The sequence below is a fragment of the Klebsiella sp. JN_Kp121 genome, assembly GCF_040062145.1.
Classification (GTDB): domain Bacteria; phylum Pseudomonadota; class Gammaproteobacteria; order Enterobacterales; family Enterobacteriaceae; genus Klebsiella; species Klebsiella aerogenes.
Map to the genome: position 1 here is coordinate 1 of NZ_JBEAHX010000009.1, position 56,798 is coordinate 56,798.

Here is a 56,798-nt window from a genome sequence, read left to right on the forward strand (position 1 = left end):
TTTCAATCCCCTGCTCTACCGACTGAGCTATCCGGGCAACGGGGCGCATTAAACCTGATTCACCGCGCCTCGTCAACGAAATTTATAAATTTCGCAGCAGACTGCACAATCTATCACCACTTTGCCGTAAAAGCACGCGTCGTCAGGCAAAAAAGGCCGTCCACGCGACCGAAATCGGCATTGCCAGCAGCAGGGCTGGGAGCATATTGACCACCGCGAACATCTTAATCCCGCAGATACGCAGGCCGGTCGCCACCAGCAGCATACCGCCGACGGCGCTGAAATCGGCCATCATCATCGGCGTGGTCAGCGGCATGATAAGCGAGGCGCAAGCCGCCAGACTCAATTGAATCAGCAGCATTGGCACACAGATTGCCGACACCGCCAGCCCCAGCGTGCAGGCGAAAATCGTGGCGGTGAAAAAGTCGAGAAACGCTTTGGCGATAAGGATGCTGGCGTCGCCGGTCATTCCTTCGCGCATGGCGCCAAAAACACCGGTACCGCTGGCGCAAAACAGCACGATGATCGCCACGTAGCTCTGAATATAAGACTCGTGGGCCGAGGCCTTTTTCCTGCCCTTTGGCGACAATAGCTGCTGGAGTTTGCTTACCAGGGTATTGATGCCTTTCTCCATATTACACACTTCGCCGAGTAGCGCGCCGACCAGCGTCGCCAGCACCATCACCGGCAGGTTGGCGCACTTGATGACCAGTAAAATACCAATCCCCAGTGATGCCAGCCCAAAAATCGAGGTCATCGAGGTGCGGATCCGTTCCGGCAATCGTTGGCTCAGCAGCGCGCCCAGTACGCCGCCGACAAGCACCGCGCTGGCGTTAATAAATGGCCCTATAACCAAAGTAAACTCCTGTTAATTATTCCTGATGTCCGCATTATTATGACGTTGTTTCGCCGCTAAGGCTTGCGGATACGTGGGGATAATGCATATGGATTTCATCTTGCGCCACTTTCGGAAAGGTGCCATGATTGCGCGGATTTTCACCTCTTTACCCTGAGGCCGCCGGGATGACGACATCGCCATTACATCGCCGTTGCCGCTGCGTACTGCTGCGCGGTATGCCTCGTTCCTTACTCTCCCTGTTCACCATGCGGTGAAGGCCACGTATGCTCACTGTAGGACAACAGTAAGATCGGACGCGTCTGCTTTTACTGATGTCCGGCGGTCGGAGCTGAATTCCGTCAGACCCGGACACATCGTTGGGCAAGGCTCCACCTTTGCCTGAGATTTTTATACTCCCGATACGGGCATTTGCGCTTATGAAATCTATGCACATTGCCGCCAGCTGCGAGCTGGTCTCCCGTCTGTCCACCCATCGTCAGGTTGTGGCGCTGGACAGCACTGATTTTACCGATGCGGCAGCGGTCGTCATCACCGCGGCGGATAGCCGCAGCGGTATCCTGGCCCTGCTCAAGCGCAGCGGATTCAATCTGCCGGTCTATCTATTTAGCGAAACGCAAACGGATAAACCGGAAGGAGTCGTCGCGGTGATTAGCGGCAAAGAGCAGGAGTGGCTGGAGCTGGAAGCGGCCGCCTGCGGCTATGAAGAGAAACTGCTGCCGCCATTTTTCAATACGCTTAGCCAGTACGTTGAGATGGACAACAGCACTTTCGCCTGTCCCGGCCATCAGCATGGCGCGTTCTTTAAAAAGCATCCCGCGGGCCGCCAGTTCTACGAGTTTTTCGGCGAGAACGTTTTTCGCGCTGACATGTGCAACGCCGACGTCAAGCTCGGCGATCTGCTGATCCATGAAGGTTCGGCGAAGCACGCGCAGAAATTTGCGGCAAAAGTCTTCAATGCCGATAAAACCTACTTCGTGCTTAACGGCACTTCCGCGGCGAACAAGGTCGTGACCAATGCGCTGCTGACCCGCGGCGATCTGGTACTGTTCGATCGCAACAACCATAAATCAAACCACCATGGCGCGCTGATCCAGGCCGGGGCGACGCCGGTCTATCTGGAAGCTGCGCGCAACCCGTTCGGCTTTATCGGCGGCATCGACGACCACTGCTTTGATGAAACCTACCTGCGCGAGCTGATCCGCGAAGCGGCGCCGGAAAAAGCCGACGCGGCGCGCCCGTTCCGCCTGGCGGTGATCCAACTGGGCACCTATGACGGCACGGTGTATAACGCGCGCCAGGTGGTCGATAAAATCGGCCATCTCTGCGATTACATCCTGTTTGACTCGGCGTGGGTCGGTTACGAGCAGTTTATCCCGATGATGGCTGACTGCTCGCCGCTGCTGTTGGATCTCAATGAAAACGATCCGGGCATTTTTGTGACGCAATCGGTGCATAAGCAACAGGCCGGTTTTTCGCAGACTTCGCAAATTCACAAGAAGGATAACCATCTGCGCGGCCAGGCGCGTTTCTGCCCGCATAAGCGGCTGAATAACGCCTTTATGCTGCATGCTTCCACCAGTCCGTTTTATCCGCTGTTCGCCTCGCTCGATGTGAATGCCAAAATCCATGAAGGAGAGAGCGGTCGGCGGCTGTGGGCGGAGTGCGTGGAGCTGGGTATCGAAGCGCGTAAAGCGATACTAGCGCAGTGTAAATTATTGCGGCCATTTGTGCCGCCGCTGGTCGGCGGGAAACCGTGGCAGGAGCATTCGACGGCGACTATCGCCAGCGAACGTCGCTTCTTTAGCTTCGAGCCGGGCGCGAGCTGGCACGGCTTTAGCGGTTATGCTGACAATCAATACTTTGTCGATCCGTGTAAGCTGCTGCTGACCACGCCGGGCATCGATGCCGATAGCGGCGACTATACTGAGTTTGGCATCCCTGCAACCATCCTGGCGCACTATCTGCGCGAAAACGGCATTGTGCCGGAGAAGTGCGATCTCAACTCGATTTTGTTCCTGCTGACGCCGGCGGAAAGCGCGGAAAAACTGGCGCGACTGGTGGCGATGCTGGCCCAGTTCGAACAGCATATCGAAGCGGATTCGCCGCTCGCCGAGGTACTGCCGACTATTTACAACAAATACCCTGTTCGCTACCGCGATTACACCATTCGCCAGCTGTGTCAGGAAATGCACGATCTGTACGTCAGTTTTGATGTTAAAGACCTGCAAAAGGCGATGTTCCGCAAGCAGAGTTTCCCGCCGGTGGTGATGAACCCGCAGGACGCCAACCGCGAATTTATCCGCGGTAACGTTGAGTTGGTGCGCCTGAGCGAGGCCGAAGGCCGCATCGCGGCGGAAGGGGCGCTACCGTATCCGCCGGGCGTGCTGTGCGTGGTGCCGGGCGAACTCTGGGGCGGCGCGGTACTACGCTACTTCCTCGCGCTGGAAGAGGGGGTCAATATGCTGCCGGGCTTTTCGCCGGAGCTGCAGGGGGTTTATAGCGAAACGGATGCCGATGGTATTAAGCGGTTGTATGGGTATGTGTTGAAGAAATAAAAAAACGCCCCGCCGAACAGGCGGGGCGTTTTGCTTTTGCCAATCAGGCGTTCTGGCGCGCGGCGGCAGGCTGTCTGACGTGTTGATACTTGAACAGCGCCACGAAAGCGACGGCCAGCACCAGCGAGTAGGCGGCGAAAATCAGCCACACGCTTTGCCAGTTAGTGATCCCCTCAATGGTAAAGTGCTCGACAACTTTGCCGCTCACCATCCCACCAAGGATACAGCCGAAGCCGTTGGTCATCATCAGGAACATTCCCTGGGCGCTGGCGCGGATTTCCGGACGCACCTCTTTCTCAACGAACACTGAACCGGAGATGTTGAAGAAATCGAAGGCGCAGCCGTAGACGATCATCGACAGTACCAGCAGCACGGTACCGAACGGCGTCGGGTCGCCGAAGGCGAACAGGCCGAAGCGCAGCATCCACGCCACGATACTAATCAGCATCACGTTCTTAATGCCGTAGCGGCTAAGGAAGAACGGGATGGTCAGGATAAACAGCGTTTCGGAGATCTGCGAAATCGACATCAATACCGACGCGTGCTCGACGATAAAGCTGCCGGAGAACAGCGGGTCTTTATCGAAGCTGTGCAGGAAAGTGTTGCCAAACATATTGGTGATCTGCAGTTCGGCGCCGAGCATCATAGAGAAGATAAAGAAGATTGCCATACGCTTGTTTTTAAACAGCGCAAAGGCGTTCAGGCCGAGCATCTCGGTCCAGCTCTGGTTGCGCTGGGCGTTGGCGACCGGAATATGCGGCAGCGTCAGAGTGAACAGCGCCAGCAAGACCGACAGCGTCGCGCCGATATAAAGCTGCATATGGCTAAGCTCGAAGCCCGAGAAGCTGACGCCCCACATGGCGAGGATAAAGCCGATGGTGCCCCAGATACGAATTGGCGGGAAATCGGTCACGATATCCAGCCCCGCCGACTGCAGGCGGTAGTAGGAGATGGTGTTGATCAAGCCAAGCGTCGGCATATAGGCCAGCGAGTTAAGCAAGATCACGAGGAACATCTCGCCTGGCGTAGTGACCTGCGCCGCGAGGTACAGCGTTAACGCGCCGACCAGGTGGCAGATGGCATACACCCATTTGGCGCTGATCCATTTATCGGCGACGATCCCGAGCAGCGTTGGCATCAGAACGGCGGCGATACCGAGCGAGCTATACACCGCGCCGATGGCCGCGCCGTCAAACTTCAGGGTGACGAACATGTACGAGCCGAGCGTGGTTAGCCAACTCCCCCAAAGGCAGAACTGCAGGAACGACAGTATTTTTAACTGCAGCTTAAGATTCATGTATTTATCCTCACGAATGTGGGCTGGTGATGTTTTTTAAATAACATAACCACCGTTATTTTGATGCGATTCTATCATTCACCGGTTGAAGGCTTCTGTTAACTGCCGCAGAAAATCGAAAGATATTACGAAGTATGTCGTAAAAAAGAGAGGCCCGGCGAGATGTCCGGGCCTGGGTGAAAGAAGCGTTACTTACGGCGGTAGCTTTTCTGCGCGGTATTCACTTTATACAGATAACGGCGCGATTCGGCAGACGGATGGCGGGTGGTGAGCGTCTGGTAGACGTCGCCTGGCGCCATGCTGTTAATGATGTTCGCCGCCTGGACTTTATCGCTGGAGAAGACGCGCAGTACGCTGCCGGCGCCGCCGTTATAGGCGGTGATCACCGCGTAGCGACGCGAGGTGGGGTTATCGATGCCGGCGAGATAAACGTTGTTCAGCATCGCCAGATAGGCGGTACCGGTATCGATGTTATTCGCCGGGTCAAACAGATAGCTGCGGCTCGGCAGGCCGGATTTGCCCTGCGAGCGGAAGACGTCTTTCCCCGCGCTATGCTGTACGACCTGCATCAGCCCCATGGCATCCGCGTGGCTCACCGCATAGGGGTTAAACGATGATTCTGTTTGCATAATCGCAAGGATCAGCGACTCATCAACGCCATATTTACGCGAGGCCTGGCGCACCATGCCGAGATATTTATGCGCACGTTTATCGAGGTGGTTAGGCACCAGGTTGATAGTGATGCTATAGACCACGCGCAGGCCATTGCTGCGGCTCTTCAGACGGGTTTGCAGCAGATAATCGGCATAGCGCGCGGCGCGCCACTCCCAGCGGATGGATTCGCCGGTGTTATCGACGACCTGGCCGTAGAGGAACGGTTCTTTGGAAATCTGAATATCATCGACATCGGAATAGAGGTCGATAGAGTTGGGGTCATCGCCCATCAACAGAGTTTTGATAATCGCCTGGCGTAACCGTCCTTGCGGATCGGTTCCGGCGATGGTCTCGACGGTAATCGTACCGGCATCAAAGTTGATGTGGCTGCGGGTTTGATATTGATCGGTATATTTTACGTAGTCCTTCGGCCCGGCGAGCAGAACTTCGTTATACCCCCAAATGTTCTCGATGTTATGGGCAAACTGGCCCATCAGGATATCGAATCCGTTAGTGTCCTTGACCCAGGCCTCGTTATATTCGGCGCCTTTTTTATTGGAACTGGAACAGGACACGAGCAGTGGCGCAATCAGCGCGAGCGCTAAGTATTTTTTCATCATTCCGGGAGTGCGTGTTGTGTTTGTTTGGTAAAGGCCGTGAGGCCCTTACTGTTTTTCCGGCGGCGTGTAGCCTTCGATGTGAACGTCTTTCCCTTCAAACAGGAACTGCACCATCTCCTGTTCCAGCAGCTTGCGGTGCTCCGGGTTCATCATGCTGAGTTTTTTCTCGTTGATCAGCATGGTCTGCTTATGCTGCCACTGCGCCCAGGCCTCTTTGGAGATTTCGTTGTAAATGCGCTTACCGAGCTCGCCCGGATAGAGCTGGAAATCCTGGCCGTCCGCTTCACGCTGCAGGAAAGTACAAAAAATCGTTCTGCTCATAATCAATCCTCTTTTATAGCCGAAAAAACTAGACCGGCGTTCCGGCTTTCAACTGTTGCAACAAGCGCTCCACGGGGGCCGCCAGTCCGACCGATGGCGGCTGCGCTAAGTTATACCAGAGTGCGTTACCTTCATCCATGCATGCGCCAGATGAGTGCACTGTAAGCCACATCGGCACAATATCCAGGTGGAAATGGCTGAAAGTGTGGCGGAAGGCGGTTAATTGCGTCAGATTATCGGCCTTTATCTGACGTTGCGCCAGCCACTCACGCAGCCCGGCTTCATCCTCAAATTGCGGAAAACAGAACAACCCGCCCCATAAACCCACCGGCGGACGTTGGGAAAGAAATACCTCGTCGCCGTGCTGCATCAGCAGGAAGTAGCCGGTGCGTTCCGGGATGGTCTGCTTCGGTTTTTTCCCCGGATATTCCGCCCATGAATGGTTAGCGTAGGCCACGCAGCCGTTACTCAGCGGGCACAGTTCGCACTTCGGCTTCGAGCGGGTACAAACCATGGCGCCGAGATCCATCATCGCCTGGTTGAAGCGTTCTACGCCCTGCGCCGGCGTCACCTCTTCGCTTATTTCCCACAGCCGTTTTTCCACCTCTTTTTTCCCCGGCCAGCCGCTCACAGCATAGCAGCGGGCGAGTACCCGCTTCACGTTGCCGTCGAGAATCGGATAATGCTGACCGAGCGAAAGGGATAAAATCGCCCCCGCCGTCGAGCGCCCGACGCCGGGAAGCGCGGCCACCTCTTCAAAGGTTTGCGGGAACACGCCGCCGTGTTGCGTGGCAACCTGCTGCGCGGCTTTATGTAAGTTGCGCGCCCGTGCGTAGTAGCCAAGGCCGGTCCACAGATGCAGCACTTCATCCAGCGGCGCGTTGGCTAAATCAACAACCGTTGGGAAACGCGCCATAAAGCGTTCAAAATAGGGAATAACCGTGGTGACCTGGGTTTGTTGCAACATCACTTCGGAGAGCCATACTTTGTAGGGCGTCTTGGCGATTTGCCAGGGCAGGGTTTTACGGCCGTATTTGTCGTACCAGTCCAGGACCTGGGCTGAAAATTGCGCGGCGAGAAAAGTCAAAGCTACGGCTCCGGAATCGCGATTACAGGGTGGCAGATTGCAGCACAAGGGCGAGTGGCTGTAAACCCTTGCATCCGCCGGGTAACTTTGGATAATGCCCGTTTTCCGAACACATTCACAAGCAGACTTAACTTTTATGAAAAACGACGTCATTTCTCCGGAATTCGATGAAAACGGTCGCCCGCTGCGCCGTATTCGTAGCTTCGTCCGTCGCCAGGGCCGCCTGACGAAAGGGCAGCAGCATGCGCTGGATAACATTTGGCCGGTGATGGGCGTTGAATTCAACGATGCGCCGCTCGATTTCGCCGCCCTGTTTGGCCGCGAAGCGCCGGTCACCTTAGAAATTGGTTTCGGTATGGGCGCCTCGCTGGTGGCGATGGCGAAAGCTAAACCGGAGCAAAACTTCCTCGGTATTGAAGTGCACTCGCCGGGCGTCGGCGCATGCCTGGCTTCCGCGGAAGAAGAAGGCGTACAAAATCTGCGCGTAATGTGTCACGATGCGGTCGAAGTGCTGCACACTATGATCCCGGATAACTCGCTGAATATGGTGCAGCTGTTTTTCCCTGACCCGTGGCATAAAGCGCGTCATAATAAACGTCGTATCGTGCAGCCGCCTTTCGCCGAGCTGGTAAAAAGCAAACTGAAGCTGGGCGGCGTCTTCCATATGGCGACCGACTGGGAAGCCTATGCTGAGCATATGCTGGAAGTGATGTCTTCGCTGGAAGGCTATCGTAACCGGTCGGAAAGTAACGATTACGTACCGCGTCCGGAATCGCGCCCGGTAACCAAATTTGAACAACGTGGCCATCGTCTTGGCCACGGCGTATGGGACTTAATGTTCGAGAGGGTGAAATAATGGCCAAGAATCGTAGCCGTCGTCTGCGTAAAAAAATGCATATCGACGAGTTTCAGGAGTTAGGTTTCTCCGTAGCCTGGCGTTTCCCGGAAGGAACCAGCGAAGAGCAGATCGACCAGACGGTCAACGATCTGATCGAAGAGGTCATTGAGCCGAATAAACTGGCCTTTGACGGCAGCGGCTATCTCTCGTGGGAAGGGCTCATCTGCATGCAGGAAATCGGTAAATGTACCGAAGAGCATCAGGCCATCGTTCGTAAGTGGCTGGAAGATCGTAAATTAGCGGATGTGCGCACCAGCGAACTTTTTGACGTCTGGTGGGACTAAGTTTGACAAGGGGCGGCAATTGCCGGCCCGATTTGTCTTAAGGGAGTAAAATGATGCGCAAAACGCTGCTGGCGGTGGCGCTTTCCGTCACCGCTTTGTCTGCCCACGCGGACTACCAGTGTAGCGTCACGCCGCGTGACGATGTGATCCTCAGCCCGCAGCAGGTGCAGGTGAAGGGTGAAAACGGCGATCTGGTGATTAAGCCGGACGGTAATCTGACCTTTAACGGTAAAGCCTATGACCTTAGCGCCGCCCAGCGCGAACAGGCGCAAGATTATCAGGCCGGTCTGCGCAGCAGTCTGCCGTGGATTGATGGTGGTGCGCGTTCGCGCGTCGAAAAGGGCCGCAAGGCGCTGGATAAAATCATCACCGAACAGGTCGGCGCCAGCAGCAGTATGCATAGCCGCCTGACCAAGCTGGACGCGCAGCTGAAAGAACAGATGAACCGCATTATCGAACGTCGCAGCGATGGCCTGACTTTCCACTATAAAGCTATCGACCAGGTTCGCGCCGATGGCCAACAGCTGGTGAATCAGGCGATGGGCGGCATTCTGCAGGACAGCATTAACGAGATGGGCGCCAAAGCGGTGCTCAAAGGCGGCGGCAATCCGCTGCAGGGCATTCTCGGCAGTCTTGGCGGCCTGCAAACCGCAATCCAGGATGAGTGGAAAAACCAGGAAGCGGATTTCCAGCAGTTCGGCAAAGATGTTTGCAGCCGGGTGGTCTCGCTGGAAGAGAGCCGCAAAGCGCTGGTTGGTTCGTTAAAGTAAGCAAGATTTCGCGGCCCGCATTTCTTTGGGCCGCGCACTTCTCCACTCAGGCGCGGCCGTGCGACACGCGTGAACGGCGAGCCAGAGAATCAATGATTACCGCAATCGCCAGTACCGCGCCGGTAATGATATAGCGCAGCGAAGACGGCAGGTTCAACAGCGTCAGCCCATTTGAAATCGACTGAATCACGATGATCCCCAATAGCGCGGACCAGGCGCTGCCGCGTCCGCCGAACAGGCTGGTGCCGCCGATCACCGCCGCGGCGATGGCGTTGAGGTTGACGTCGCCGGTGCCGGCCTGCTGGCTGGCGGAAGCCAGTCGCGACGCCGCGAGAATGCCGCCGAAGGTCGCAAGCGTGGTACACAGAACAAAAGCGCTCACATAAATCGCCCGCACGTTAATCCCCGAACGGCGCGCCGCTTCACGGTTGCCGCCGACCGCGAACATCGAGCGACCCCATTTTGTCCGTTTCAGCGCATAGTTGAGGATCATCACGCAGGCGACAAAGAGACCGAAAATCCACGGAATACCGCGCCCCTGATTGAGGTAAAGCACCGCGGCCTCGAAGATAATCGTCAGCGCGATCGCGCGCGCCAGTAGCGAGCTGACTCCCTCGGCGGAAAGATTGGCCGCCAGCCGCCGCGAGCGTTTTTTCAGACCAAAGACAATAATCGCCAGTCCTGGCAGCAATGCCATCAGGTGTGAGAACCAGCCGGGCATCACCAGCAGTTGGCCAAAGCGCACCAGCGGCGAAGTATAGGGCAGGTTGATGCTGCCGCTTGGCCCGAGGATATACAGTTGCATGCCCAGCAGCGCCAGCAGGCCGGCGAGAGTGGCGACGAAACTTGGCATTCCGACGCGGGTATACAGTAGCGCGTAGACCAGCCCGACGGCCACGCCGCAGGCCAGCGCCACGGCGATGGCTCCCGCCAGCGGCCATCCTGCGTTCACCCACAGCACGCCGACGATAGCCGATGCCAGGCCGCTCATGGAGCCGACCGACAGGTCTATCTCGCCAAGCATCAGAACGCAGACGATGCCGAGCGAGATAAACCCGACCGTCGCGCAGTCAAACAGCAGGTTCACCAGGTTATTCGGCGCGATATAGACCGGGTTGAGAAAGGTGAAAACCAGGGAAATCACAATCAGCCCGGCTATCACCGGCGCGGTGCCGAGATCGCCGGTTTTGATGCGGGTTATCTGCGCGCGCAGGGCGCCAAACAGCCCCTCGTCGTGACGAACGCGCTCATCGCTGCGATCCAGCGCGGTGTGGGATGCGGTCTTACTGTTCATAAAATTACATCGCTCCGGAAGTTGTTGGCTGTGATTTACGTTCAACCCGGCGTGAAACGGCGTTTTCCGTCGCGCCGGTGATCGCGGCGACCAGATCCTGATTGGAAGCATCGGGCGTGAAGATCCCTTTGTTGCGCCCGAGACGTAGCACCACGATACGGTCGGCGACGGCGCGAACGTCTTCCATGTTGTGGCTGATGATGATGACGCCAAGCCCGCGCTCGCGAACGCGCTCAATCAGGTTGAGCACTTCCGCGGTCTGCGCGACGCCCAGCGCCGCGGTGGGCTCATCGAGCATAATGATTTTAGGGTTCAGCAGCAGCGAACGGGCGATGGCGACGGTCTGCCGCTGGCCGCCGGAAAGCGATGCCACCGGTTCGCGTACCGACGGAATACGTGCCGCCAGCTCCTGCAGCAGCGTCCAGGCTTTCACTTCCATCGCCACTTCATCGAGCTGGAACGGCGAAATTTCATGACCCAGAAACAGGTTTGCTACCACATCAAGGTTTTCACACAGCGCCAGATCCTGAAACACCGTGGCAATACCGTATTCCAGCGCCTTGCCGGGGCTATCGAGGGTGACGGGGTTGCCGTCAAACTCAATGGTGCCGGAGGTCGGCTGGTGGACGCCGGCGAGGATCTTCACCAGCGTGGATTTGCCCGCGCCGTTGTCGCCGACCAGCGCAACTACCTCGCCGGCGTGGACTTCTAATTCGATATCCGTCAGCGCGGACACCGCGCCAAAATGTTTAGAGACGTTGCGCAGTTGCAGTATTGGCCGCCCGGTGGCGGAGTTGTGTTGTTGTTGCGGCATACAAAACGACCTCAATCATGGCGAAATCGCGCCCGCTGCGGCGGGCGCAGGGGCAAAGGTTACTTGCTGATGCCTAACTTCTGGCAGGCGGCGGCGTACTCGCCGCTACACACCTGATCCCAGGTCTGGATTTTTTTATCGAAGATTTCCGCTTTGATGTTTTTGGCCGTCACCACTTCCGGGGTAAATAGCTGGGAAGGGGTGTTGTACAGGGTGGTGCTGGCCTGCGGTTTTTTGCCCTGAATAAAATCAACCGCCACTTTGGCCGCCGCCGCGGCGACGATCTCCGATGGCTTGGAGATGGTGTTGTACTGGTCGCCGGCGATGATCAGCTGCAGCGCGGCGATAGTGGCGTCATTGCCGGTGACCGGCGGCAGCGGCTGGACCCCGGCAGCCTTAAAGGCGGCAATTGCGCCGCCGCCGGTACCGTCGTTTGCCGCGACCACGCCCTTAATTTTGTCGCCAAAGCGGGTAACCTGCCCGGCGGTCCACTCCTGGGCTTTCGGCGGCGCCCACTCCGGGGTGTCGAATTCGGCCAGCGTTTTGTAACCGGACTCTTTCAATCCGCGATGGATACCGTCGCGGATCAGCCCTGCGGCGGCATCGGTTGGCGAACCGTTAATCTGCAGCACGCCGGCATCCTGCGGCACGCCGCTCGCTTTCAGATGGTCGGTGAGAGATTTCGCGATGGCGTAACCAATGCCCTCATTATCAAATGAGACGTAGAAATCAGCCGGTTTGTTTGGCACCGGGCGGTCATAGGCAATGACCTTGACCCCCTGCGCCTGGGCGTTTTCGACCAGCGCGGCGGCGGCGGAAGAGTCAACCGGATCCAGGACGATCACTTTCGCCCCCTGGGCAATAACCGAATTAAACTGCTGCTGCTGGAGCGACGCGTTGGCGTTGGCATTCTGATAGATGACCTTACATTCCGCGCAAAGCTTGCTCATTTCCGCCTTAAAACCGGGGAAGTCGTGCTGCTCATAGCGGGTAGAGGCCTGATCGGGCATTAAAAAGGCCACGGTGGCGGACTCTGCAGACCAGGCTGAAGCCGTGACGGTGCCGGATAGTGCGGCGAGTGTGATAAAAATATTACGGTAATTCATTGTGTTACCCTCTTTTTTATAGGCTTAAGCCCGCCGGGTTGCGCCGACGTTACAGAGACTTTTTTTAATCAGAGTTACCAATAATTCACATGTAGGATACGTCGGTTTTACATTTGCTCAACCGATGAAGCAGGATTACCACTGCGCAAAAAATGAGTCAAGAAAAGGAAAAAAGTCGATCGGATTTTGTGATTCGCTGCAAATAAGTGAACAAAAAAACGCCAGTCGATTTGACCGTGGCGGGAGAGGATGTAAGGGGAAAAATACGGGCGACGACGTGCCGCCCGCAGGGATTACTCTTCGCTGAGGAACAGCTCCAGCAGCGAATTTAAAAACAGTTTACCGTGCTCGGTAATTTGCCAGTTTTGCGCATCTTCCAGCAGATAGCCTTCGGCGATAGCGGCATCGATTTGCGGACGGATAACCTGCTCATCAAGGCCGGTATACAAGCTGAACTCCGCGCGCGGCGCGGCCTCCAGCAGGCGAAAGCGGTTCATAAAGAACTCGAACGGTTTATCCGCCGCGTCCACGTCGTGCTGGCGCTCCAGGTAACGGCCTTCCATGTAGCCGCGCGGGTGACGGGTTTTCGCCGTACGCAGAATTCGGCCATCAGGGAAGGTCACTTTGCCGTGCGCGCCGCAGCCAATACCCAGATAATCGCCAAAGCGCCAGTAGTTGAGATTGTGCTGGCACTGATAGCCTGGTTTGGCGTAAGCGGAGGTCTCGTACTGCTGATAACCTGCGGCGCTTAGCAATTGATGCCCCTGCTCGAAAATATCCCACAGCGCATCGTCATCCGGTAATACCGGCGGGCGCGAACCAAACAGCGTGTTCGGCTCAATAGTCAACTGATACCACGACAGATGCGGCGGATTGAGCGCGATCGCCTGGCGTAAGTCATCCAGCGCTTCTTCCAGCGACTGGTCCGGCAGGCCATGCATTAAATCGAGGTTAAAGCTACGCAGCCCCAGGCCGCTCGCCAGCCGCGCCGCGCGCTTTGCCTCTTCCGGACCGTGAATACGCCCCAGACGCTGCAATTTGGGCTCGCTAAAGCTCTGTACGCCGATGGAGATACGGTTGACCCCGGCACGCTGATACTCAACAAAGCGATCGGCCTCCACGGTCCCCGGATTGGCTTCCATGGTGATCTCCGCATCTGCCGCCAGCGGCAGGCAGGCGCGCACGCCATCCAGCAGGGTTTGCATCGCCGGGCCGGAAAGCAGGCTTGGCGTACCGCCGCCGATAAAAATAGTCTTAATTTCACGTCCCTGTGCGTATGGCGCATCGTGGCGCAGATCGGCAAGCAGGTGCTGGACGTAGTCGTCGTGCGGCACTTCGCCCTTTAACGCATGCGAATTGAAATCGCAGTACGGGCATTTCTGCACGCACCACGGGATATGAATATAAAGACTCAGAGGCGGCAAATTAGCCATTACGTAATGCTTCCAGTAACAGTTTCAGCGCCTGCCCACGGTGGGAAATGGCGCTTTTCTCTTCACGGCTCAGTTCCGCTGCGGTTTTACCCTCGGACGGAACAAAGAAAATCGGGTCATAGCCAAAGCCGCCGCTACCCGCCGCCTGGCGAGTAATCACGCCCGGCCAGCTGCCGTGGCACACCAGCGGTGTCGGGTCTTCGGCATGGCGCAGATACACCAGCACGCAGTGGAACTGGGCCTGACGTTGCTCATCGGGCACGTCCTGCAGGGCATCCAGCAGCTTTTCCAGATTCTGCTGGTCGCTGGCGTTCTCACCCGAGTAGCGAGCGGAGTAAATGCCCGGCGCGCCGCCCAGCGCATCCACCGCCAGACCCGAGTCGTCGGCGATGGCCGGCAGGCCGGTGACCTGCGCGGCATGACGCGCTTTGAGGATCGCGTTTTCGATAAAGGTCAGGCCGGTTTCTTCGGCGGAATCGACGCCAAGCTCGGTCTGGGCGACGACGTCGAGCCCAAAATCTTCCAGCAGCGAGGCCAGCTCGCGAACTTTACCGGCGTTGCCGGTAGCGAGTACAACTTTTTGCATATTCAATCCTGTTTAGTCAGTCAGCGCCGCGACGGCGGGCGGGATCTGCTGCGGGTGAATGATTTTTACCTGTTTGTGACGGCCCAGTTCGCCTTTTTCGATAAGCACCTGGCTTTTCGCGACGCGGAACTGTTTAGCGAGATATTTAACCAGATGGGCATTTGCCTGGCCGTCGACGGGTGGGGCGGTGATGGCGACTTTGAGCTCGTCGCCATGCAGACCAACAAGGCTGTCGCGGCTGGCCTTTGGCTGAATATACAGCCTGAGCATCAGCCCGTCAGCGCAGACTTCAACGGCACTCATAGCGCCATCCACAGCCCCGGAAGCAGGACATTGCCAGTAGCTTGCAGCAGCTCGGCGATACCCATGTTAATCACGTACAGCAGCAGGACCAGCACCATCGGCGAAAAGTCGATGCCGCCCATGGATGGCAGCAGGTTGCGGATCGGGCGCAGCAGCGGGTCGGCCAACTGCATCAGCACGTATTCCACCGGGCTGCGGCCCTGGCTTACCCAGCTCATGATCGCCATCAATAGCAGCACCCAGAAAATCAGCGAACCGATGGTTTTCAGCAGGATCAGCACCGCGGCAATCCAGATAATCGGCTGGAAGGTGACCACCATAAACAGCACGATAGCCTTGATAACGCAGAGCACGAAGGCGACCAGCAGGGAGGCGCTATCCAGCGGCCCCATTGCCGGGATAATCCGGCGCAGCGGCCCGACGATTGGCTGGGTCGCTTTCACGACGAACTGTGAAAACGGATTGTAAAAGTCGCAGCGCGCCCACTGCATCCAGACGCGTAACAACATGACCATTGTGTAGAGCTCAATGACCGTTGAGAGCAGGAAGGTCAACGTCTTCATGGCGTTCCTCAGATTCCTTATTTTTTGCTGTAGTCGCGCGCGCCGAAGATTGCGGTCCCGATGCGCACCATAGTGCTTCCCGCCGCGATAGCGGCTTCCATGTCATCCGACATGCCCAGAGAGAGCGTATCAACCGAAGGGTAGAGCGTTTTCAGTTGCGCGAATGCTACCGCCATTTGTTGGGCGACGGCAAACTGCCTTTCATACTCTGACTCTGGCGCCGGAATGGCCATTAACCCGCGAAGCTGTAGGTTCGGTAAGGCGGCGACGCCGGCGGCTAAAGCGTCAAGCTCCGCCAGCGGGATCCCGGATTTACTCTGTTCATCGCTGATGTTGATTTGAATCAGCACGTTCAGCGGCGGTAAATCCGCCGGACGTTGCTCGCTCAGGCGGGTGGCGATTTTCAACCGGTCGACGGTGTGGCACCAGTCAAAATGCTCGGCCACCAGCCGGCTTTTGTTGGACTGCAGCGGGCCGATGAAGTGCCACTGCAGACCGCTGGCGCCCGCCTGCTGGAAATAGCGGATTTTATCCACCCCTTCCTGGACGTAGTTTTCGCCGAATGCCCGCTGTCCTGCGGCCATCGCTTCTTCGATAGCGCTCGCAGGTTTGGTTTTACTCACTGCAAGCAACGTAACTTCTTCTGGAGCGCGGCCGCAGCGGGCGGCGGCGCCTGAGATTTTATCCCGGACCTGTGCCAGGTTATGCGCAATATCGTTCATATTCCGAGGATCAGTTATGGAGCTGGAAGAAATCGTGGCCCTTAGTGTAAAGCATAACGTCTCCGATCTACACCTGTGCAGCGCGTATCCGCCGCGCTGGCGTCGTTTGGGAAAGCTTGAGCCTGCACCGTTTACTTCGCCGGATGTTGAGGAAATCCTCACTCGCTGGCTTAACGACCCACAGTTGGCGCAGTGGCGTGCTGATGGCCAGGTGGACTTTGCCCTGGCCCTCTCAGATGGGCCGCGGCTGCGTGCCAGCGCTTTTGCCCACGCGCGCGGCTTGTCGTTGGCGCTGCGTCTTTTGCCGCAGCGATGCCCGCAGTTGGGTGATTTGGGCGCGCCCGCTGCGCTTAGCGAACTGTTAAATGAAGAGAGTGGTTTGATCCTGGTTACCGGCGCTACCGGTAGCGGCAAGTCGACCACCCTGGCGGCGATGGTGGACTACCTCAATCAACATCGTCATGGCCATATTTTAACCCTTGAGGATCCCGTGGAGTTTATTCACGCCAGCAGGAACTGCCTGATCCAGCAGCGCGAAATCGGTCGCCATTGCTCCTCCTTCGCGGCGGCGCTACGTGTGGCGCTGCGTCAGGACCCGGACGTCATCTTATTAGGTGAGCTACGCGATAGCGAAACCATCCGCCTGGCGCTGACCGCGGCCGAAACCGGGCACCTGGTGATGGCGACGCTGCATACCCGCAGCGCGGCGCAGGCCGTCGAGCGGCTGGTGGATGTGTTCCCGGCGGAAGAAAAAGAGCCGGTTCGCAGTCAGCTGGCAGGGAGCTTATGCGCCGTGGCGGCGCAAAAATTGTTGCCAAATGCTTCCGGCGGCCGGGTTGCGCTATACGAACTTTTAGTGAACACGCCAGCGGTGGCAAATTTGATCCGCGAAGGAAAAACGCATCAGCTACCCGGCGTGATGCAAACCAGTCAACAGGCAGGAATGCAAACCTTTGCGCAGAGTTTTCAACAACGTGCGTTAGCAGGTGAGTTATAGCCCATGCCGTGATGAAACAAAGGTGGTATTCATTAAATTGTTAATTCAGTGTTCAATTAATGTTTTGATTAATGATTTCATAATACAAATAAGTGGTACGACCTAAGCCGAAATAATGAATGTTATGACAGCGGGCTTACATTTACCCCGCTTAACCAGGAAAAAAATGGGATTACCTTTTGACACTTTTGCGGGGTTCGATTTATGCTGTTTACGGGAATAGGAAGATTCTCATGAAATGATGTTTCAATATCCAAAGTGTATTTGAAAATATAAATACATTATTGAACGTTTAATTTTCAGTTAATTTAACCGCTAAGATGGCGGGGTACTGCTAAGGAGAGTTTCAAGTGATTAATTTATCGGAGAATTTACTGCATTCGCGTCAGGTGACTTTCATTACTCATCCGTCCATTCAGAGTAATGCATTTGCGACGTGGTTGACTGAGAAGCTATCCGTAAACGTAACTCTGCATAATATCAACAAACCGCTAACTCAACGTCTGGCAAAAGACTCTGTAATATTGTTTGATATTGCCGTCTCTAATAAGAAATTGAATGGCGTGTGGCGAGATATTATTCGCGTACAGGCAGATAATCCGCGTCTGTTGATTATCAATAGCGCGCAAAAGTATGAGCTTTACGAAATGGCGCAATGGCCTGCGTTATATGGCGTATTCCGCCATGACGATGACCAATCGCGCTTAATTGAGGGCGTCAAAGCCGTATTAAATGGCGAGCAGACGGCTGAATTGAGCGTGATGCACCCGGCGCTGTATTCTGCTGATCAGGTCACGGCGCCGACGGAGAACTCACCGTTGACCGAGCGTGAATGTGAGATCCTCAACGAGCTGCGCTGCGGCGCAACGAATATGGATATTGCCCGCGCGCTGTTCATCAGCGAAAACACGGTACGTACTCATCTGTACAATGTGTTCCGCAAATTGAGCGTGAAGAACCGTACCCAGGCGGTAAGCTGGGCGAATGAACATCTGCGTCACTGATTGCCCGGCGGCGCTACGCTTGCGCGGGCCTACGGGTTATGCCAGCGAGGGGGTTGTAGGCCGGGTAAGGCGAAGCCGCCACCCGGCGCAAAAGCGGCTCCGCATCCGCTGCCATGATTGCCCGGCGGCGCTACGCTTGCGCGGGCCTACGGGTTACTCCAGCGGGGGTTTTGTAGGCCGGGTAAGGCGAAGCCGCCACCCGGCGCAAACGCGAATCTATGCTTCGCTTTCATCCCAGAGCTACCGATCAGTATCCCTGTTCGAAATAGCTTTCGAGGATAACCACGGCAGAGGCGGAATCAACGCTGCCTTTATTGAGCGCGCGAAAACCTCCGTGTTCGAACAGCCCTGCGCGGGCTTCGACGGTGCTTAAACGCTCGTCGTGGAGGGTGATTTTCACGCCGAAGCGGCCATGAATTTTATTGGCGAAGTTACGTGCGCGCGCGGTTAGCGGCTGTTCGGTGCCGTCCATGTTCAGCGGCAGGCCGACAATCACCGCTTCCGGCTGCCACTCTTTCAACAGCTTTTCGATGATGTTCCAGTCCGGTTTGCCGTCCTGCGCTTTCAGCGCCGGGAGCGGACGCGCCGTGCCGGTAATGCGCTGCCCAACGGCGACGCCAATGCTTTTAGTGCCAAAATCAAAACTCAGAAAGGTACCGCTCATTATGCATGCCCCGCGTCGGCAGGCATCGTCACGATATCGATACCGATAAGTTTGGCCGCTTCGCGCCAGCGGTCGGCAATCGGCGTTTTAAACAAAATATTCTGATCGGCCGGTGCGGTAAGCCAGGCGTTATCGAGAATTTCCTGTTCCAGTTGCCCTTTTTCCCACGACGCGTAGCCCAACGCCACCAGCACGTTGCTCGGTTGTTTATCGGTACCGAGGGTTTCCAGCACGTCGCGTGAGGTGGTAATCACCGTGTTGTCGGAGATACGGATGCTGGAGGAAAAATCAGACGGCGGCGTGTGCAGAATAAAACCGCGATCCTCCGCCAGCGGGCCGCCGACCATCACCGGCTTATCCAGACGGATATCCGGGTTGCGCGGCTGCGGCGCGATTTTCAATTTTTCCAGGATCCCTTCCACCTGCAAATTTTCCAGCGGCTTATTGATGATAATGCCCATGGCGCCATCGTCGTTGTACTCGCAGATATAGACGACGGAGCGACGGAAAAGAGGGTCCTGTAGCGCAGGCATGGCAATCAGAAAGTGATGCTGTAAATTCATTGTCAGAGGTTCTGTTCCTGGTTTAAAAAAACAACACCCAGTATGCGGGTAAAGTAGAAACGTGTCGATGCACTTTGTTTTACCGGCGCCCGAGGGGCGCCTTGCGGGCGGGCGTTTGCCCGCCCCAGTGCTTATTTGTTGATACGTTTTTCGATGGCGTCCATCAGCATGCCGGTAATCGACACGTCCGGGAAAGCGGCTTCGATTTCGCGCACGCAGGTCGGGCTGGTAACGTTAATTTCGGTCAGGCGATCGCCGATGATGTCCAGGCCGACGAAGATAAGGCCTTTGGCTTTTAGCGTTGGGCCAACGCGGCGGGCGATTTCCCAGTCGCTTTCGGTCAGCGGACGCGCTTCGCCACGGCCACCGGCAGCCAGGTTGCCGCGCGTTTCACCGCCCTGCGGGATACGCGCCAGGCAGTATGGCACCGGCTCGCCGTCTACCACCAGCACTCGTTTGTCGCCGTCTTTGATGGCCGGCAGATAATTCTGCGCCATGCAGTAGCGGCTACCCAATTCAGTCAGGGTTTCGGAAATGACGCCGAGGTTCGGGTCGCCCGCTTTCACGCGGAAGATTGAGGCGCCGCCCATGCCATCCAGCGGTTTGAGAATGATATCGCCGTGTTTTTCCCAGAACGCTTTCAACTGGGCTTTATTACGGGTGACCAGCGTTTCCGGGGTTAGATCGGAGAACCAGGCGGTAAACAGCTTTTCGTTACAGTCGCGCAGGCTCTGCGGCTTGTTGACGATAAGCGTACCTTTCTCTTCGGCGCGCTCGAGAATGTAGGTGGCGTAGATAAACTCGGTATCGAACGGCGGGTCTTTACGCATCAGGATAACGTCGAGATCCGCCAGCGGCAGGTCCTGTTCGCCGGTGAACGCGTACCACTTGTCGTAATTCTGCTCGACGCTCAGCGTGCGCGTACGGGCGCGGGATTCGCCGTTGATGAGATACAGGTCTTTCATCTCCATGTAATGGAGTTCATAGCCGCGACGCTGCGCTTCCAGCAACATAGCGAAGCTGGTGTCTTTTTTGATGTTGATGGATGCGATAGGGTCCATCACGATGCCGAGCTTGATCATTCTTTTCTCCATTAGCGCTGTCGTGTTTGCGGAACGTTGCGCCAGATTTTAGCCCAGATCGCCAAAACGCACCTGCAGCGCGGTGATGGCGGTGAGCGCGGTGGTCTCAGTACGCAGAACGCGCGGTCCCAACAGGATATCAGTAAACTGATAGCGAGCGGTCATCGCTATCTCTTCCGCCGACAGACCGCCTTCCGGGCCAATCAGCAGGCGAACACGTTCAACCGGCAGCGGCAGCGTATTGATGCTGGCGCTGGCGCGCGGGTGCAGGTTGAGCTTAAGGCCGTTTTCTTCCTCGGCGCACCAGGCTTCCAGCTGCATCGCCGGGCGAATCTCCGGCACGATGTTACGGCCGCTCTGTTCGCAGGCGGCAATAGCGATTTTCTGCCACTGCTGAATCTTCTTCTGCAAGCGTTCGGCATCCAGTTTAACGCCGCAGCGCTCGGAAAACAGTGGCGTTATGAGGCTTACGCCAAGTTCGATCGATTTCTGGATGGTGAATTCCATTTTTTCGCCGCGTGACATCACCTGGCCGAGATGGATATGCAGCGGAGATTCACGATCGTCGAGCTGGCCACGGATAACCTCGACCATGACGTTTTTCTTACCCGCTTCGGTGATGACCGCATCGAAAACCTGATTGCTGCCGTCAAACAACTGGATTTCCTGACCTTTGCTCATGCGCAGGACGCGGCCAACGTGGTTTGCCGCGTCTTCGCTGAGGGCGATGTGGCTGCCGGGGGTAATGCGTTCCGGGTGGTGGATGCGAGGAATGCGCATGCTTGATATTCCGTTCTTCGCGCAGATAGCGTCTTCCCCTGAGCGGGGAAGACGGCGGCTGCAAATTAACAATTGCCGCTAGTGTAGGTTAGCTCTTTTGCGCCTGGCAAGCCTGCTGGACGTAAGGATTGTGGTTGCCCTGTACTTTGGCGATTCGCTCATCGCGCTCGCACTCCCAGGAGGTCACCGGATACTGCTTATCCCAGGCGGTAAATAGCTGAGTTTGCTGGCGGGAAAGAGTCAGCTGATAGCGGTCGCGCATATAGAAGTAGGTGCGAGCGATCGAGCCGCGGGCGCGTACCGGCGGTTCGGCGACTTTATCTTTGAAATCGACCTTCATGGCGCATTGACCATACTGCCCATCGCCGCCGTTCCACTGACTGTACATAAAGTTGCCGCGGTCGCCATTGACCTCGCCGACCGCAGGCTGCAGGTTATGCATATCGCTTTCCATTTTGCGATATTCCGGATCTTTGGCGCAGTTTTTACGTCCACCATCCTGCCAGCACTGGCGCTGGTGGCCGAACTGCCACGCCGGAACCACATGTTCCCATTCGACCCGGCTGGCGCGGTTCTCGTTTTTACGCACTTTGTAGCCGCAAGATTCCAGATCGATAACGCCTTTTTTACCCTGCCAGTCGATTTTACAACCGCAATAAAAGTCGCCGGGGACGTCGGCATTCACTTTTACGCCAGCGGCTTTCGCCTGGGAAAAACTATGAATACCAGCTGCCGCAAGCGGGCCGCTGGCTGCCACGCTGAACAACGCGACGGCAAAAACATACATACGGGACATCGTAAACTCCGTGTCAAAACGAGCCCGCAACGTAGCGAATGAGGGTGTCAGATGCAATCAGTCAGATCAGAAAGTTTCTAATTAATTCCGGTGGTTACTTTTCCGCCACCAGCAGATCGCCGCAGCGAACGCAGCGGTAGGTGGCTTCACCGCGCACCACGCGGTTATGACGACGAACGGTGAGCTGATGCTGCTGGCACTGGCAGCGATAGGGGAAGGTGTTCTGGCGTACCGAATCGAGCTCAAAGCGGTGGGTGCGGCGGGCGGGGACGCCCAGCACGGCCTCCATCATCCATTTCCACTCTTTACCGTGCGGCGCGACGCGGCCAAAGTGTTTCCACACCAGCAGATGCGCCAGTTCGTGCGGTACCACTTCATCGATAAACGCCTGCTGGTTTTCCAGCAATAGCACTGGATTAAGGCGGATCTCGTTTTTCTCCAGCCACGCGGTGCCTGCGGAGGTGCCGCGCTGCTGATAAACCAGCGTCGGTTCCGCATAGCGGCGTTCCAGCTTGAGATTGGCGGTGGCGAGATGCTCCCGCAGGCTACGCATGACGGCCTGCTGGATAGCGATGGGAATACGGGGTGTTTTCATAGCGCCAGAGGATAGTGCGCCGCGCGGGGGAGAGCAAGAAGAAGCTTCCTCCCAAAGGGGAGGAAGCACAGAGGGGATTAATCGCGAGCGCCGATTTCGCGCAGCGGACGTCCCTGCATCAGGTTGCGTTCAATATGTTCCAGCGAGACGTTTTTGGTTTCCGGAATCAGCCAGATAGTCAGCAGGATAAACAGCACGTTCAGACCGCCGTAGACCCAGAAGGTGTTGGCGCTGCCGAGAGAGTTCAGCATGGTCAGGAAGGTGGCGCCGACGATCATATTGGCAATCCAGTTGGTCGCGGTGGAGCAGGTGATACCGAAATCGCGGCCTTTCAGCGGCTGGATTTCCGAACACAGTACCCAAATCAGCGGGCCGGCGCTCATCGCGAAGCCGACGATAAACATCAGCAGCATCAGTACCGCGAAGTACTGTGCGGTAGCAGAATGAATACCGATATGCATCATGCTGCCCAGTACGCCCATACCGGCGGCCATCACGATAAAGCCGAGGATCAGCGTCGGTTTGCGGCCCCAGCGGTCGACCAGGCCGATAGCGATAAAGGTGGCCAGTACGTTGGTCAGGCCGACGATCACGGTGCCCCACATTTGCTCAGTGGTATTGGCATAGCCCGCCAGTTCAAAAATCTTCGGCGCATAGTACATGATGACGTTCATCCCGGTGAATTGTTGCATGATCTGCAGCAGGACGCCGAGGAACACCGCACGGCGGAAGTTGCTGTTCTCTTTGAACAGCGCCCAGCCGGACTGTTTGACTTTCAGGCTTTCGCGGATTTCATCAAGCTCGCGTTTGGCTTCGGCGCTGGTATCTCGCAGGCGCAGCAGGACGCGCTCGGCATCGACGAAACGGCGTTTAGCGGCAAACCAGCGCGGGCTATCCGGCAGGAAGATAACGCCGATCAGCAGCAGGACTGCCGGGATGATAATCACGCCGAGCATCCAGCGCCACGCGCCGCTATAGCTGAAGGCGGTGTCGGAAAGATAGGCGCCGAGAATACCGATGGTAATCATCAACTGGTACATCGAAATCATACTGCCGCGGATTTTCTCCGGCGCGATTTCCGACAAGTATAGCGGCGCGGTGTAAGAGGCGACGCCAACCGCCAGCCCCAGCAATACGCGGGAAATTAGCAGGATTTCGACGTTCGGCGCGGCGGCGGAAAATAGCGAGCCCGCAACGAACAGGATCGCGCCGATCATCAGGCTTTTTTTACGCCCAAGTTTGAAAGAGAGCCAGCCGCTGCCCACTGCGCCGACGGCGGCGCCGAACATCATGGAGCTGACCACCCACTCCTGGGTGTGTGCGCTGATTTGGAATTCATTGGCAATGAACGGTAAGGCGCCGGCAATAACGCCGATATCAAGGCCGAACAGTAAGCCGGCCAGCGCGGCGAGGAAACAGACAAAGAACGTCATCGTCTTGTTTGAACGCCCTTGTTTTTTATTGTCAGGCATAACGCCCTCCAGTTGAGTTATTGATTCTGTCGATGCTTAGAGTAGGGGAGTGCAGGACAAAAAAACGTGATTACAATCACGACTGTGTAATCGGTTACACTAAGGTAAAGATATGTAATCAGCAAAAACATATTCAAATCATAGATATAAAAGGCAATTATCGCCAATAAGATTGCGCTGAAATGGCGAAATTCGACATGGTATGTAACATTGTGAAAAGAATTGGCGTCAACAGAAAGCTCAGTTACGCCAGGCTCTATAGCAGATATGTAATCGCTTCCATTATCTATGGCCTGCATGGCAAAAAAAGGGCAGGAAGCGTTAGATGTGGGGAATGAGGGGCAACAAAAAGGCCAGCGCGGGGCTGGCCTTAAGTAGTCAAGCGGGGTGGCTTATTTCAGGCCAGCCGCTTCGCGCAGCAGGGCTGCTTTGTCGGTTTTTTCCCATGGGAAATGTTCGCGACCAAAGTGACCGTAAGCCGCGGTCTCTTTGTAGATCGGGTGCAGCAGATCCAGCATCTGAATCAGGCCGTATGGACGCAGGTCGAAGAACTCGCGTACCAGCAGGGTCAGCTGTTCAGAAGGTACTTTTTCGGTGCCGAAAGTTTCTACCATGATCGAAGTCGGTTCAGCGACGCCGATGGCGTAGGAAACCTGAATCTCACAACGATCGGCAAGACCTGCGGCAACGATGTTTTTCGCTACATAGCGCGCCGCGTAGGCTGCGGAACGGTCAACTTTAGATGGATCTTTACCGGAGAACGCGCCGCCGCCGTGGCGAGCCATGCCGCCGTAGGTATCAACGATGATCTTACGACCGGTCAGACCGCAGTCGCCCATCGGGCCGCCGATAACGAAACGGCCGGTCGGGTTGATGAAGAACTTGGTCGAAGCGTTCAGCCATTCGGTCGGCAGAATCGGCTTGATGATCTCTTCCATCACTGCTTCCTGCAGGGATTTCTGATCGATATCTTCAGCGTGCTGAGTAGACAGAACTACCGCATCGATGCCGACGATTTTGCCGTCGTCATACTGGAAAGTGACCTGGCTTTTCGCGTCCGGACGCAGCCACGGCAGGGTGCCGTTTTTGCGGACTTCAGCCTGGCGCTGTACCAGACGATGAGCATAGGTCACCGGAGCCGGCATCAGCACGTCAGTTTCGTTAGTGGCATAACCAAACATCAGGCCCTGGTCGCCCGCGCCCTGTTCCAGCGGGTCGGCACGGTCAACGCCCTGGTTGATGTCCGGGGACTGTTTACCAATGGCGCTCAGGACGGCACAAGAGTTGGCGTCAAAGCCCATATCGGAATGCACGTAGCCAATTTCACGCACCGTGTTACGGGTGATCTCTTCGATATCAACCCATGCGCTGGTGGTGATTTCACCGCCAACCAGAACCATGCCGGTTTTAACGTAGGTTTCGCAGGCTACGCGCGCTTTCGGATCCTGTTCGAGGATCGCGTCCAGCACGGCATCGGAGATTTGGTCAGCAATTTTGTCTGGATGCCCTTCTGATACAGACTCGGACGTAAAGAGGTGTTTTGCCATGTTTTATTTTACCTGTGAGTATTCGTGTAGCTCATACTGTTGTGTAGAGAGGCTTTGATAGATGACCCTACCAAGGCTTGCAGGTAGTGACACGAGCAGTCTGAGTGTTAATCAGTATAGATGGATTAACTTCTGGATGGCTATTTTAGGTCAGAACTTCATCGCATTTCCACATTTTTTTGACATCACCCGCATTAATGGAAAAAGCGTGGTGGAAATTTTTCCTGACAACCCCGGCAAGGCGCGTATTTTTATTTTGCATTTTACCCCGCTTCTCGGTATAAAACGCCGCGCGCGGCTCATTAAAAAAGCGCACGAAGCCCCATCTCGTGACGCCACTTCCAGCCGGGTTAAGCACTCTGTTACACAGCGGCGGTTTCGCCGGCTGTTCGATATGTATAGCTTTGGCTTGTCGCTGGCCTGTTTCGGGGCAGTGTGGAGGTGATACCAGATAATGAACCAACGTTTTTCGCCTGATTCGTCGCGTCGTTCTGTCGCGCAATTCTATCCCGCAATCTGCATCTCTTTCGTGCAAACCTGCCGATGTTCTACCCATCTCGGCGCTTCTCAGGATTCCAGGGCCTCCAGGCTTTTTGAAAACTGAACAAGGGCGCTCTTGCGTGAGCAAGGGTTTTCTCGTGGTTTCTCCGGGCTGTCACACCAGCTTCGGGTACGTGTTTTACTATATATGAATAAGAAACCGGTCGCGCAGCTACAGTGCCAGCACTATCTGCTGGGATTAAAGGCTGTTCATGGGTTGTTATCGCGTCTGTCGACTGCGATAGTAGTTAATATTACAAGTTGAGGTTCGCTATGTCTGACGACATGTCTTTGGGTTCGCTTTCGTCAGCAGGCGAACACGGTGTACTACGTTCCATGCAGGAGGTTGCGATGAGCTCCCAGGAAGCCAGCAAAATGCTACGTACCTACAATATTGCCTGGTGGGGTAATAACTATTACGACGTTAACGAACTGGGCCATATCAGCGTTTGCCCGGATCCTGACGTCCCGGAAGCGCGCGTCGACCTGGCCGAGCTGGTCAAAGCGCGCGAAGCCCAGGGACAACGCCTGCCGGCGCTGTTCTGCTTCCCGCAGATCCTGCAACATCGTCTGCGCTCGATTAACGCCGCCTTCAAGCGCGCGCGTGAATCCTACGGTTATAACGGCGACTATTTCCTTGTCTACCCGATCAAGGTTAACCAGCACCGTCGCGTGATTGAATCCTTGATCCACTCCGGCGAACCGCTGGGGCTGGAAGCCGGTTCGAAGGCTGAACTGATGGCGGTGCTGGCGCACGCGGGGATGACCCGTAGCGTGATCGTCTGTAACGGTTATAAAGATCGCGAATACATCCGTCTGGCACTGGTGGGTGAGAAGATGGGCCATAAGGTCTATCTGGTCATCGAGAAGATGTCGGAAATCGCCATCGTGCTGGAAGAGGCCGCCCGTCTGAACGTGGTGCCGCGCCTTGGCGTGCGTGCGCGTCTGGCTTCGCAGGGCTCCGGTAAATGGCAGTCCTCCGGCGGCGAGAAATCCAAATTTGGCCTCGCGGCGACGCAGGTGCTGCAACTGGTCGAAATTCTGCGCGAGGCAGGCCATCTTGAGAGCCTGCAACTGCTGCACTTCCACCTCGGCTCGCAGATGGCCAACATTCGCGATATCGCCACCGGCGTGCGCGAATCGGCGCGTTTCTACGTCGAGCTGCATAAGCTGGGCGTTAATATTCAGTGCTTCGATGTCGGCGGCGGTCTGGGCGTGGACTATGAAGGGACCCGCTCGCAGTCCGACTGTTCGGTGAACTACGGCCTGAATGAGTACGCCAACAATATCATCTGGGCGATCGGCGATGCCTGTGAAGAGAACGGCCTGCCGCACCCGACGGTGATTACTGAGTCCGGCCGCGCGGTGACCGCGCACCACACCGTACTGGTTTCCAACATTATCGGCGTCGAGCGCAACGAATACACCGAGGCGACCCCGCCGGCGGAAGACGCCGCGCGTCCGCTGCAGAGCATGTGGGAAACCTGGCTGGAGATGCACGAAACCGGCAACCGCCGCTCGCTGCGTGAATGGCTGCATGACAGCCAAATGGATCTGCACGATATCCACATCGGCTACTCCTCAGGCACCTTCAACCTGCAGGAGCGCGCGTGGGCGGAACAGCTGTATCTGAACATGTGCCATGAGGTGCAAAAACAGCTCGATCCAAGCAACCGCGCCCATCGCCCGATTATCGATGAGCTGCAGGAACGTATGGCGGATAAAATCTACGTCAACTTCTCGCTGTTCCAGTCGATGCCGGATGCCTGGGGTATCGATCAGCTGTTCCCGGTGATGCCGCTGGAAGGGCTGAACAAGTCGCCGGAACGCCGCGCGGTGCTGCTGGATATTACCTGCGACTCCGATGGCGCCATCGATCACTATGTTGACGGCGACGGGATCGCCACCACCATGCCGATGCCGGAATACGACCCGGAGAACCCGCCAATGCTGGGCTTCTTTATGGTTGGCGCTTATCAGGAGATCCTCGGCAACATGCACAACCTGTTCGGGGACACCGAAGCGGTAGACGTCTTCGTCTTCCCTGACGGTAGCGTTGAGGTTGAGCTCTCCGATGAGGGCGATACGGTGGCGGATATGCTGCAGTATGTTCAACTGGATCCGAATACGTTGCTGACCCAGTTCCGCGATCAGGTGAAAAATACCGGCCTCGACGCCGAGCTGCAGCAGCAGTTCCTCGAAGAGTTCGAAGCGGGTCTGTACGGGTATACTTATCTTGAAGATGAGTAACTAAGAGTTATCCGCTGGCGGGCCGGTTTATATTCCTGAACCGGCCCTTTTTTATAAATGAAATCTGAAACATCATGGTAGCTGCTTTTTAAAATGACAAAGGTCCGTACACTGCCGCAGGGAATTAACATTCAGTGAAACAGGGACGGAATATGAAAAGCATACCGCGTTACGGTCTTATTATCGGTTTATTATTTTTAAGCGGCTGCGCAAAACAGCCGGAGTACAATACCCGCACGGCACTCTCCACTGAGGTTGCCACCCGCTGGGGCAGCGACGTTCACTCAACGGTTAAAGGCGTGTCTGCAGAACGCGTAGATTCCCATCCTGATGAGATCGTACTAATTAATTATTCCGGTCAATATCAAACCGGGTTTGACCAGCGCTATAGCATTCGTAATAGCGATCTGGAATATGCGGTACGCGATGCTAATTTTAACTCTCTCCCTATTACTCGTCGCTATAATAATTCCACGGGAAAATGGCAATACGCCATTGCGGCCCGCGTTGGTACTCAGTATCAATTATATGTCCGTAATTATAGCCACAGCGTGGATTATGAAATTGTCGCCACGGTGGATGGTCTCGATGTCCTGAGCGGTAAGGCCGGTTCACTTAACAACAACGGCTACATTGTGCCTGCTGGTGGCTCGTTAGCGATCAAAGGCTTTCGTAAAAACAGCCGTATCGAGACGGCATTCGAATTTTCAAACGTCGCGCAATCTTATGCCGCCCATTCCGTAGAGGGCGACACGCGTAACGTTGGAGTCATTGGTTTTGCGGCCTTCGCTTTACGTGGAAAAGAGCAAGCGTCGCTACCGCCGTGCGCGAGCCAGGCCTTCCCGGCGGACGGTTTCGCCCCGGCGCCTTGTCAAAAATAAACGTCCCGCTTGCTGCCGGGCGTTTTTCGGGCGATAATTTATGCCCATAAGCAGTAACCCAATTCAAACCCTTCCTCGTCGGGCCTAACGACGCGGAGGGGTTTTTTTATACTTATTTTTTACGTACCACGACTGCGAAAAGAGGTCATATCCATGAGCACTTTAGGTCATCAATACGATAACTCCCTGGTATCCAACGCCTTTGGTTTCCTGCGTCTGCCGATGAACTTTATGCCGTATGAAAGCGATGCGGATTGGGTCATCACCGGCGTGCCGTTTGATATGGCGACCTCCGGGCGCGCAGGCGGCCGTCATGGCCCGGCGGCGATCCGTCAGGTGTCAACCAACCTCGCCTGGGAGCACAACCGTTTCCCATGGAACTTCGACATGCGCGAACGCCTGAACGTCGTGGACTGCGGCGATCTGGTCTACGCCTTCGGCGACGCCCGCGAAATGAGCGAGAAACTGCAGGCGCACGCGGAGAAACTGCTGGCGGCCGGTAAACGCATGCTTTCCTTCGGCGGCGACCATTTCGTCACCCTGCCGCTGCTGCGTGCCCACGCCAAGCATTTCGGTAAAATGGCGCTGGTACACTTCGATGCCCACACCGATACCTACGCCAACGGCTGTGAATTCGACCACGGCACCATGTTCTACACCGCGCCGAACGAAGGGCTTATCGATCCGAACCACTCCGTGCAGATCGGTATTCGTACCGAATTCGATAAAGATAACGGTTTTACCGTGCTTGATGCGGGCCAGGTTAACGACCGCAGCGTCGATGACATCATCGCTCAGGTGAAGCAGATCGTCGGCGATATGCCGGTGTACCTGACCTTCGATATCGACTGCCTGGATCCGGCATTTGCGCCAGGTACCGGTACGCCGGTGATCGGTGGACTCACCTCCGACCGTGCGATCAAACTGGTGCGCGGCCTGAAGGATCTGAACATCGTCGGGATGGACGTGGTTGAAGTCGCCCCGGCCTATGACCAGTCCGAAATCACCGCCCTGGCGGCGGCGACTCTGGCGCTGGAGATGCTATACATTCAGGCAGCGAAGAAAGGCGACTAAGCCTATCCCCGTCATACTTCAAGTTGCATGTGCGTTGGCTTTCCTCGCTCACCCCAGTCACTTACTTGAGTAAGCTCCTGGGGATTCTCTGCGTCGCCGCCTTCCTGCAACTCGAATTATTTAGGGGATAGAGGTATTTACTGCTGCTGCGCGACGCATGCGCAGCAGCAGTACGCCGCCGGCGCACAGCGTGATCAGCTGCGAGGCCACCAGAACGGAAAAACCTGAACTGACCGATCCCACCGATTTCATCACCACTCCCATTAGCAGCGGAATAAACGCCGCGCAGATATTGCCAGTGCCGTTAATGATCCCATAGGCGCTGCCCACAGCTTCGCGCGGGGCGTGATGCTGAACCACCGCGGGGATCGCTGCCCCCTGTAATCCCCAGAAAATGTTCGCCGCCAGCAGAAACAGCGCCAGCATCGCCGGCTGCTGGCTGAGCATCAGCGCCAGCACGGAACCGGCGGTGAGTAGGCCGCCGATAATAAACAGCAGCGGCGCCTGCTCCGGGCGCATTTTGTCGAGGAGCACGCCGCCAAGAAACTTTGAGCCGAGGCTTAACAGAAAGGGGACTGCCGCCAGCAGCCCGGTGGCCTGTAGTGAGAAGTGGTGCTCGTCGCGCAGCCAGGCGGGCAACCAGGCGCTACTCCCCCACAGATAGCTGAGCGTGGCGATTTCCACCAGCAGGATCCAGCCTAGCAGCGGCGTACGCCAGGCGAGGGAAAAAGTTTGGCTGAAGCCCGGCTTCGCGCGCTGGGCGGTCACTTGCGGCGCGGGGAGAAACCGCCAGATTAATCCGCCGCCGAGTAGCAGGTTAAGCAGCGCCAGCGCGTAGAAGGAGCCGATCCAGCCAACGTGCGCCATCAGCCAGGTGACCAGCGGGAAGCCTACCGCCAGCCCCAACGATACGCCAAGGGCGGTCAGCGCATTCGGCTTGCCTATTTCATCGGCGGCGAAGTTGTCGTTGATAAAGCGCGTTTTCAGTGAGAACAGCGGCCCCTCCGCCACGCCAAGAACAATGCGCGCGATTAACATTCCCATTAGTGAACCGAGTAACGGGGAAATGGCGCACACCAGCGCCCATATCGCAATGCTGCTTAACAGTCCCTGACGATAATGCCATCTACTTTCTATAACTGGTGTTAATAATAATGCCGAAAACCCATAACCCAGAAGAAAGCATGTCATTAGCATGCCTTGTAACATTCTGTTTTCATTTAACTGAAAATGGGCAGCGAATTCCGGGTTAAGGATCATCACCGAGATATTTACCCGATCGACGTAGGAAATAATTATTAACAAAAGTAATGCTATTACCCCTTGCCATCTTGCCGCCATTCGTTGTCTCCACGCTTAATTTAATGATTGCCAGTTATTATTTTTTAACGCCAGAAATAGTTACATGAGTAAAATGGTTCACCTGTGAAACTCATTGTTTTTAAATGATTAAATAAAGAGTTGTTTCATGGGTGAAACACCATGGTTTCCGCTGTTGCCCATTTTTAATGATCGATTTGAAAAGAAGTCAATAGTCGTATGTGAAATTTAAATCGGCATTTTTATTTATAATGGATCACCGCTTTAAATATCATCATTTCATCTGAATGCAGTTTTTCGTGATCAATTGCACACTTAGCTAATTTAAAAGCCATTCATTAACAAGTTCGTCACATTAACGCTTGACGAAACATTCACCGCTTTTATATTGACCGTATTAAATAAGAAACAGAGTTTCATATATGAAACAAAAGCCTGGAGGATTGCGATGAGCTGGATAGGCGTATGTGACGCGGAGCAAGTACAGGAAGATTTCCCATATAGCGGCAATATCGACGGTAAGGAAATCGGTATTTATCTGATTGATGGCGAATATTACGCGCTGGAAGACGTTTGCCCTCATGCCTATGCGCTCCTGAGCCAGGGCTTTGTCGAAGATGGCAAGGTGGAATGCCCGCTGCATGAGGCGGTGTTCGACGTCAAAACCGGCCAGTGCCTGCATGGGCCCGGCGGTCGCAACCTTAATCGTTACCCGGTGCGGGTATACGACAATCAGATCCAGATTACCTTTATCGAGGAGAACGTGGCATGAGCGAATCCCTGGACTTCAACCCGGCGCTACCGGAAAGCCGCCAGTTTACGCCACCGGCGGAAGGCGGAAACGGCAATATCCATAAGCCTGGCGACTATCACAATCTGATTTGGCAAACCCGCAGCCGGGTGCCGGAAAACTGGGAACTGCAGCTTATCTCCACCCTGGAAACGTTGTTCGAGCAGGGCGCGGAAAGTCTCGGTGAACTGGTGAACGGCCTCAATGGCGTCAGGATGCATGACCAACAGGGCGAACCGTGGAGCGAAAGCAGCTTCCAGGCATTTTTACAGGTTAACGGTTACTGAGGACACAGCGATGACGACAACGGTACAAAACTATCTTGATAAAGGACTGCGCGGCCTGTGGTATCCGGTGCTGGCGAGCTGGGAAGTGCAGTCTGCGCCGGTAGGCATTACCCGTCTCGGCGAGCAGATCGTGGTCTGGCGGAATAAAGACGGTCAGGTGCAGGCGCTGGAAGACCGCTGCCCGCATCGCGGCGCGCGCCTGTCGATGGGCTGGAACTTAGGCGATCGTATCGCCTGCTGGTATCACGGCGTGGAAGTCGCCGGCAACGGCGAAGTCAAAGACGTCCCGGCGGTTGACCGCTGCCCGCTGGTCGGCCAGCAGTGCGTGCGCAGCTACAACGTGCAGGAAGCGCACGGGGCAATCTTCCTGTGGTTCGGCGTCACCGCCGACCAGCAGCCGGATGAACTGAGCTTCCCGGAGGAACTGGCCAACCACGAAAAATACAGTAACTTCCTGTGCACCGCGGCGTGGAAATGCAACTACCAGTACGCGCTGGAAAACGTGATGGACCCGATGCACGGCACCTATCTGCACTCGTCATCGCACTCGATGGCGGAAGGCGATCGCAAAGCCGATATGGTGCTGCAGCCGACGAAAACCGGCTTTATCTTCGAGAAAAAAGGGCAGAGCGGCGTCAACTTTGACTGGGTTGAATTGGGCAACAGCGGCGCCTACTGGATGCGCCTGTCTATTCCGTACAAAAAGCGTTTCGGGCCGGGCGGCCACTTCTGGATCGTCGGCATGGTGGTTCCGGAAGATAACGACAACTGCCGCGTCTTTTTCTGGCGCATCCGCGGCGTTCAGGGCTGGCAGCGCGATCTGTGGCGCTTTATGTACCGCAACCGTCTGGAAAAACTGCACTGGGAAGTACTGGAACAGGATCGCGTGGTGCTGGAAAGCCTGGCGCCGAACGCCCGCGATCATGAATATCTCTATCAACATGACGTCGGTTTGTCCCGCCTGCGCCGCATGATGCAGAAAGCGGCGAAAGAGCAGTTAGCGCTTCGCGAAGCGCAGCAGGGTGCCGCCTGATGAACGGCCTGCTGAACGGTAAACGTATTGTCGTCACCGGCGCGGCGCGCGGCCTCGGTTACCATTTTGCCGAATCCTGCGCCGCGCAGGGCGCGACGGTGGTGATGTGCGACATCCTGCAGGGGGAGCTGGCGGAAAGCGCTCATCGCCTGCAGCAGAAGGGCTATCAGATCGAATCCCACGCCATCGATCTTGCCAGTCAAGCGTCGATCGAGCAGGTCTTCAGCGCCATCGGCGCGCAGGGGCCTATCGATGGCTTAGTCAATAACGCGGCGATGGCCACCGGCGTCGGCGGTAAAAATATGATCGATTACGATCCGGACCTGTGGGATCGGGTGATGACGGTCAATGTCAAAGGCACCTGGCTGGTGACCCGCGAGGCGGTACCGCTGCTGCGCGAAGGGTCGGCGATCGTCAACGTCGCTTCGGATACCGCGCTGTGGGGCGCGCCGCGGCTGATGGCCTATGTCGCCAGTAAGGGCGCGGTGATTGCGATGACCCGCTCCATGGCCCGCGAGTTGGGTGAAAAGCGGATCCGTATCAACGCCATCGCGCCGGGACTGACCCGCGTTGAGGCCACGGAATACGTTCCCGCCGAGCGTCATCAGCTGTATGAGAACGGCCGCGCGCTCAGCGGCGCGCAGCAGCCGGAAGATGTCACCGGTAGCGTGGTCTGGCTGCTGAGCGATCTTTCGCGCTTTATCACTGGCCAACTGATCCCGGTCAACGGCGGTTTTGTCTTTAACTAACAAGTGAGGCGGTATGGCGAACGATCAGGAAGTGAAGTACCTGGTACCGGGTCTGGAGCGCGGTTTACAACTGCTGCTGGCGTTTGGCGAACAGCATCGCGATCTGACCTTTGCCGAGCTGCATCGGCTGGTGGATATGCCGAAAGCGACCGCCTATCGCGTGGTGCAGACGCTGGAATATATGGGCTTTCTCGAGCGTAACGCCCGAACCAATACCTTTTCGCTGGGCATGAACGTACTGCGTCTGGGCTTTGAATATATCGCCTCACTGGATGTCGCTCAGGTGGGTCAGCCGGTCATCGAGCAACTACGCGATATCAGCCAGTGCAGCAGCCATCTGGCGATCCGCGACGGCCGCGACATTATCTACATCGCCCGCGTCAGCGCCGCCGGTTCGCGTATCAACCAGGTCAGCGTCGGAACGCGGCTACCGGTGCACTGCACCTCGCTTGGCCGCATGCTGCTGACCGATGTTTCCCGCAGCGAGTTTGAACAATTGTTCCCGAATGAACGTCTGCCGGGCAATACGCCGGGCCAGCTGTACGACCGCGAAGCGCTGTGGCAGATGGTGCAGCAGGATAAAGCCCGCGGCTACGTGATTGGCGAATCGTTCTATCGCCACGGCATCTCATCGATTGTCTATCCGGTCTTTGACCGCAGCGGCCGGGTGGCGGCGGTCGTCAGCATTCTGGTGCCGTCGGACGAGATCCCGCAAAGCGATCGCGAACGGTTGCAGAACGACGTCAGTATGGCGGCGGACAAAATTTCCGGCTTCCTCGGATATTTGTCACAGGCAAGTTAAATCAACAACTTAACGGCAGACGCTTGATTGCGTCGGGCATGTTTTACGCCCAAATTCGGGCGACTGAACGGTAAAGAGGCGACGAATAATGAGTATTACCGGAATTGAAAAGCTGGAATTTGGCGTAGACGACCTGAACCACAGCGCCAAATTTATGCGCGATTTTGGCCTGACCGGCGACGCCAGCGGCCGCGCGTTTACCACCCTCAGCGGCGCGCGGGTCGAACTTAACCCGACCGATGCCGCCGACCTGCCGCCAGCCTTTGAGGCGGGCAACACCCTGCGTCGCATGACCTGGGGCGTGGCGGATCGGGCGGCGCTGGATGCGCTGCGCCCGAAGCTGGAACGTCAGCCCGCTTTCCGTGAAATCGACGGCGCGCTGGAGTGCCGCGATCCCAACGGTATGACGCTGCGGGTGCAGGTTAGCCAGCAAACGGCGGTTGAACTGAACGTTGAACCGATCAACCAGTGGGGCGATGTGCGTCGCATCGACACCCCGAGCCCGGTGTACGACCGCGCGCAGCCGATTAACGTCGGCCACGTGGTGTTCTTCGTGGAAGAACTGGCGGCGGTGGAAAGTTTCTATCGCGAAGTACTCGGCTTCCAGGTGTCAGACCGCTACATCAATCGCGCGGTGTTCCTGCGCTGCGGCGTGCGCGGCGGACACCATAACCTCTTCTTATTGCAGTTGCCCAACCGTAAGCGCGGGCTAAACCACGTCGCGTTTACCGTACGGGATATTCATGAAGTGATCGGCGGCGGCATTGCGATGAATAAAAACGCGTGGAGCACGTTTATCGGTCCCGGCCGCCATCCGGTCTCCTCGGCCTACTTCTGGTATGTCAACAGCCCGACCGGCGGCGCTTTTGAGTACTACACCAACGATGACTATCTGACGGAAAACTGGCAGCCGCGCGAGCTGGAGCATTCACTCGTGTCCTTTACCGAATGGGCGGTGGAAGGCGGTATCGATCACGATACCCGTCGCCAGCAGAAAAAACCGGAGGCGGTATGACGGCGCGGATAGTCATTATCGGCGGCGGCCAGGCTGGCGGCTGGGCAGCGAAAACGCTGCGTGATGAAGGGTTTAGCGGCGAGATTTGCGTGGTTGCCGAAGAACAATGGGATTTTTACGAGCGCCCGCCGCTGTCGAAAGCGGCATTGCTGGAGGCCGAACCGGCGCTGCCGCGGTTATTCAGCGCCGAGGCGCAACAGGCGCTGGATCTGCGCTGGTACCGCCCGCTGCGCGCGGAATCGATCGACCGGCAAAATAAAACCCTGGCGCTGAGCAACGGCGAAACGCTGGCGTACGACCAACTGCTGATCGCCACCGGCGGCCGCGCGCGGCTGCCGTCCGAGGCCTGGGCGCAGCATCCGCAGGTCTATACCCTGCGCCACTGGCAGGACGCGCAGCGTCTGAAGCAGCGGCTGGCATCGGCAACGCGGCTGGCGATCGTCGGCGGCGGCTGGATTGGCCTCGAAATCGCCGCCTCGGCGCGCAAAAGCGGCGTAGCCGTGACCCTTTATGAACAGCAGCCGGCGCTGTGCATGCGCTCGGTCAGTATGGAGGTCTCGCAGGCGCTGAATGAGTTGCATCGCGGGCAGGGCGTTGATATTCGCCGCGGCTGCGGCGCGCTGGAGCTGGAAGATGATAACGGCCTGCCGACGCTGCACTGCGATGGCCAGCGGGAAACCTTCGATGCGGTGGTGGTGGGGATCGGCGTCGATCTGAATCTCGAACTGGCGCGCGATGCCGGGCTCACTGTCGAACGCGGGATTGTCGTTGATGCCCAGGGGCGCAGCAGCGATCCGGCGATTTTCGCCGCCGGCGATGTCGCCCAGCACCATCAATACGGCCTGTGCATTCAGTCGTGGGCCTTTGCGCAAAATCAGGCCATCGCGACGGCGAAAGCGATGCTCGATCCGCAGGCCAGCGGCTACGACGAGGCGCCGTGGCTGTGGTCGGATCAATACGATCGCAATATCCAGATCCTGGGGATCCCGCAGGCGGGCAGCCGCACCATCGTGCGTGACGAGCCGCAGGGCGCGCTCTACTTCTCGCTGAATGCCGATGGACGTTTAACGCAACTGGTGGCCTTCAATAATGCACGTACCGTGAAGCTGGCGAAGCGCTGGATGGCGGCGGGGAGGGATCTCTCTGACGTCCCGCTCGCTGACCCGACTTTCTCGCTGATGTCATTGCGATAATTAACGCGAACCCTTAAGGGGGAGAAATGACCACATTAGAGACTAACGCCGCGCCTGCTGAGGCGAGCGGCGAGGGCGTCCGCACGCCTGAAAAGGCGGTTCGTTGGGCCATTCCGCTGTCGCTGCTGGCCTGCGTACTGCTGGCGTTTTTCGACAAAATTAGCATCGCCGCGCTGTTTTCCGATAGCCATTTCCAGCAGGCGATGGGGATCGATTTCGATACCACCCGGCTGGGTATTCTGATGAGCGCCTTTCTGTTGAGCTACGGCTTCTCGTCAGTGTTGTTAAGCGGTCTTGGCGACCGGATTGCGCCGCTGCGCTTGCTAACTGGAATGATGGTGGTGTGGTGCATCCTGATGGTGATCATGGGTTTCACCCACAACTACGCGCTGATGGTGACGCTGCGCATCCTGTTGGGCATTGCTGAAGGGCCGCTGTTCCCGTTGGCGTTCGCCGTGGTGCGCCACACTTTCCCGCAGCGGCTACAGGCCCGCGCCACCATGCTGTGGCTGCTCGGCACGCCGGTTGGCGCGGCGCTGGGTTTCCCGCTGTCAATTTGGCTACTCAATACCTTCGGCTGGCAGAGCACCTTTTTCGTGATGGCGATGCTGACGGTACCGGTGCTGATTTTTGTGCGCATCGGGCTGCGCGGCGTGCAGCTGGAGGCGAAAGTCGGCAGCGATAAAACGTCGCAGGAAGCACGCCGCAACGCGCGTCGCGAGCTCTTCGTGAGTCCGCATTTCTGGATGATCTGCATTTTCAACATCGCCTTTCTCGCCTATCTGTGGGGGATCAATGGCTGGTTGCCGGGCTACCTGATTAAAGGCAAAGGCATTCATCTGGAACACGCCGGCTGGCTGTCGTCGATGCCGTTTATCGCCATGCTGCTGGGCGAAATTATCGGCGCCTGGCTGTCCGACCGCGTCGATAAGCGCGCCGCCGCCTGCTTTATTTCCCTGGCGGGCGCCGGAATCGGGCTGGCGGCGGTGATGCATTTTAGCGCGCCGTTGCCGGTGATCGCGGCGATGAGCTTTAGCACCTTTATGTGGGGCACCGGCGCGCCAAACATTTTCGCGCTGCTGGCTAAAGCGACCCATCCACGGGTCAGCGCCACGGCGGGTGGAATTTTCAACGGGCTGGGAAACTTTGCCGGGGCGCTATCGCCGGCGGTGATGGGCGCGCTTATCGCCTTCACCCATAGCATGGATTCCGGGCTGATTTTTCTGGCGGTGATGGCGGCGGTGGGCTGCGCCCTGTTACTGCCGCTGCTGAGACGTTACTGAGGATAAAACGATGACTGATTCAACCGTAACTGCAAAACAGAGTTTGAAACCTGACCATCTGACGATGGAAGAGTGGGTGGAGTCGCGTATCGCGCGCTTTGAAGGCCGTAAATACGACTGGAATGCGCTGAAATTCCAGGCCGATTTCGATCCGAAATATCGCCGCGCGCAGATGCGCTACATCGGCACCGGCGCCACCGGCGTCGCCAGTGATACCAACACCGTTCCGGCCGAGCACTTCACCTTCTCCACCATGGTGTTGCCGTCCAAATGTGAAGGCCCGCTGCACCTGCATGATGACGTAGAAGAGGTGTTCTTCATGCTCAAAGGGCAGATCACCCTGATGATTCAGGACGGCGACAACTATACCGAAACCGTGCTGCGCGAACGCGATCTGATCTCGGTGCCGCCTGGAATTTACCGCGGTTTGTTTAACCACGGCGAAGAAGAGGCGCTGATGTGCGTGATGCTCGGCACCCATAAGCCGCATATTCCGACCTACCCGGAAGATCATCCGCTGGCAAAAGTAAAACGTAACTAAGGGGCGATGATGACGGGGTTTCGTGAACAAGGAAGCGGTATTCCGCTGACGCTGCTGCACGGCATCAGTTCCGGCGCGGCCTCCTGGCATAAACAGATGACGCTGCCCGGCTACCGCGTGCTTGCCTGGGATATGCCCGGTTATGGCGAGAGCCCGATGCTGGCGGCAACGCCGGCGGTTGCCGGTGATTACGCCGACGCCCTGGCGCGAATGCTGGACCGCGCTGGAGTAGAGCAAACCATACTGGTCGGCCATTCGCTGGGCGCGCTGGTGGCGGCCGCCTTCGCCGCGAAATACCCGCAGAGGGTGCTTTACCTGGTGCTCGCCGACGTCGCGCAGGGCTACGGCCAGGCGGAAGCCGCACAGCGGGAAAAAGTCTGGCAGGGACGTCAACAGCAGATAGCGCTGGGCGGCGAGGCGATGGCGCAGGGGCGGGCGGCAAAACTGCTGCGCCCCGGCGCGCGCGAAGCCGATGTGGCGACGGTGGCGGCAGGTATGCGCAGGCTGCGTAGCGAAGGCTACCTCGCCGCCGCCTGGATGCTGGCGCATGACGACATCCACCGCTGGCTTGCCGACTATCGCGGTCGTCTCTCGGTGTGGTGCGGCGAGCAGGATGCCATTACCCAACCGGAGCTGGTGCAGGGAGTGGCGCTGCGTTACGGCGCCCCTTACATCGCCATCCCGCAGGCTGGACATGCCAGCTATCTCGATAACGAAACCTTTTTTAATCAACTGCTTTTACGCATAGGGGAAGAGGTGCGCGATGAATGCACAAATTGAAGGACGCGTCGCGGTAGTCACCGGCGGCTCGTCAGGGATCGGCTTTGAAACGCTGCGCCTGCTGCTGGGCGAAGGGGCGAAGGTCGCGTTTTGTGGCCGCAACCCGGATCGGCTGGCCAGCGCCCATGCGGCGTTGCAAAACGAATATCCAGCAGGCGAGGTGTTCTCCTGGCGCTGCGACGTACTGAATGAAGCGGAAGTTCAGGCCTTCGCTGACGCGGTCGCCGCGCGTTTCGGCGGCGCCGACATGCTGATTAATAACGCCGGGCAGGGCTATGTCGCCCACTTCGCCGATACGCCGCGCGAGGCCTGGCTGCACGAAGCCGAACTGAAACTGTTCGGCGTGATTAACCCGGTAAAGGCCTTCCAGCCGCAGCTTGAACAGTCGGATATCGCCTCGATTACCTGTGTGAACTCGCTGCTGGCTCTGCAGCCGGAAGAGCACATGATTGCCACCTCTGCTGCCCGCGCCGCGCTGCTCAATATGACGCTGACCCTGTCGAAAGAGCTGGTGGAGAAAGGCATCCGCGTGAATTCCATTCTGCTGGGAATGGTCGAATCCGGGCAGTGGCAGCGCCGTTTCGAAAACCGCAGCGATAAGAGCCAGAGCTGGCCGCAGTGGACCGCTGATATCGCCCGCAAACGCGGGATCCCGATGGCGCGCCTCGGCAAACCGCAGGAACCGGCACAGGCGTTGCTATTCCTCGCTTCGCCGCTGGCCTCCTTTACCACCGGCGCGGCGCTGGACGTTTCCGGCGGTTTCTGCCGCCATCTGTAAGGAAAGATGATGAAAAAGGTCATGTTAATCGGCTATGGCGCGATGGCGCAGGCGGTGATTGAACGCCTGCCGCCGCAGGTGACGTTGGGTTGGATCGTCGCCCGCGAATCGCATCATGCGGCGATCCGCCAGCAGTTCGGCCACACGGTGACGCCGCTTACCGATCCGCTGCAGTGCGAAGAGACGCCGGATCTGGTGCTGGAATGCGCCAGCCAGCAGGCGGTCGCGCAGTACGGCGAAGCGGTGCTGGCGCGCGGCTGGCATCTGGCGGTGATCTCGACCGGCGCGCTGGCGGACAGCGAACTGGAACAGCGTTTACGTCAGGCGGGCGGCAAGTTGACGCTGCTGGCTGGCGCAGTAGCCGGGATTGACGGCCTGGCGGCGGCCAAAGAGGGGGGGCTTGAACGAGTGACCTATCAGTCGCGTAAAAGCCCGGCCAGCTGGCGCGGCAGCTATGCCGAACAGCTTATCGACCTCAGCGCGGTCAATGAAGCGCAAATTTTCTTCGAAGGCAGCGCCCGCGAGGCGGCGCGGCTATTCCCGGCAAATGCCAACGTGGCGGCAACCATCGCGCTGGGCGGTATCGGCCTTGACGCGACCCGAGTACAGCTGATGGTCGATCCGGCGACGCAACGCAACACCCATACGCTACACGCCGAAGGATTGTTCGGCGAGTTTCACCTGGAGCTGAGCGGCCTGCCGCTCGCCAGCAATCCGAAAACATCGACCCTCGCGGCACTGAGCGCGGTACGCGCCTGCCGTGAACTGGCATAACGCAGAGAGGCTGAGATGGACGAATTAGACATTTTTATCGGCGGCCAGTGGCGTCGCGGCGGCGGCAATTTGATGCACAGCCAGTTTCCGGCGGATGGCGCTATTAACGCGGCGCTGTATGCGGCAAGCCTCGATGATTTACAGGAGGCGATCGACTGCGCTGACCGCGCCTGGCGGGAGCCAACGTGGCGGGCGATGCTGCCGCATCAGCGGGCGAAGATCCTGCATAAAGTCGCCGATCTGATTGAAGCACAGCTTGATGCGCTCACCCAAAAGCAGAGCCGCGATAACGGTAAACCGCTGGCGGAAGCGCGAGGGCTGGTGATGAGCGCGGCGGGGACGGCGCGCTATTTTGCCGCCGCCTGCGAACTACTGGAAGGGGAATTGCCGACGCCGCGGCAGACGGATCTATTGACTCTGAGCCGCTATGAGCCGTTGGGCGTGGTGGCGGCGATCACCCCGTGGAACTCGCCGATCGCCAGCGAAATGCAGAAGGTGGCCCCGGCGATCGCCGCCGGAAATGCGGTGATCCTCAAACCGGCGGAAGCCACGCCGCTCATGGCGCTGGAGCTGGCGAAGATCTTTGAGCAGGCCGGTTTACCCGCCGGACTGCTGAGCGTGCTGCCGGGTAAAGGATCGATTATCGGCGATGCGCTGGCCCGCCATCCTAAGGTGCGCAAAATTTCCTTTACCGGCGGCACCACCACCGGACGTCACCTGGCGCACGTGGCGGCGGAAAAGCTGATCCCGGCGTCGCTGGAGCTGGGCGGCAAATCGCCGACCATCGTGCTGGAAGATGCCGATATCGAACAGGCGGTGCGGGGCATCTGCTACGGCATTTTCAGCTCCGGCGGTCAGGCCTGCATTGCCGGCTCGCGGCTGTTTGTCCATGACAAAGTGTATCCGCAATTAATGGCCCGCCTGCTGGAGTTAACCCAAGGGCTGCGGGTTGGTCATCCGTTCAGCGCTGGCACCCACGTCGGGCCGCTGATCAACGATAAACACCGCCAGAGCGTGCTGGAGTACGTCGAGCTGGCGAAACGCGAAGGCGGCAGCGTGCTATGCGGCGGCGAGATCCCGGCGGATCCGGCGCTGGCGGCGGGGAGCTACTTCCTGCCGACCATCATTGAAGGGTTGAACAATCAGGCCCGCGTTTGCCAGGAAGAGATCTTCGGGCCGGTGCTGGTGGCAATGCGTTTTCACGATGAAGCGGCGTTGATCCGCGAGGCCAATGATTCGGTCTTCGGACTGGCGGCGGGGATCTGGACGCGCGATACCGGCCGCGCGCTGCGTCTGAGCGAGCAACTGGAAGCCGGTACGGTGTGGATCAACACCTACAAAGTTTTCTCCATTTCGACCCCGTTTGGGGGCTTTAAAGAGAGCGGTCTGGGCCGCGAAAAAGGGATCCAGGGGCTGAAAGCCTGGATGCAACAAAAGAGCATTTATCTGGCGACGGGTAATAGCGTCAACCACTGGTGCGACTGAGAAAGGGTGAGCAATGAGCGAAATGATAACCGTCGGCGATGCCATCGCCAGAACGCTGGAGCAGTATCACGTTGAAGCCATTTATGGCGTCATTTCTATCCATAACCTGCCGATCGCCGACGCCGTCGGCCAGCGGGAAAAAATCCGCTTTGTTCCGGCGCGCGGTGAAGCGGGCTCGGTGACCATGGCTGACGCCCACGGCCGTTTTTCCGGGCTCGGCGTGGCGCTGACCAGTACCGGCGCGGGCGCGGGTAATGCGGTTGGCGCGCTGGTTGAGGCGATGAACGCCGGTACGCCGCTGCTGCACCTGACCGGACAGGTCGAAAAAGCCTGGCTGGACGCCGACACCGGTTTTATTCATGAAACCCGCGATCAGTTGACCTTCCTTAAAGCCAGTTCGAAGCGCGCTTACCGCATTAGCAACGCCAACCAGGCGGTGGCTATCCTGCATAAGGCGATTCAGGAGGCGCAGACGCCGCCGTGCGGCCCGGTCTCGGTGGAAATTCCCATCGATATTCAGAGCGCCAAAATTCCGCTTTCACTGCTGACCGCGCCGTTGAAACGCGCTCCGGCGGTTGAGCCAGAAGCGTCGCTGGTCGATGCGCTGTGGGCGCAGCTTAAGCAGGCGAAGCAGCCGCTGCTGTGGCTTGGCGGCGGCGCGTTAGAGAGCGGCGAGGCGGTGAAGACGCTGGCGGATGCCGGGGTGACGGTGATTTCCAGTACCCACGGCCGCGGCATTCTGGCGGACAGCCATCGCGCCAGCCTACGCGCGTTTCATAATTCTCCCTCGGTTGAAGCGCTGATTTCACAATGTGATTTCACACTTGTGGCCGGTTCCCGGCTACGCAGTAACGAAACGCGCTCGTGGACGTTGGAACTGCCCACGCCGCGGGTGCAGATTGATATCGACCCGGCGGCGGCCAGCCGTAACTACCTGATGGACAACACGCTGGTGGCGGACTGCCGCGCTTTATTAGACGCGCTGGCGACGCGAGTACAGGGCCGGATGTGGGGCGATGCGCGTTGGGATAGCCAGCTTAAAGCGGCGGTAGAGGCGGCGGAGCAGGGGCTGCGCGACCAGTGCGGCGCTTACGCTAAATTGAATGACGCGATTGCGCAGGCGCTGCCCGATGACGGCATCCTGGTGCGCGATATTACCGTTTCCGGCAGCCTGTGGGGCAGCCGCCTGTTCCGCGCTCACGGCCCGTTGATGAATATCCATTCTCTGGCCGGCGCCATCGGTATGGGGCTACCGATGGCGGTGGGTACCGCGATTGCCAATCCGCAACGGAAAGTGGTCGGCCTGGTCGGCGACGGCGGCCTGAGCCTCAACCTTGGCGAACTGGCGACTCTGGCGCAGGAGAAGGCCAACGTGACGCTGTTGATTATGAACGATGGCGGCTACGGCGTGATGCGCGGTATTCAGGATAAGTACTTTGGCGGCCGCCAGTATTACAACGAGCTGCACACGCCGGACTTTACCCTGTTGGCGCAGGCGATTGGCCTGCAGGCGTGGAGCGTGGAACGCGCTGAGGATTTCCAGGCGGTGATGACCGAGGCGCTGGCGATGCCGGGGCCATCGGTGGTGGAAGTGAAAATGGGCCAGATTGGCGCACTGCGCTTTGCCGGCCCGCCGCAGAAGACGCTGTATTAATGATAACCCAGTGACCCCAACCCTCTCCCTTCCGGGGAGAGGGTACCGCACGGCACAGGGGGTTAATCAAGGCGCCGGACGGTTGCTCCTGCGAGCCGGGAGAGGGCCGGCTCACAGGAGAGGGTTCATGACACGGTTAAAACACGTTAAACGGATATTCGACGTAGAACCGCACTTCATTACCGCTGACGTTATAGTCGCTGGCGTTGCTGGAAACGCGCAGCACCGAATAGCGGAGTCTCAATTTCAAATCTTTCGCCATGCCGTTTTGCACCTGGTACTGCACCTGGTTGAACCATTCGTGTTCTTTGCCGTTGCTGGTCTCGGCGGTTTTAATGTTATCGCCGCGAACGTAGGCGGTGGTCCAGCTCAGGCCCGGTACGCCCAGTCCGGCAAAATCCAGGCCATAGGAGGCCTGCCAGGAGCGTTCATCCTCGCCGTTAAAATCGGACCAGTAGGAGTTAGCCAGCCAGATGGTGTTGCCGCCATCGCCAACGCCGCCCTGATTCTGATACCCGCCGTAGTGGTAGCCGGTGCTGCCGCTGCTTTGCTGGTAAGCGACTTTAAAGGTATGAATATCCCAGATGTAGCTGGCGGCCAGGCTCCAGATGCTGTTGCTGCGCCCGGTGTCATTGGCGTCGGCATATTCTTGATCTAAGCGCGAGTTATAGCCATTGAAGTCAACAATCAGCTGCTGGTCGGCGGCGAACGGCTGCTTGTAGTTCAGGCCGAGATACTGCTTATTCAGCACGTCCTCGACGTGCGAAGCGTAAAGCGCGCCGCTAAGTTGGTCGTTGAATTGATAGCTGGCGCCGCCAAAGGTCAGGCTCTTCAGGCCGCTATTGTGGCTGTCGTCGCTTTTGCGCTGCTGATCGGTGAGATAACCGGCGTTAATTTCCAGACCGTCGATTTCTCTTGAGGTCAGCATGGTACCGGTATAGCTCTCGTACAGCAGCCGCGAGTCATCGGCGTAGACGATGGGCAGCATCGGGCGCTGGCTGCCGTAGCTGAGTACGGTATTCGAGAAGCGCATTTTAGCGGTAGCGCCAAATTTTGCTAAATCGGACTTCGCGCGGCCATCGTCATCCTGGGCGAAAAAGTCGATACCGCCCGCGCCGCTGCGGCCGCGGCCGCCGTCGAGGCGCACGGCGTACTGCGCAATGCCGTCAACGCCGAAGCCGACCGGCCCTTGAGTAAAGCCGGACTCGAAGGTAGCGATGATACCCTGACCCCATTCGGCTTTATCCGGCAAACCATCGCGATAATCGCGTTTGATATAAGCGTTACGTAAAAAGAGATCGAGGTGGCTGTCTTCAATAAAGCCCTGACTGGTAGATTGTTGGCTGGCGAAAGCCGGCGCGGCGGCAATAATGCCAAGTGCGAGTAATGGTAATTCTTTTTTCACTGAGGGCACTTCTCTGTCTGTCGATATATTCAAGGGAATCACTGCCAGTCAGATATTCTCCTGAAATAATGTCGAAAGCAATCATTGTGTGAGCAGTTATTGCAACCGGAAACAGGCTGTATGGCGCATGAGCCGTGCGCCAGGTAGTAAGGGGTGGACTATTTATTATTCGGCTAAAGACGATTCTGGAAGCCAGATAGTGTGCGGCCTTTTTAATTTACCAAATAATATATTTCTGAATCGCCGGGCATAAAATAATTGGCTGTGATGCGCTGTGATAATAATTAACGGTTTGTGCGCTTAAATTATCAATTGATGCGGCTAAATATTTTTACGGGTATATAAAAAAGGGAGGCAATAATGCCTCCCGCTGTCGCTTATTTAATACCGTCGGCCTTCATGCGATCGCGAATATGCTGCGCGCGGGCTTCCGATGCCGGGTGATCGTCAAACATGGAGCTCTGACGGCCGGCTTCCAGCTTGGCCAGTTTTTCGAAGCTGGTGGCCAGCCCCGATGGATTGATGCCGCGTTTACGCAGCAGGTCGTAAGAGTAGTCGTCCGCTTCCGACTCCTGGCGCTGGGAGAACTGCGAGTTCACCAGTTTTTCGCCGAGATCGCCCAGCTGCGACTGCGACAGGCTGCCGACGATGCCGCCAGCGGAGGCCGCCGCCGCGCGCACGGCGTTAGTGCCCAGCGCGACCTGCATGCCTTTCTTCACGTGGCCCAACGCAACGTGGCCCATTTCGTGGCCGATAACCGCTTCCACTTCATTATCGTTCATCAGGTCCATCAGGCCGCTATAAACGCGGATGCAGCCGTTGGCCATCGCGAAGGCGTTGACGTCTTTTGTTTCATAAACCTTATAGTTGACCGGCTGACCGTTGATGTTATCGCCCAGCGCCGCGGCAATCTTGCTCAGGCGTTTGCTGTACTCGCTGCTGGCCGGAGAAATAGTGGCTTTGGCGTCCATCTCTTTACACGCCTGGTCGCTTAAGGTTTTTACCTGTTCGTCGCTAAGAGAGTAGGCCTGGAATGCTTCCGCGCCCGAGCTCAGCAGGGCGTTGGAGTCCATGTTCTGACATCCGGTTAACGTTGCTGCGATCCCGAAGGCAAGAAGGGTTGAGCGAATTTTCATTTTTATCTTCCACAATCTTATGGTTTTTTATCTGAATAATGGGCGACGACGGACCCGCCTCGTCCTGTGCAAAGTATAAATAGTATCTCATGATCCGGGCGAGTGGATTCCGCGGCAGCACAACGTGTTCCAGAGATTTCTTAATGGGCAAAAGGATGCTCCATGTACATGCTTTGTCGCTTGGGTTACATTGTTCACACTTTTTTCCGGCGTAGCCCAAAACGCGCTCTCGTCAAGTCGTTAAGGGCATGGCCTTATAACATCCGAACTGGAGTCAAAATGTCCTCACGTAAAGAGCTTGCCAACGCTATTCGTGCGCTGAGCATGGACGCTGTACAGAAAGCCAAATCCGGCCACCCTGGCGCCCCGATGGGCATGGCTGACATTGCCGAAGTCCTGTGGCGTGATTTCCTGAACCATAACCCGCAGAACCCGTCCTGGGCCGATCGCGACCGCTTCGTGCTGTCCAACGGTCACGGCTCCATGCTGATTTACAGCCTGCTGCACCTCACCGGTTATGATCTGCCGATTGAAGAACTGAAAAACTTCCGTCAGCTGCACTCCAAGACTCCGGGCCACCCGGAAGTCGGCTACACCGCAGGCGTGGAAACCACCACCGGCCCGCTGGGCCAGGGGATCGCTAACGCAGTCGGTATGGCTATCGCGGAAAAAACGCTGGCGGCGCAGTTTAACCGTCCAGGACACGACATCGTTGATCACTTCACCTACGCCTTCATGGGCGACGGCTGCATGATGGAAGGCATTTCTCACGAAGTGTGCTCCCTGGCCGGTACCCTGAAACTGGGTAAACTGGTGGCGTTCTATGATGACAACGGCATCTCCATCGATGGCCACGTTGAAGGCTGGTTCACCGACGATACCGCGAAACGCTTTGAAGCCTACGGCTGGCACGTGGTGCGCGGCGTTGACGGTCACGACGCTGACGCCATCAAACGCGCGGTAGAAGAAGCGCGCGCGGTCACCGACAAACCGTCCCTGCTGATGTGCAAAACCATCATCGGCTTCGGTTCGCCGAACAAAGCAGGCACCCATGATTCCCACGGCGCGCCGCTGGGCGACGCGGAAATCGCGCTGACCCGCGAAGCGCTGGGCTGGAAATACGCTCCGTTTGAAATCCCGTCTGACATCTATGCGCAGTGGGATGCGAAAGAAGCTGGCCAGGCGAAAGAAGCCGCGTGGAACGACAAGTTTGCCGCCTACGCCAAAGCCTTCCCGCAGGAAGCCGCCGAATTCACCCGCCGTATGAAAGGCGAAATGCCGTCTGACTTCGACGCCAAAGCTAACGAGTTCATCGCTAAGCTGCAGGCGAATCCGGCGAAGATCGCCAGCCGCAAAGCATCGCAGAACGCCATTGAAGCGTTTGGCCCGCTGCTGCCGGAATTCCTCGGCGGTTCTGCCGACCTGGCGCCGTCCAACCTGACCCTGTGGTCCGGCTCTAAGCCGATCAACGAAGACACCGCCGGTAACTACATCCATTACGGCGTACGTGAATTCGGTATGACCGCAATTGCCAACGGTATCTCGCTGCACGGCGGTTTCCTGCCGTACACCTCTACCTTCCTGATGTTCGTGGAATATGCGCGTAACGCGGTACGCATGGCGGCGCTGATGAAACAGCGTCAGGTGATGGTCTACACCCACGACTCCATCGGTCTGGGCGAAGATGGCCCGACTCACCAGCCGGTAGAGCAGGTGGCTTCCCTGCGCGTCACGCCGAACATGTCCACCTGGCGTCCGTGTGACCAGGTTGAATCCGCGATTGCGTGGAAATATGGCGTAGAGCGTCAGGACGGCCCGACCGCGCTGATCCTCTCCCGTCAGAATCTGGCGCAGCAGGAGCGTACCGCAGAGCAACTGGCAAACGTGGCCCGCGGCGGTTATGTGCTGAAAGATTGCGCCGGCCAGCCGGAACTGATCTTCATCGCCACCGGTTCAGAAGTGGAGCTGGCGGTTGCAGCGTGGGACAAACTGACCGCTGAAGGCGTGAAGGCGCGCGTGGTCTCCATGCCGTCCACCGATGCGTTCGACAAGCAGGATGCGGCCTATCGTGAATCCGTACTGCCGAAAGCCGTTTCTGCCCGCGTAGCGGTTGAAGCCGGTATCGCGGACTACTGGTTCAAATACGTTGGCCTGAACGGCGCCATCGTTGGCATGACCACCTTCGGTGAGTCTGCGCCGGCAGAGCAGCTGTTTGAAGAGTTCGGCTTCACCGTTGACAACGTTGTCGCCAAAGCGAAAGCACTGCTGTAATCGCTGGTACGGTGCGGGCATCAGCCCGCACCTCAACCCTCTCCTGTGGGAGAGGGTGCGAACACCAAAAACGGTAACCCCTGGGTTACCGTTTTGCTTTTATCTCGCCACCTGGCTTTTTGTAGGCGCTATTCCTCGAACATGTAACTATCCTGTAAATTATTCCAAAGAAAATGTGACGCAAGTCATATAGCTGGTTTATTGCTCTGGACAAACATTCCTTTTATTCCGACTTTGGCTTATTCTAGCTGAAGCGTTTCAGTCGTATAAATGTTCGACAATTAATCAATCAGTCGCAGTTTGCGACAGGTAAGGTTCCCCTAAAGGCGTTGCTGGATTACTCTGTCAGCCACCTCAAATCAGGGATAACCTTGCAGGAGACCTATGACCATACGCATCGCGATTAATGGCTTCGGTCGCATAGGACGCAACGTGGTTCGCGCTTTGTATGAATCCGGGCGTCGTGCGGAAATCACCGTGGTGGCGATCAATGAACTGGCGGATGCCGCAGGCATCGCGCATTTATTGAAGTACGACACCAGCCATGGCCGTTTTTCCTGGGATGTTCGCCAGGAGCGGGAACAGCTGTATGTCGGCGATGACGTCATTCGTCTACTGCATGAGCCTTCTATCGCCGCGCTGCCCTGGCAGGAGCTGGCGGTGGATGTGGTGCTGGACTGTACCGGCGTATACGGTAGCCGTGAACATGGCGAAGCCCATCTTCAGGCTGGCGCGAAGAAAGTGCTCTTTTCACATCCTGGCGGCAACGATCTCGACGCAACGGTAGTCTTCGGCGTCAACCATGATGAACTGCGCGCGGAGCACCGCATTGTCTCCAACGCCTCCTGCACTACCAACTGCATTATTCCGGTCATTAAACTGCTAGATGATGCCTACGGCATTGAGTCAGGAACGGTCACGACAATCCACTCCGCGATGCACGACCAGCAGGTGATCGATGCCTATCACCCGGATCTGCGGCGCACCCGTGCGGCCAGCCAGTCAATTATTCCGGTTGATACTAAACTTGCGGCGGGGATCACCCGTATTTTCCCGCAGTTTAACGACCGTTTTGAGGCGATCGCGGTACGTGTACCGACGATTAACGTCACCGCAATTGACCTGAGCGTGACGGTGAAAAAACCGGTAAAGGCCTGTGAAGTCAACCAGTTGCTGCAAAAAGCAGCACAGGGAGCATTTCATGGTATAGTTGACTATACGGAATTACCGTTGGTCTCGACAGATTTTAACCACGACCCGCACAGCGCCATCGTCGATGGTACGCAAACCAGGGTCAGTGGCGCGCATCTGATCAAAACGTTGGTCTGGTGCGATAACGAATGGGGCTTTGCTAACCGAATGCTCGACACGACGTTAGCGATGGCCGCGCAAGGTTTCAGGTAAGGCGCTGTGGCGCTTGCAAAACTTTATCAAGAATCAACGAGAGGATTCACCATGTCTGTAATTAAGATGACCGATTTGGATCTGGCTGGTAAACGCGTTTTCATCCGTGCTGATCTGAACGTACCGGTTAAAGATGGCAAAGTGACCAGCGACGCGCGTATCCGCGCCTCCCTGCCGACCATCGAACTGGCGCTGAAACAGGGTGCTAAAGTAATGGTTACTTCTCACCTGGGTCGTCCGACCGAAGGCGAGTACAACGAAGAATTCTCTCTGTTGCCGGTTGTTAATTACCTGAAAGACAAACTGTCTAACCCGGTTCGTCTGGTTAAAGATTACCTGGATGGCGTTGACGTTGCTGCCGGTGAACTGGTGGTTCTGGAAAACGTTCGCTTCAACAAAGGCGAGAAAAAAGACGACGAAGAACTGTCTAAGAAATACGCTGCGCTGTGTGACGTATTCGTCATGGACGCTTTCGGTACCGCGCACCGCGCGCAGGCTTCCACCCACGGTATCGGTAAATTCGCCGATGTCGCTTGTGCAGGCCCGCTGCTGGCCGCTGAACTCGACGCGCTGGGTAAAGCGCTGAAAGAGCCGGCTCGTCCGATGGTTGCTATCGTTGGCGGTTCTAAAGTTTCCACCAAACTGACCGTTCTCGACTCTCTGTCCAAAATCGCTGACCAGCTGATCGTAGGCGGCGGTATCGCTAACACCTTCGTTGCCGCTCAAGGCCACAACGTCGGTAAATCCCTGTACGAAGCGGACCTGGTTGACGAAGCTAAGCGCCTGCTGAGCACCTGCGATATCCCGGTTCCGACTGACGTTCGCGTCGCTACCGAGTTCTCTGAAACCGCCACTGCGACCCTGAAATCCGTTAACGACATCAAAGATGACGAGCAGATTCTGGACCTCGGCGACGTTTCCGCACAGAAACTGGCTGAAATCCTGAAAAACGCCAAAACCATTCTGTGGAATGGCCCGGTTGGCGTATTCGAATTCCCGAACTTCCGTAAAGGTACTGAAATCGTCGCTAATGCTATCGCAGACAGCGAAGGTTTCTCTATCGCAGGCGGCGGTGACACCCTGGCGGCGATCGACCTGTTCGGCATCGCTGACAAAATCTCCTACATCTCCACTGGCGGCGGCGCATTCCTCGAATTCGTGGAAGGCAAAGTTCTGCCGGCAGTAGCAATGCTCGAAGAGCGCGCTAAGCAGTAATTTAGTTCAGGCGGGGAAACCCGCCTGTTTTTCAGCGCGCTAACGTACAATTTTGTACAGCTCGCGAACCTTCTTCAACGGTCGAAGATACAGATACAGGACTAAGTAACATGTCTAAAATTTTTGATTTCGTAAAACCGGGCGTCATCACTGGCGACGACGTTCAGAAAGTGTTCCAGGTAGCTAAAGAAAACAACTTTGCTCTGCCAGCGGTAAACTGCGTGGGTACTGATTCCATCAACGCCGTTCTGGAAGCTGCTGCGAAAGTTCGTTCTCCGGTTATCGTACAGTTCTCTAACGGCGGCGCTGCGTTCATCGCGGGCAAAGGCGTGAAAACTGACGTTCCGCAGGGCGCTGCTATCCTCGGCGCTATCTCTGGCGCGCATCACGTTCACCAGATGGCTGAACACTACGGTGTGCCGGTTATCCTGCACACTGACCACTGCGCGAAGAAACTGCTGCCGTGGATCGACGGTCTGCTGGACGCGGGTGAAAAACACTTCGCTGCCACTGGTAAACCGCTGTTCTCTTCCCACATGATCGACCTGTCCGAAGAATCCCTGCACGAAAACATCGAGATCTGCTCTAAGTACCTGGCTCGCATGGCTAAAATGGGCATGACTCTGGAAATCGAACTGGGCTGCACCGGCGGTGAAGAAGACGGCGTGGACAACAGCCACATGGACGCTTCCGCACTGTACACCCAGCCGGAAGACGTTGATTACGCGTACACCGAGCTGAGCAAAATCAGCCCGCGCTTCACCATCGCCGCTTCCTTCGGTAACGTACACGGCGTTTACAAGCCGGGTAACGTGGTTCTGACTCCGACTATCCTGCGCGACTCTCAGGAATATGTTTCTAAGAAACACAACCTGCCGCACAACAGCCTGAACTTCGTCTTCCACGGCGGTTCCGGTTCTTCCGCTCAGGAAATCAAAGACTCCGTCAGCTACGGCGTTGTGAAAATGAACATCGATACCGACACCCAATGGGCGACCTGGGACGGTATCCTGCAGTACTACAAAGCGAACGAAGCTTACCTGCAGGGCCAGCTGGGCAACCCGAAAGGCGAAGACCAGCCGAACAAGAAATACTACGATCCGCGCGTATGGCTGCGTGCCGCTCAGACCTCTATGGTGACCCGTCTGGAGCAGGCATTCAAAGAGCTGAACGCGATCGACGTTCTGTAATTTAGCTTGCTGCGAGGTAATGAAGGGAAACGGCGTTTCCTTTTATTACCGGCATAAAAAAGGCTTCCTGCGGGAAGCCATTTTTTTTAGCGGCTTACACAGGTCCCTTTCTCCCCGGCTAATATCTGTGGCGCATCCTTTAACGCGCCGATAAAGGCGTTATTTCCGGTCTGTTTGACAAACTGAATGACCGCTTCCGCCTTCGGCCCCATTGCGCCGTCCGGCGCGGCAAATGGCGCGAGCGTCGCAATGGTGGCGTGATGCAACGGGCGAGCCTGCGGCGTCCCCCAGTCAACATAGACCGCATCGGCATCCGTCAGAATCAGCAGGTGGTCGGCATGAATGGCGCTGGCAAGCGCCGCCGCCGTCAGATCTTTATCGATAACCGCTTCGACTCCCCGGTAACCGTGCGTATCGGCAACCACCGGGATCCCGCCTCCGCCGCAGCAAATCACCAGATGACCGGCATCCATCAGCGTCTGAATGGCCGCGCTATCAACAATATTTAGCGGCTTGGGGGAAGGGACCACCCGACGGATATAGTCGCCATCCGCTTTCATCTGCCAACCATAGCGTTTTTCCAGCTCCGCCTGCTGCTGCGGCGGATAAACCGGGCCAATATATTTCCCCGGCGCCGCGAAAGCGTCATCATTTGCCGCCACCTCTACGCGCGTCATCAGGGTGCTGACCGGCGCACCGGCGTACTGCATCAGTTCCTGAGCGATAGCGAAGCCTATCATCCCCTGACTTTCCGCGACCAGAATATCCAGCGGCCAGGCGGGAGATTCCTGATAGGCGGCGTTTTGCAGCGCCAGCAATCCGACCTGCGGGCCATTGCCGTGTACGATCACCAGTTGGTAATCGCGGGCTAATTCCGCCGCCATCCGGGCAAAAAGTTGAATGCTGCGCTGCTGATTTTCCGCGCTGAGCACTTCTCCGCGCTGCAGCAGTGCATTACCACCCAGCGCAATAACGATTTTCTTTTTCATGATGACCTCATTGAATTATAGAAGTGCGCTAAAAATATCGTTTTAGCGGCCAGGTAATGTGATGAGGTCGCCACTTTATCGAGAGTAAAAAATATCTCGCTAATAAATATTATATTCGCTGGTTTTATTTAAATGTTTTTAAAGATGATTATTAGATTTTTTTTAATAATTTCGTCAGCAGTCTTTAGGAATTTAAAACAATGGATTTTGTGTGACTTTGTTCAAATGAAATACATGGTTACCCCGATATGGTTAGCGGAGTTAAAACATCCATCCTTCACCCATCCTCTGGGATGGCCTGAGGTGAATATTGTCGGGAGATAGCTTATGTCAGGAACGTATGAGGTAACCGAGGTGACCAAAAGAAAAGGAATACCCGCCTGGTGGGTCACGGTATTTCTTTTCTGGTTAGGTTGGGTATTTATGTATGCCGATCGCACGGTATTAAATCCGGTGATGGGTGAGCTGGAAAAAGAATTTGGTTTAAGCGGTACGCAATTAGGAGTGCTCAACTCCGTATTTTATTTTTCTTATGCATTGCTGCAGGTGCCGGCGGGGATCCTCGGGGACAAAATCGGTAAGAAAAAAGTGCTGGTGCCTGGGTTTATTCTATTTGGCGTTTTTACCGCGGTCACCGGTTGGGTAAAAAGCTGGTATATGCTGCTGTTTGCCCGCGTGGTCACCGGCGCAGGCGAGGGGACATATTATGGCCCGCAGTACGGCTTGTCTTCCGAGCAGATCCCGAAAAAGTTCCGCTCGCTGGGTAGCGCGATTATCAATAGCGGAATGGCCTTTGGCATCGCGTTGGGTCTGATGACCTCCAGTTGGCTGGTTTATGACCAGGGTTACTCCTGGCGGATGCCGTTTTATGCCATGGCGATACCTTCGGTGCTGGTAGGGGTTGCTATCTGGCTCTTTGTGAAAGAGAAAAAACGCACCGCCGACGCCGAGGGCAAGCCGGTACAAAAAGGCAAATTTAGCGATCTGTTGAAGAATCGTAATTTAATTCTGACCTATATCATGGTGTTCTGCAGCCTGTTTGGTTTCTTCGTTATTCTGACCTGGCTTCCTTATTATCTGCAAAACGAGCGCGGTATTGCCGGTAGCGAAACTGGGTTTATTTCGTCGCTGGTCGCGTGGATCTCTATTCCCGGCGCGCTGTTGTTCTCGGGGCTGTCGGATAAATTAGGCCGCCGCAAACCGTTAATTTTATTCCTCGTGCCGGTGGCGATTGCCAGCATGCTTTCCATTATTTGGATGCCGAGTATGACCGGCGTCATCGTGGCGCTGTGCGTGTACGGCCTGGTTGGCAAACTGGCGCTGGATCCGGTGCTGGTGGCGCTGGTCGCCGATAGCGTCGATGAGACCAATTACAGTACCGCGTTTGGTTTATTTAATTTTATTGGGATGAGCTCATCGATTCTGGCGCCAATTATTGCAGGGGCGGCGCGTGATATTACCGGCAGTCTGGCTTCGAGTTTTTATGTTTCCGCGGCGCTGCTGGTCATTGGTCTGGTCGCCATGCTGTTTTTAAAAGAAAAACGCACATAAAGAGGTAGCGGTAATGATTTACGCTTTTATTAAAAAGGGAAGCTTTCAGGATTCCGTAAGCCTGATGATTATCTCCCGAAAATTAAGTGAACGCCCGGAAGTGGATCAGGTTTCGGTCATGATGGGTACCCCGGCGAATAAATCGATGCTGGAGTCGACCGGATTCTGGCACCCGGATTTCGCCGAGGCGACGCCCAACGATATTTGTGTCGCAGTCCGCACGCAGGAAGCGCAGCCGGAAATTCTCGATTTAATCCGTGAACAATTAGAGAAAGAGCTGAGCGCTATCGCTAATGCATCGGGCAGTTCAACGCAGCTGGTCAAGGCGCGGCGCTGGGAGAGCGCCTGCCAGAAATTACCGGACGCGAATCTGTTGCTGGTTTCGGTGGCAGGCGAGTACGCCGCCGGGGTGGCGAAAGAGGGATTGTTAGCCAATAAGAGCGTGATGCTGTTTTCCGATAACGTCCCGCTGGAGCAAGAAGTTGAACTGAAAACGCTGGCTCGCGAGAAGGGGCTCATTGTAATGGGGCCGGACTGCGGGACGGCGATGATCGCTGGTAGTCCACTGGCTTTCGCTAACGTTTTGCCGCAGGGCGGAATTGGCGTCATCGGCGCATCGGGGACCGGCATCCAGGAAATCACCTCGCAGGTGGCGCTGCATCAACAGGGAATTAGCCACGCCATCGGCCTTGGCGGGCGCGATCTCAGCGCCGAAGTCGGCGGTATCAGCGCCCTGACCGCG

At 56.9% G+C, this 56,798-nt stretch carries 56 protein-coding genes (1 of these 56 running past the window's edge); 31 read left to right on the top strand and 25 right to left on the bottom strand.

The genetic code is table 11. From position 1 onward, the window contains the following. Positions 1-142: 142 nt before the first annotated feature. Complete coding sequence (locus ABLU86_RS14370) at positions 143-856, bottom strand: DUF554 domain-containing protein (protein ID WP_015369715.1); 714 nt, start codon at positions 854-856, stop codon at positions 143-145. 419 nt (positions 857-1,275) lie between these two features. Here ABLU86_RS14370 and ABLU86_RS14375 point away from each other — a divergent pair, with 419 nt between their 5' ends. Further along, positions 1,276-3,414 (top strand): ornithine decarboxylase, encoded by a 2,139-nt coding sequence (locus ABLU86_RS14375; protein ID WP_015369717.1) that lies wholly within the window; start codon positions 1,276-1,278, stop codon positions 3,412-3,414. 43 nt (positions 3,415-3,457) lie between these two features. On the opposite strand, the gene ABLU86_RS14380 is transcribed toward ABLU86_RS14375, so the two are convergent. The 4 genes from ABLU86_RS14380 to mutY form a co-directional block, all read right to left on the bottom strand. Further along, positions 3,458-4,711 carry a nucleoside permease gene (locus tag ABLU86_RS14380; RefSeq protein WP_020077944.1) on the bottom strand — a complete coding sequence of 418 codons (1,254 nt, stop codon included), beginning with the start codon at positions 4,709-4,711 and terminating at the stop codon, positions 3,458-3,460. Between the two features lie 188 nt (positions 4,712-4,899). Beyond that, complete coding sequence (gene mltC, locus ABLU86_RS14385) at positions 4,900-5,982, bottom strand: membrane-bound lytic murein transglycosylase MltC (protein WP_015369719.1); 1,083 nt, start codon at positions 5,980-5,982, stop codon at positions 4,900-4,902. 48 nt (positions 5,983-6,030) lie between these two features. After that, the gene (locus tag ABLU86_RS14390; RefSeq protein ID WP_004105744.1) at positions 6,031-6,306 is read right to left on the bottom strand and encodes an oxidative damage protection protein; all 276 of its coding nucleotides are present in this window, start codon (positions 6,304-6,306) and stop codon (positions 6,031-6,033) included. A gap of 28 nt (positions 6,307-6,334) precedes the next feature. Continuing rightward, a complete protein-coding gene (gene mutY / locus ABLU86_RS14395) occupies positions 6,335-7,393 on the bottom strand; it encodes an A/G-specific adenine glycosylase (protein WP_058649586.1) in 1,059 nt (352 codons plus the stop codon). 136 nt (positions 7,394-7,529) lie between these two features. Here mutY and trmB point away from each other — a divergent pair, with 136 nt between their 5' ends. Genes trmB through ABLU86_RS14410 form a run of 3 tightly spaced genes read left to right on the top strand, consistent with a single transcriptional unit; the run spans position 7,530 to position 9,345 of the window. Continuing rightward, positions 7,530-8,249, top strand: coding sequence for a tRNA (guanosine(46)-N7)-methyltransferase TrmB (gene trmB / locus ABLU86_RS14400; protein ID WP_015369721.1), 720 nt, complete (start codon positions 7,530-7,532; stop codon positions 8,247-8,249). Continuing rightward, positions 8,249-8,575, top strand: a complete 327-nt coding sequence (locus ABLU86_RS14405; protein ID WP_015369722.1) for a YggL family protein — start codon at positions 8,249-8,251, stop codon at positions 8,573-8,575. Before trmB ends, ABLU86_RS14405 begins: the two co-directional genes overlap by 1 nt. A 50-nt stretch (positions 8,576-8,625) precedes the next feature. Next, positions 8,626-9,345: a DUF2884 domain-containing protein gene (locus ABLU86_RS14410; protein ID WP_059304879.1), complete on the top strand. Its 720-nt coding sequence runs from the start codon at positions 8,626-8,628 to the stop codon at positions 9,343-9,345. A gap of 46 nt (positions 9,346-9,391) precedes the next feature. Here the strand turns inward: ABLU86_RS14410 and ABLU86_RS14415 are convergent, their stop codons facing one another. From ABLU86_RS14415 to ABLU86_RS14450, 8 genes are all read right to left on the bottom strand, one after another. Continuing rightward, positions 9,392-10,639 (bottom strand): ABC transporter permease, encoded by a 1,248-nt coding sequence (locus tag ABLU86_RS14415; RefSeq protein ID WP_015369724.1) that lies wholly within the window; start codon positions 10,637-10,639, stop codon positions 9,392-9,394. 4 nt (positions 10,640-10,643) lie between these two features. Beyond that, entirely contained in the window at positions 10,644-11,453 is an 810-nt protein-coding gene (locus ABLU86_RS14420; RefSeq protein WP_348796212.1) for an ATP-binding cassette domain-containing protein, read from the bottom strand. A 59-nt stretch (positions 11,454-11,512) separates the two neighbouring features. Beyond that, positions 11,513-12,559 carry a sugar ABC transporter substrate-binding protein gene (locus ABLU86_RS14425; RefSeq protein ID WP_015369725.1) on the bottom strand — a complete coding sequence of 349 codons (1,047 nt, stop codon included), beginning with the start codon at positions 12,557-12,559 and terminating at the stop codon, positions 11,513-11,515. Between the two features lie 293 nt (positions 12,560-12,852). Then, complete coding sequence (hemW, locus tag ABLU86_RS14430) at positions 12,853-13,992, bottom strand: radical SAM family heme chaperone HemW (RefSeq protein WP_032715814.1); 1,140 nt, start codon at positions 13,990-13,992, stop codon at positions 12,853-12,855. Then, positions 13,985-14,578 (bottom strand): XTP/dITP diphosphatase, encoded by a 594-nt coding sequence (locus ABLU86_RS14435; RefSeq protein WP_015369727.1) that lies wholly within the window; start codon positions 14,576-14,578, stop codon positions 13,985-13,987. The genes hemW and ABLU86_RS14435 overlap by 8 nt, the downstream gene beginning before the upstream one ends. 12 nt (positions 14,579-14,590) lie before the next feature. Then, positions 14,591-14,881 carry a DUF167 family protein YggU gene (gene yggU, locus ABLU86_RS14440; RefSeq protein ID WP_045363650.1) on the bottom strand — a complete coding sequence of 97 codons (291 nt, stop codon included), beginning with the start codon at positions 14,879-14,881 and terminating at the stop codon, positions 14,591-14,593. Next, positions 14,878-15,444 carry a YggT family protein gene (locus ABLU86_RS14445; RefSeq protein WP_015369729.1) on the bottom strand — a complete coding sequence of 189 codons (567 nt, stop codon included), beginning with the start codon at positions 15,442-15,444 and terminating at the stop codon, positions 14,878-14,880. Before ABLU86_RS14445 ends, yggU begins: the two co-directional genes overlap by 4 nt. Before the next feature lie 17 nt (positions 15,445-15,461). Continuing rightward, a complete protein-coding gene (locus ABLU86_RS14450; protein ID WP_047043378.1) occupies positions 15,462-16,166 on the bottom strand; it encodes a YggS family pyridoxal phosphate-dependent enzyme in 705 nt (234 codons plus the stop codon). 16 nt (positions 16,167-16,182) lie between these two features. Here ABLU86_RS14450 and ABLU86_RS14455 point away from each other — a divergent pair, with 16 nt between their 5' ends. Together ABLU86_RS14455 and ABLU86_RS14460 are read left to right on the top strand one after the other, a co-directional pair. After that, positions 16,183-17,163 (top strand): type IV pilus twitching motility protein PilT, encoded by a 981-nt coding sequence (locus ABLU86_RS14455; RefSeq protein ID WP_015369731.1) that lies wholly within the window; start codon positions 16,183-16,185, stop codon positions 17,161-17,163. Positions 17,164-17,513: 350 nt separating this feature from the next. Then, the gene (locus tag ABLU86_RS14460) at positions 17,514-18,167 is read left to right on the top strand and encodes a LuxR C-terminal-related transcriptional regulator (RefSeq protein ID WP_015369732.1); all 654 of its coding nucleotides are present in this window, start codon (positions 17,514-17,516) and stop codon (positions 18,165-18,167) included. Positions 18,168-18,414: 247 nt separating this feature from the next. Here ABLU86_RS14460 and ruvX read toward each other — a convergent pair whose 3' ends face one another. From ruvX to metK, 8 genes are all read right to left on the bottom strand, one after another. Next, complete coding sequence (gene ruvX / locus ABLU86_RS14465) at positions 18,415-18,831, bottom strand: Holliday junction resolvase RuvX (RefSeq protein WP_015369733.1); 417 nt, start codon at positions 18,829-18,831, stop codon at positions 18,415-18,417. Then, positions 18,831-19,394, bottom strand: a complete 564-nt coding sequence (locus ABLU86_RS14470; RefSeq protein WP_015369734.1) for a YqgE/AlgH family protein — start codon at positions 19,392-19,394, stop codon at positions 18,831-18,833. The genes ruvX and ABLU86_RS14470 overlap by 1 nt, the downstream gene beginning before the upstream one ends. Positions 19,395-19,525: 131 nt before the next feature. Next, positions 19,526-20,476 carry a glutathione synthase gene (gshB, locus tag ABLU86_RS14475; RefSeq protein ID WP_047077651.1) on the bottom strand — a complete coding sequence of 317 codons (951 nt, stop codon included), beginning with the start codon at positions 20,474-20,476 and terminating at the stop codon, positions 19,526-19,528. 48 nt (positions 20,477-20,524) lie between these two features. Next, positions 20,525-21,256: a 16S rRNA (uracil(1498)-N(3))-methyltransferase gene (gene rsmE, locus ABLU86_RS14480; protein ID WP_045363644.1), complete on the bottom strand. Its 732-nt coding sequence runs from the start codon at positions 21,254-21,256 to the stop codon at positions 20,525-20,527. Positions 21,257-21,344: 88 nt separating this feature from the next. Next, positions 21,345-22,052 carry a deoxyribonuclease I gene (endA, locus tag ABLU86_RS14485; protein WP_015369737.1) on the bottom strand — a complete coding sequence of 236 codons (708 nt, stop codon included), beginning with the start codon at positions 22,050-22,052 and terminating at the stop codon, positions 21,345-21,347. Positions 22,053-22,146: 94 nt separating this feature from the next. Further along, a complete protein-coding gene (locus ABLU86_RS14490; RefSeq protein WP_020077952.1) occupies positions 22,147-22,647 on the bottom strand; it encodes a SprT family zinc-dependent metalloprotease in 501 nt (166 codons plus the stop codon). 77 nt (positions 22,648-22,724) lie between these two features. After that, positions 22,725-24,119 carry a sugar porter family MFS transporter gene (locus ABLU86_RS14495; protein ID WP_015369739.1) on the bottom strand — a complete coding sequence of 465 codons (1,395 nt, stop codon included), beginning with the start codon at positions 24,117-24,119 and terminating at the stop codon, positions 22,725-22,727. A 392-nt stretch (positions 24,120-24,511) separates the two neighbouring features. Beyond that, positions 24,512-25,666 (bottom strand): methionine adenosyltransferase, encoded by a 1,155-nt coding sequence (metK, locus tag ABLU86_RS14500; protein ID WP_004149807.1) that lies wholly within the window; start codon positions 25,664-25,666, stop codon positions 24,512-24,514. 136 nt (positions 25,667-25,802) lie between these two features. Between metK and ABLU86_RS14505 the strand changes: the two genes are divergently transcribed. The 5 genes from ABLU86_RS14505 (at position 25,803) to speB (ending at position 30,411) form a co-directional block, all read left to right on the top strand. Next, on the top strand, positions 25,803-26,111 hold the full coding sequence (locus tag ABLU86_RS14505) for a hypothetical protein (RefSeq protein ID WP_139340791.1): 309 nt from the start codon (positions 25,803-25,805) through the stop codon (positions 26,109-26,111). Between the two features lie 243 nt (positions 26,112-26,354). Further along, positions 26,355-26,471 (top strand): acid stress response protein YqgB, encoded by a 117-nt coding sequence (gene yqgB / locus ABLU86_RS14510; protein ID WP_015369741.1) that lies wholly within the window; start codon positions 26,355-26,357, stop codon positions 26,469-26,471. Positions 26,472-26,479: 8 nt separating this feature from the next. Beyond that, entirely contained in the window at positions 26,480-28,456 is a 1,977-nt protein-coding gene (gene speA / locus ABLU86_RS14515; RefSeq protein WP_020077953.1) for a biosynthetic arginine decarboxylase, read from the top strand. Between the two features lie 152 nt (positions 28,457-28,608). Further along, entirely contained in the window at positions 28,609-29,337 is a 729-nt protein-coding gene (locus ABLU86_RS14520; protein WP_348796211.1) for a hypothetical protein, read from the top strand. A 153-nt stretch (positions 29,338-29,490) separates the two neighbouring features. Beyond that, complete coding sequence (gene speB, locus ABLU86_RS14525; RefSeq protein ID WP_015369744.1) at positions 29,491-30,411, top strand: agmatinase; 921 nt, start codon at positions 29,491-29,493, stop codon at positions 30,409-30,411. Between the two features lie 120 nt (positions 30,412-30,531). On the opposite strand, the gene ABLU86_RS14530 is transcribed toward speB, so the two are convergent. Continuing rightward, positions 30,532-31,752: an MFS transporter gene (locus tag ABLU86_RS14530; RefSeq protein WP_059304875.1), complete on the bottom strand. Its 1,221-nt coding sequence runs from the start codon at positions 31,750-31,752 to the stop codon at positions 30,532-30,534. Between the two features lie 427 nt (positions 31,753-32,179). Between ABLU86_RS14530 and ABLU86_RS14535 the strand changes: the two genes are divergently transcribed. From ABLU86_RS14535 to ABLU86_RS14600, 14 genes are all read left to right on the top strand, one after another. Beyond that, entirely contained in the window at positions 32,180-32,503 is a 324-nt protein-coding gene (locus ABLU86_RS14535; protein ID WP_004151769.1) for a non-heme iron oxygenase ferredoxin subunit, read from the top strand. After that, positions 32,500-32,808: a recombinase-like helix-turn-helix domain-containing protein gene (locus ABLU86_RS14540; protein ID WP_048231345.1), complete on the top strand. Its 309-nt coding sequence runs from the start codon at positions 32,500-32,502 to the stop codon at positions 32,806-32,808. Before ABLU86_RS14535 ends, ABLU86_RS14540 begins: the two co-directional genes overlap by 4 nt. Before the next feature lie 10 nt (positions 32,809-32,818). Beyond that, a complete protein-coding gene (locus ABLU86_RS14545) occupies positions 32,819-33,841 on the top strand; it encodes an aromatic ring-hydroxylating dioxygenase subunit alpha (RefSeq protein ID WP_015369746.1) in 1,023 nt (340 codons plus the stop codon). Next, positions 33,841-34,590, top strand: a complete 750-nt coding sequence (locus ABLU86_RS14550) for an SDR family oxidoreductase (protein WP_015703448.1) — start codon at positions 33,841-33,843, stop codon at positions 34,588-34,590. The genes ABLU86_RS14545 and ABLU86_RS14550 overlap by 1 nt, the downstream gene beginning before the upstream one ends. Before the next feature lie 13 nt (positions 34,591-34,603). Beyond that, positions 34,604-35,392: an IclR family transcriptional regulator gene (locus tag ABLU86_RS14555; protein ID WP_015703447.1), complete on the top strand. Its 789-nt coding sequence runs from the start codon at positions 34,604-34,606 to the stop codon at positions 35,390-35,392. Between the two features lie 88 nt (positions 35,393-35,480). After that, positions 35,481-36,407 (top strand): VOC family protein, encoded by a 927-nt coding sequence (locus ABLU86_RS14560; RefSeq protein WP_009308624.1) that lies wholly within the window; start codon positions 35,481-35,483, stop codon positions 36,405-36,407. Then, entirely contained in the window at positions 36,404-37,600 is a 1,197-nt protein-coding gene (locus ABLU86_RS14565; protein ID WP_042897765.1) for an FAD-dependent oxidoreductase, read from the top strand. The genes ABLU86_RS14560 and ABLU86_RS14565 overlap by 4 nt, the downstream gene beginning before the upstream one ends. A 26-nt stretch (positions 37,601-37,626) precedes the next feature. Further along, the gene (locus tag ABLU86_RS14570; RefSeq protein ID WP_045363629.1) at positions 37,627-38,883 is read left to right on the top strand and encodes an MFS transporter; all 1,257 of its coding nucleotides are present in this window, start codon (positions 37,627-37,629) and stop codon (positions 38,881-38,883) included. A 10-nt stretch (positions 38,884-38,893) separates the two neighbouring features. Continuing rightward, positions 38,894-39,424 (top strand): cupin domain-containing protein, encoded by a 531-nt coding sequence (locus ABLU86_RS14575; protein ID WP_004152888.1) that lies wholly within the window; start codon positions 38,894-38,896, stop codon positions 39,422-39,424. A 9-nt stretch (positions 39,425-39,433) separates the two neighbouring features. Next, positions 39,434-40,204 carry an alpha/beta hydrolase gene (locus ABLU86_RS14580; RefSeq protein ID WP_015703443.1) on the top strand — a complete coding sequence of 257 codons (771 nt, stop codon included), beginning with the start codon at positions 39,434-39,436 and terminating at the stop codon, positions 40,202-40,204. Continuing rightward, positions 40,188-40,982: an SDR family oxidoreductase gene (locus ABLU86_RS14585; RefSeq protein ID WP_047064800.1), complete on the top strand. Its 795-nt coding sequence runs from the start codon at positions 40,188-40,190 to the stop codon at positions 40,980-40,982. Before ABLU86_RS14580 ends, ABLU86_RS14585 begins: the two co-directional genes overlap by 17 nt. Before the next feature lie 9 nt (positions 40,983-40,991). Continuing rightward, a complete protein-coding gene (locus ABLU86_RS14590) occupies positions 40,992-41,756 on the top strand; it encodes an aspartate dehydrogenase (protein WP_015703441.1) in 765 nt (254 codons plus the stop codon). A gap of 15 nt (positions 41,757-41,771) precedes the next feature. Further along, positions 41,772-43,241, top strand: coding sequence for an aldehyde dehydrogenase (locus ABLU86_RS14595; RefSeq protein ID WP_348796210.1), 1,470 nt, complete (start codon positions 41,772-41,774; stop codon positions 43,239-43,241). 13 nt (positions 43,242-43,254) lie between these two features. After that, positions 43,255-44,895, top strand: a complete 1,641-nt coding sequence (locus ABLU86_RS14600) for a thiamine pyrophosphate-binding protein (RefSeq protein WP_046883090.1) — start codon at positions 43,255-43,257, stop codon at positions 44,893-44,895. A 136-nt stretch (positions 44,896-45,031) separates the two neighbouring features. On the opposite strand, the gene ABLU86_RS14605 is transcribed toward ABLU86_RS14600, so the two are convergent. After that, entirely contained in the window at positions 45,032-46,300 is a 1,269-nt protein-coding gene (locus ABLU86_RS14605; RefSeq protein ID WP_015703438.1) for an OprD family outer membrane porin, read from the bottom strand. 377 nt (positions 46,301-46,677) lie between these two features. Continuing rightward, positions 46,678-47,436 (bottom strand): M48 family metallopeptidase, encoded by a 759-nt coding sequence (locus ABLU86_RS14610; RefSeq protein ID WP_015703437.1) that lies wholly within the window; start codon positions 47,434-47,436, stop codon positions 46,678-46,680. A 279-nt stretch (positions 47,437-47,715) separates the two neighbouring features. Between ABLU86_RS14610 and tkt the strand changes: the two genes are divergently transcribed. From tkt to fbaA, 4 genes are all read left to right on the top strand, one after another. Continuing rightward, positions 47,716-49,707 carry a transketolase gene (tkt, locus tag ABLU86_RS14615; RefSeq protein WP_047740326.1) on the top strand — a complete coding sequence of 664 codons (1,992 nt, stop codon included), beginning with the start codon at positions 47,716-47,718 and terminating at the stop codon, positions 49,705-49,707. A 384-nt stretch (positions 49,708-50,091) separates the two neighbouring features. Beyond that, positions 50,092-51,111 (top strand): erythrose-4-phosphate dehydrogenase, encoded by a 1,020-nt coding sequence (gene epd / locus ABLU86_RS14620; RefSeq protein WP_015369761.1) that lies wholly within the window; start codon positions 50,092-50,094, stop codon positions 51,109-51,111. Between the two features lie 51 nt (positions 51,112-51,162). Next, entirely contained in the window at positions 51,163-52,326 is a 1,164-nt protein-coding gene (gene pgk / locus ABLU86_RS14625; RefSeq protein WP_015369762.1) for a phosphoglycerate kinase, read from the top strand. 110 nt (positions 52,327-52,436) lie between these two features. Then, on the top strand, positions 52,437-53,516 hold the full coding sequence (fbaA, locus tag ABLU86_RS14630; protein WP_004144748.1) for a class II fructose-bisphosphate aldolase: 1,080 nt from the start codon (positions 52,437-52,439) through the stop codon (positions 53,514-53,516). Between the two features lie 86 nt (positions 53,517-53,602). On the opposite strand, the gene ABLU86_RS14635 is transcribed toward fbaA, so the two are convergent. After that, positions 53,603-54,505: a carbamate kinase gene (locus tag ABLU86_RS14635; RefSeq protein WP_063410829.1), complete on the bottom strand. Its 903-nt coding sequence runs from the start codon at positions 54,503-54,505 to the stop codon at positions 53,603-53,605. A gap of 327 nt (positions 54,506-54,832) precedes the next feature. Here ABLU86_RS14635 and ABLU86_RS14640 point away from each other — a divergent pair, with 327 nt between their 5' ends. Both ABLU86_RS14640 and ABLU86_RS14645 read left to right on the top strand, forming a co-directional pair. Then, entirely contained in the window at positions 54,833-56,056 is a 1,224-nt protein-coding gene (locus ABLU86_RS14640; RefSeq protein ID WP_032706367.1) for an MFS transporter, read from the top strand. A gap of 13 nt (positions 56,057-56,069) precedes the next feature. After that, positions 56,070-56,798 carry the 5' end (the start) of an acyl-CoA synthetase FdrA gene (locus ABLU86_RS14645; RefSeq protein ID WP_015369765.1) on the top strand. The gene runs 933 nt beyond the window's last position, so 729 of the gene's 1,662 nt are visible here — the first part of the coding sequence; the start codon lies at positions 56,070-56,072; its stop codon lies off the right edge, out of view.

Excerpts from the sequence above, each read along its gene's own strand:
- ABLU86_RS14375 (WP_015369717.1), top strand. The coding sequence starts at position 1,276 with ATGAAATCTATGCACATTGCCGCCAGCTGCGAGCTGGTCTCCCGTCTG.
- ABLU86_RS14380 (WP_020077944.1), bottom strand. The coding sequence starts at position 4,711 with ATGAATCTTAAGCTGCAGTTAAAAATACTGTCGTTCCTGCAGTTCTGC.
- mltC (WP_015369719.1), bottom strand. The coding sequence starts at position 5,982 with ATGAAAAAATACTTAGCGCTCGCGCTGATTGCGCCACTGCTCGTGTCC.
- ABLU86_RS14390 (WP_004105744.1), bottom strand. The coding sequence starts at position 6,306 with ATGAGCAGAACGATTTTTTGTACTTTCCTGCAGCGTGAAGCGGACGGC.
- trmB (WP_015369721.1), top strand. The coding sequence starts at position 7,530 with ATGAAAAACGACGTCATTTCTCCGGAATTCGATGAAAACGGTCGCCCG.
- ABLU86_RS14405 (WP_015369722.1), top strand. The coding sequence starts at position 8,249 with ATGGCCAAGAATCGTAGCCGTCGTCTGCGTAAAAAAATGCATATCGAC.
- ABLU86_RS14410 (WP_059304879.1), top strand. The coding sequence starts at position 8,626 with ATGATGCGCAAAACGCTGCTGGCGGTGGCGCTTTCCGTCACCGCTTTG.
- ABLU86_RS14415 (WP_015369724.1), bottom strand. The coding sequence starts at position 10,639 with ATGAACAGTAAGACCGCATCCCACACCGCGCTGGATCGCAGCGATGAG.
- ABLU86_RS14420 (WP_348796212.1), bottom strand. The coding sequence starts at position 11,453 with ATGCCGCAACAACAACACAACTCCGCCACCGGGCGGCCAATACTGCAA.
- ABLU86_RS14425 (WP_015369725.1), bottom strand. The coding sequence starts at position 12,559 with ATGAATTACCGTAATATTTTTATCACACTCGCCGCACTATCCGGCACC.
- hemW (WP_032715814.1), bottom strand. The coding sequence starts at position 13,992 with ATGGCTAATTTGCCGCCTCTGAGTCTTTATATTCATATCCCGTGGTGC.
- ABLU86_RS14435 (WP_015369727.1), bottom strand. The coding sequence starts at position 14,578 with ATGCAAAAAGTTGTACTCGCTACCGGCAACGCCGGTAAAGTTCGCGAG.
- yggU (WP_045363650.1), bottom strand. The coding sequence starts at position 14,881 with ATGAGTGCCGTTGAAGTCTGCGCTGACGGGCTGATGCTCAGGCTGTAT.
- ABLU86_RS14445 (WP_015369729.1), bottom strand. The coding sequence starts at position 15,444 with ATGAAGACGTTGACCTTCCTGCTCTCAACGGTCATTGAGCTCTACACA.
- ABLU86_RS14450 (WP_047043378.1), bottom strand. The coding sequence starts at position 16,166 with ATGAACGATATTGCGCATAACCTGGCACAGGTCCGGGATAAAATCTCA.
- ABLU86_RS14455 (WP_015369731.1), top strand. The coding sequence starts at position 16,183 with ATGGAGCTGGAAGAAATCGTGGCCCTTAGTGTAAAGCATAACGTCTCC.
- ruvX (WP_015369733.1), bottom strand. The coding sequence starts at position 18,831 with ATGAGCGGTACCTTTCTGAGTTTTGATTTTGGCACTAAAAGCATTGGC.
- ABLU86_RS14470 (WP_015369734.1), bottom strand. The coding sequence starts at position 19,394 with ATGAATTTACAGCATCACTTTCTGATTGCCATGCCTGCGCTACAGGAC.
- gshB (WP_047077651.1), bottom strand. The coding sequence starts at position 20,476 with ATGATCAAGCTCGGCATCGTGATGGACCCTATCGCATCCATCAACATC.
- rsmE (WP_045363644.1), bottom strand. The coding sequence starts at position 21,256 with ATGCGCATTCCTCGCATCCACCACCCGGAACGCATTACCCCCGGCAGC.
- endA (WP_015369737.1), bottom strand. The coding sequence starts at position 22,052 with ATGTCCCGTATGTATGTTTTTGCCGTCGCGTTGTTCAGCGTGGCAGCC.
- ABLU86_RS14490 (WP_020077952.1), bottom strand. The coding sequence starts at position 22,647 with ATGAAAACACCCCGTATTCCCATCGCTATCCAGCAGGCCGTCATGCGT.
- ABLU86_RS14495 (WP_015369739.1), bottom strand. The coding sequence starts at position 24,119 with ATGCCTGACAATAAAAAACAAGGGCGTTCAAACAAGACGATGACGTTC.
- metK (WP_004149807.1), bottom strand. The coding sequence starts at position 25,666 with ATGGCAAAACACCTCTTTACGTCCGAGTCTGTATCAGAAGGGCATCCA.
- ABLU86_RS14505 (WP_139340791.1), top strand. The coding sequence starts at position 25,803 with ATGGCTATTTTAGGTCAGAACTTCATCGCATTTCCACATTTTTTTGAC.
- yqgB (WP_015369741.1), top strand. The coding sequence starts at position 26,355 with ATGAATAAGAAACCGGTCGCGCAGCTACAGTGCCAGCACTATCTGCTG.
- speA (WP_020077953.1), top strand. The coding sequence starts at position 26,480 with ATGTCTGACGACATGTCTTTGGGTTCGCTTTCGTCAGCAGGCGAACAC.
- ABLU86_RS14520 (WP_348796211.1), top strand. The coding sequence starts at position 28,609 with ATGAAAAGCATACCGCGTTACGGTCTTATTATCGGTTTATTATTTTTA.
- speB (WP_015369744.1), top strand. The coding sequence starts at position 29,491 with ATGAGCACTTTAGGTCATCAATACGATAACTCCCTGGTATCCAACGCC.
- ABLU86_RS14530 (WP_059304875.1), bottom strand. The coding sequence starts at position 31,752 with ATGGCGGCAAGATGGCAAGGGGTAATAGCATTACTTTTGTTAATAATT.
- ABLU86_RS14535 (WP_004151769.1), top strand. The coding sequence starts at position 32,180 with ATGAGCTGGATAGGCGTATGTGACGCGGAGCAAGTACAGGAAGATTTC.
- ABLU86_RS14540 (WP_048231345.1), top strand. The coding sequence starts at position 32,500 with ATGAGCGAATCCCTGGACTTCAACCCGGCGCTACCGGAAAGCCGCCAG.
- ABLU86_RS14545 (WP_015369746.1), top strand. The coding sequence starts at position 32,819 with ATGACGACAACGGTACAAAACTATCTTGATAAAGGACTGCGCGGCCTG.
- ABLU86_RS14550 (WP_015703448.1), top strand. The coding sequence starts at position 33,841 with ATGAACGGCCTGCTGAACGGTAAACGTATTGTCGTCACCGGCGCGGCG.
- ABLU86_RS14555 (WP_015703447.1), top strand. The coding sequence starts at position 34,604 with ATGGCGAACGATCAGGAAGTGAAGTACCTGGTACCGGGTCTGGAGCGC.
- ABLU86_RS14560 (WP_009308624.1), top strand. The coding sequence starts at position 35,481 with ATGAGTATTACCGGAATTGAAAAGCTGGAATTTGGCGTAGACGACCTG.
- ABLU86_RS14565 (WP_042897765.1), top strand. The coding sequence starts at position 36,404 with ATGACGGCGCGGATAGTCATTATCGGCGGCGGCCAGGCTGGCGGCTGG.
- ABLU86_RS14570 (WP_045363629.1), top strand. The coding sequence starts at position 37,627 with ATGACCACATTAGAGACTAACGCCGCGCCTGCTGAGGCGAGCGGCGAG.
- ABLU86_RS14575 (WP_004152888.1), top strand. The coding sequence starts at position 38,894 with ATGACTGATTCAACCGTAACTGCAAAACAGAGTTTGAAACCTGACCAT.
- ABLU86_RS14580 (WP_015703443.1), top strand. The coding sequence starts at position 39,434 with ATGACGGGGTTTCGTGAACAAGGAAGCGGTATTCCGCTGACGCTGCTG.
- ABLU86_RS14585 (WP_047064800.1), top strand. The coding sequence starts at position 40,188 with ATGAATGCACAAATTGAAGGACGCGTCGCGGTAGTCACCGGCGGCTCG.
- ABLU86_RS14590 (WP_015703441.1), top strand. The coding sequence starts at position 40,992 with ATGAAAAAGGTCATGTTAATCGGCTATGGCGCGATGGCGCAGGCGGTG.
- ABLU86_RS14595 (WP_348796210.1), top strand. The coding sequence starts at position 41,772 with ATGGACGAATTAGACATTTTTATCGGCGGCCAGTGGCGTCGCGGCGGC.
- ABLU86_RS14600 (WP_046883090.1), top strand. The coding sequence starts at position 43,255 with ATGAGCGAAATGATAACCGTCGGCGATGCCATCGCCAGAACGCTGGAG.
- ABLU86_RS14610 (WP_015703437.1), bottom strand. The coding sequence starts at position 47,436 with ATGAAAATTCGCTCAACCCTTCTTGCCTTCGGGATCGCAGCAACGTTA.
- tkt (WP_047740326.1), top strand. The coding sequence starts at position 47,716 with ATGTCCTCACGTAAAGAGCTTGCCAACGCTATTCGTGCGCTGAGCATG.
- epd (WP_015369761.1), top strand. The coding sequence starts at position 50,092 with ATGACCATACGCATCGCGATTAATGGCTTCGGTCGCATAGGACGCAAC.
- pgk (WP_015369762.1), top strand. The coding sequence starts at position 51,163 with ATGTCTGTAATTAAGATGACCGATTTGGATCTGGCTGGTAAACGCGTT.
- fbaA (WP_004144748.1), top strand. The coding sequence starts at position 52,437 with ATGTCTAAAATTTTTGATTTCGTAAAACCGGGCGTCATCACTGGCGAC.
- ABLU86_RS14635 (WP_063410829.1), bottom strand. The coding sequence starts at position 54,505 with ATGAAAAAGAAAATCGTTATTGCGCTGGGTGGTAATGCACTGCTGCAG.
- ABLU86_RS14640 (WP_032706367.1), top strand. The coding sequence starts at position 54,833 with ATGTCAGGAACGTATGAGGTAACCGAGGTGACCAAAAGAAAAGGAATA.